This window comes from Cognatilysobacter segetis, assembly GCF_004359965.1.
Classification (GTDB): Bacteria; Pseudomonadota; Gammaproteobacteria; order Xanthomonadales; family Xanthomonadaceae; genus Cognatilysobacter; species Cognatilysobacter segetis.
In genome coordinates this window covers 1-48,856 of record NZ_SMRQ01000020.1, presented here as the reverse complement: position 1 = coordinate 48,856, position 48,856 = coordinate 1, and the positions used below count along the sequence as shown (strand labels likewise).

Genomic DNA, 48,856 nt, shown 5'->3' with positions numbered 1-48,856 from the left:
CGAAGGGCGTGCCCATGTCGATCGGCAGGCAGCGGCCGGCATCGCACCGCGCCAGCGTGAGGTCGAGCGTGAGGCCGCGGCTGTGGCCCGAGGTCTCGGCGATGTAGCTGCCCAGAAGCGTGGATTTGTCGACGTCCGGATAGTGCGCCCGCTTGCTGCGAGGGTCGTCCGACCCGTGCGCCCATTCCACGAAATGCCGTACCGCGCGCTGCGGGCGGTAGCAGTCGAACACGTGGAGCACGTAGCCGTCCTGCGCGAGATCGTGGGCCACCTGCGCCAGCGCGTCGGCGGCGGGGCGTAGCAGCAGGCACTTGGGCGCCTCGTAGCCGCGCACCGGCGCACCGACGAAGTTGTCGCGGCCGGCGTAGCGGATGTCGAGCTGCAGCGCCGGGATCGCGCGGCCTGCGTCGACCAGCGGCGCGCCCGCGGTGGGCGTCGACGCCGCGCAGCCCGACAGCAGTAGGGTCAGGCCGGCCAGCGCGAGCGCCGTGCGGGAAACGCGCGGCGCGCCGACGTGCATGTTCGTGGCGGAAACGAGTGTCGGCATGGCGAACCTGCATCGGACCCGGACGCTATCGTGCAGATCGCGCGGCGGCGAGGGAAGGGCGGTCGCCGTTCGATGCCGATGTTCGTGCGCTCGCGCACGGATGGATGCGCACGATGACGTCGCGGTCCGTGCGGCGCCCGGCGCGATGCCGCCGCCGCGCAGGACATCGCGACGTCCGGAAGGCTGCGAATGTTCCACGACGCATCGAGGCGGCAGCCGATGGCCCTTGGGCGCGACACGCGCGTTCGAGGCGCCGATCCGCGCCCACGGCCCCGGATATTGAACCGGTTCACCCACGTCTCGCGACGCGGCTTGCGGGCGTTCCGGCCCTGCGTTTCCATACACCGGGGAACAGGGGATTCGTCATGCAGTCAGCCGCAGCCTATGGGGCGCTCGTCGAGCGCCTCGAACGCCAGTCGCGCGAAGCGCCGACGCTCTACCGGTTCAAGCTCGCCGTGCTGGCCTGCTTCGGATTCGCCGTGCTCGGCGGCTCCGCGCTGCTGGCCATCGGCATGTCCGCGGGCCTGGTGGTCGGCCTCGCCCTGATCAGTCCGATCCTGCTGCTGAAGCTGGTCAAGATCGTCTGGGTGCCGGTGGCGTTCGGCTGGTTCCTGCTCAAGGCGCTGTGGGTGCGCTTCGATCCGCCGGACGGGTATCGGCTCCGGCCGGACGAAGCCCCCGGGTTGTTCGCGGAAGTCGAGCGCCTGCGGCGCGAGACGGGTGCGCCGAAACTCGCCGCGATCCTCATCGACGCCGACCTCAACGCGGCCGCGGCCAGCGTGCCGCGCGCGTCCGGGCTGCTGGGCTACACGCATTACCTCGTGCTCGGCCTGCCGCTGCTGCAGTTGCTGAGCCGCGAGCAGATGCTGGCCGTCATCGCCCATGAACTCGGGCATTTCGGCGGCCGCCACAGCCGGTTCGCGGGATGGATCTACCGCGTGCGCGTGAGCTGGTACCGCGTGCTGTGGGCGCTCGACCAGAGCGGTTCGTCGCTGACGCGCATCTACCGCAGGTTCTTCAACTGGTACGCGCCGTTCTTCAACGCGTACAGCTTCACGCTGGCGCGGGCGAACGAGTACCAGGCCGACGCCGCCGCCGCGCGCGTGCTCGGCGCGTCCACCACCGGCGCCGCGCTGGTGCGCGTGCACCTGGGGAGCGAGCGGCTCGATCGCGACTTCTGGCCGTCGGTGCGCGCGATGAATCACGAGCTGCCGGCGCCGCCCGCACGGCTTTACCGCGACATGGGCGCGCAGCTGCGACGCGCGACCGCGCACGACGCCGACCGCCTCGCCGCGGCGCTCGCCGTCGACGCGGGCCACGACGACACGCATCCCAGCCTGGCGCAGCGCCTCGCGGCACTGGGCGTCGAGGCCGCGTCGTTCGACGAGCCACCGGAGTCGGCCGCGGATGCGCTGCTGGGCCCCTTGGCCGCCGAACTGGAGGCGCGTTTGAGCCAGGAGTGGCACGACAGCGTCGAGCAGGCCTGGCAGTCGAACCATCGCGAGCACCACGCGGGCATTACCCGGCTCGCGGCGCTCGAGGCGCTCGCGGAGCGCGATGCCGACGGGCTCTGCGAGTACGCCCGGCTGGTCGACGACCTGCGTCCCGATACCGACGCCGTCCCGCTGTTCGCGCAGGCCGTGGCCGCCGCCCCGGACGACGCCTACTCGCGGTTCCGGCTGGGCGTGCTGCTGCTCGATCGCGGTGACGCCGCGGGTGTCGATCACGTCCGCGCGGCGATGGCGCTCGATCCCGACGCCGTCGAGGTGGGGGCCGCGGTGCTCTCGCGCCACTTCGCGGCGCTTGGCGACGCCGACGGCCAGCAGGCGGCGGTCGACGCGGTGGAGGCATTGCACGCTGCGCGCGCCGCGTCCGTGCGCGAGCGCGGCCGCGTCACCGTCCGCGACGTGTATGCGCCGCACGGGCTCGACGCCGCGCAACTCGACACCTTCGCGCGGCAGATGCGCGCCCTCGATACCGTCAAGCGGGCGTGGGTCGTGCGCAAGCACGTCACCGACGACGCGAGCGAACCGCCGCACTTCGTCGTGCTGATCGCCTGGCGCGGCTTCGTGTTCGCCGAGCAGGGCAACCTCAAGCGGATCGTGGATGCGCTCGACCTGCCGGGTTCGCTGATCGTCATCACCGCCCCGCACCAGCGCAAGGTCGCCCGGCGCGTGCGCGCAGCGGCGGGCGAGCCGACGTTCGTGCGCTGAACGCGGCGCGCCGCAGCGGCCGGCAGGCCGTGCGCGGTGTCGTGGCAGCGCCCTGGAACGCAAAAACCCCGCCGACGGCGGGGTTTTTCTTCGCGCCGGCATCGTTGCCGGTCCGCATGGACACTGGTGGCTATGGGTGGACTCGAACCACCGACCCCAGCATTATGAGTGCTGTGCTCTAACCGGCTGAGCTACATAGCCATGCGGTGAACCGCGAATTCTTCCGGTTCGACCGGCGGCTGTCAATCGCCCGATCACCGCCGGTATTCGCTTGTTGTCGACGGTACCCCGTGGCAGAGTCGGGCGCAGTGGCCTTCGTGCCTGCAGATTCGAGGTCCGCATCGTGATCGATCCGGACGGCTACCGCCCCAACGTGGGCATCGTCCTCATGAACACCGACGGTCGGGTGTTCTGGGCCCGGCGTGTCCATCGGGACGGCTGGCAGTTCCCACAGGGCGGGATGAACACCGACGAGACGCCCGTGGAGGCGATGTACCGGGAGCTCCAGGAGGAGACCGGCCTGCTGCCCCACCACGTCGAGGTGCTCGCCGCGACGCCCGGCTGGCTGCGCTACCGGCTGCCCCCGCGCGCGGTGCGCCGGCGCGACCGGCTGGTCTGCATCGGGCAGAAGCAGGTCTGGTTCCTCCTGCAGCTCACGGGCGCCGAATCGGATGTCCGCCTCGACGCCACCGACAAGCCCGAGTTCGACCACTGGCGCTGGGTCGATTTCTGGTACCCGCTCGACCACGTCGTGACGTTCAAGCGCGGCGTCTACTCGCGCGCCCTGCGCCACCTCGCGCCGACGGCGCGTCGCATCGCCGGCCCGACCGCGGTGCCGCCGCCGCTGCCCGACCCGCGCGACGTCCGCGGCCGGCCGCAGAACCGCCAGCGGCCGCGCGCCTCCGGCGGCCCGCCCCGTGGCGCCGCGGCTGAACCGTCGCCTAATTGACAATCATTCGCATTTGGGCGATCGTGGGCACGGTTCAACGCGCGACTTCCCGCCCATGTACGTCTGCATCTGCAATGGCGTCACCGACCGCGACATCCGGCAGGCCGCCGAGGCCGGCTGCCGCACGATGCCCGAGCTGACCATGCGCACCGGCGCCGGCTCCACCTGCGGCAGCTGCATCGAGATGGCGACCGCGATCCTGGACGAGACGCTCGCCGCGCGCGCAGGCCGATGCCGTGCCGCTTCCGATGCTGTCGGTCGCCGCCTAGCGCCTTTCGCGCCGCGCGCGCGGGCACGGTTAAAGTGCGGGTTCCGCAGCACGGAGCCGGTCCATGAAGGGCGACGCCAAGGTCATCGAATTCCTCAATCGCGCGCTCTACAACGAGCTGACCGCGATCAACCAGTACTTCCTGCACGCCAAGATGCTGAAGAACTGGGGGTTGAAGGAACTCGCCGACCACGAGTACGAAGAATCGATCGACGAGATGAAGCACGCGGACAAGCTGTCCGAACGCATCCTCTTCCTCGACGGCCTGCCGAACTTCCAGGCGCTGGGCAAGCTCAAGATCGGCGAGAACCCGCGCGAGGTCATGACCTGCGACCTCGCCCTCGAATACGAGGCGCTGCCGCTGCTGCGCGAGGCGATCGCGCACTGCGAGCAGGTGAGCGACTTCGTCAGCCGCCAGCTCTTCGCCGACATCCTCGAATCCGAGGAAGAACACATCGACTGGATCGAGACGCAGCTCTCGCTGATGGATCGCCTCGGCGACGCGCTGTACCTGCAGCGCAAGATGGAAGGCTGACGCGCGAGTCCGTCCCGCGCCGCCGGCTACGCGACGCGCCGGCGCGGTGGCCTGCCGCGCAATACCGCGCGCACGCGCCGCCACAGCCATGCGAGCGCCAGCGCGACGAGCAGGCTGAGCAGCAGCACCAGCGCGAACGCCGCGAGCGGATGCGCGATCAGCAGCGCGAGGATGCCGAGCGTGGCCGCGTCCTCGCCGGCCGAAGCGGTCCAGTTGGTCACCGGCTCCGGCGATGCATTGAGCAGTGCGCGCGTGCCGGCCTTCAGACCGTGGCTGGCGAACGCGACGCCCGCGCCCGTCGCCAATGCACCCGCGCCGAGATGGCCGTCGGGCGACAACGCCGCCGCGGCGAGGAATGCGCCCGCGGGCACGCGCAGCAGCGTGTGCACCAGATCCCACGCCGAATCGACGCCCGGGATCTTGTCGGCGAAGAATTCGATCAGCGCGAGCAGGCCCGCCGCGCCCAGCACCCAGGGGGATTGGGTGACCTGCAGCGCCGGCGGCAGGTGCATCCAGCCCAGCGCGCCGGCCACGCCGATGCCGAACACGGTGAGGTAGACACGCACGCCGGCGAGCCAGGCGAGCACGAGGCCGAGGGCGAACAGGGGCGCTTCGGGCATGGCGGTCTCCGGCGGCCGTAGCGCCCATGGAAACGCCGCGCCCGTGCAGGCGCCGTGGGCATACTGCGCGGACCGTCGCTTCGCCGGACCGCCCATGGCCACGCCCCCGACACCGCCCCATGCCGCCCGCGCGGGCATCGGGCTCATCGCCGCCCTGCTGGTCTTCCTGCTGGCCCTGCTGTTCGGCGCCTGGGGCGTGTGGCAGGTCGCGCGGAGCACGCACGCGCCGGCCTGCGACGCCGGCGCCAACGACGAGCTCGCGCAACGGGTGACCACGCTCGCGCGCTCCGACCAGGTCAGCCGCGAGGCCAACACCCGCCTGCAGGCCACGCTGGCCGAGCGCGAGGAACAGATCGCGCAGCTGCGCGCGGACGTCGACTTCTACGAGCGCCTCGTCGGCGCCACCGGCCAGCGCCACGGCCTCACCGTGCATGCGCTGCGCATGAGCCGCCAGCCCGGCGGGGCCTGGCATTTCACCGCGGGGCTCACGCAGAACCTCGACCGCGGCGGCGTCAGCAGCGGCACCGTCGAGCTCGCCGTCGAAGGCAGCGAGCAGGGCCGGTTGCGCACGCTCGACTGGGCCGCGCTGCGCCAGCAGCCGCGCGCGGCCGGCGTGCCGTACTCCGTCCGCTACTTCGAGGAGGTGCAGGGCGACGTATTCCTGCCGGCGGGGTTCACGCCCTCGCGCGTGCTGGTGCGGCTGCATCCGCGCGGCGGCGGCACGGTCGAGCATGCCGTCACCTGGGCCGATGCCACCGCCGCCGGCGCGGCCAACCCGTGAGCGCGCGGAAAGCAGCGTCGCGGCGCATTGGCCGGGCGTTCGGCGACCCGCTGGTATCCTGACGCCATGGACATCATCGACCTCCCGACGGCCCCGGGTTACCAGACGCTCGAGCGCCCGCTGGTGTTCACGCCGGCGGCCGCCGGCAAGGTGCGCCAGCTCATCGACGAGGAAGGCAACGACGCGCTCAAGCTGCGCGTCTACATCCAGGGCGGCGGCTGCTCGGGCTTCCAGTACGGCTTCGAGTTCGACGAGGCCAAGGCCGAGGACGACCTCGCGGTCGAGACCGACGGCGTGACGCTGCTCGTCGATCCGCTCTCGCTGCAGTACCTGATGGGCGCGGAAGTGGACTACACCGAGAGCCTGCACGGCGCGCAGTTCGTGATCCGGAATCCGAACGCGAAGACCACCTGCGGCTGCGGATCCTCGTTCTCCGCATGACGACGCACGCCGACGCGCCGTATTCGCTCGTCGGCTTAGATCCCTGCCTCGCGCCGCTCGACCGCGCCGACGCGCTGCGCGGCGATGCGAACGCGCTCGCCGGCGCGTGGCCGCAGGCCTGGGTGCTGCGCATCGACGGCGAAGGCCGCGCGGCCGGCGATGCCGAGCACGGCCCGTCACTGCGGCGCGGCACCGACTGGCCCGCGATGCCGGCAGGCGCCGACTTCCTCGGCCTCGCCGACGACGGCACCGCCTGGTTCGCCACGACGCTTGACGACGACGCGCCGCGCATCGACCTGCGCAGCGCCGCGCATGCGTGGCCGCTGCGCGAGGCCTCCGCCTTCGCCACCGCGCACGCGCTTCACCACTGGCACCTGCGCCATCGCTACTGCGGCAGCTGCGGCGGCGGCGTGGAGTTCGTGCGCGGCGGTTGGCTCGGCCGTTGCCTGCACTGCGGGCGCGAGCATTACCCGCGCACCGACCCCGCGGTGATCGTCGCCGCCAGCGACGGCGAGCGCCTGCTGATGGGTCGCCAGGCCGCGTGGCCGCCACGCCGGCATTCGGTGATCGCCGGCTTCGTCGAACCCGGCGAAACGCTCGAGCAGGCGGTGGCGCGCGAAGTGATGGAGGAAACCGGCATCCGCATCACGCGCTGCCGTTACCTGGGTTCGCAGCCGTGGCCGATGCCGACCTCGCTGATGCTGGGCTTCATCGCCGATGCCGATCTGGGCGAGGTGGCGTGCACCGACGAGCTGGAGTCCGCGCGCTGGTTCACGCGCGAGGAGATCGTGGAGGCGCTCGAGGCCGAAGCGCGTGGCGATACCGACGCGTCGCCGTTCCTGCTGCCGTCGTCCATTTCGATCGCGCACTGGCTGGTGCGCGAATGGCTGCGCGAAACCGCCTGAGGCCTAGATCGGCGCGAGCGCGGTGAACGGCGCCCAGGGCAGGTTGCGCAGCACGCCGAAGACCAGCACCGCGACGAGCCAGAAACGCCCGGCGTAAACGATGGAGCGCATGCGGCCGCGCAACAGGCGTCGATCGTAGTGGGTGTCGAGCGCGATCGCGCCCAGCACCGGCAGGCCCGCGAGCGCCAGCACGTTCATCGACGCCGCGCGCGCGACGTCGCCGTGCACCAGCGCGTGCAGCATGCGCGTCAGGCCGCAGCCCGGGCAGTAGTAGCCCGTGACCAGCCGGAACAGGCAGGGCGGGAACAGGCTGCCCGGCGCGCTCGGATCGAAGTTCCACAGCAGCCACGCACCGATCGCGGCGACGGCGAGCGCCGTCGCCGCGAGGCCGGCGCGGGGCAGGCGATCGATCACCGGCCGCGTGCGGCCTGCATCTGCTGCAGGGTTTCCATGTAGCCGGCCATGCCGCCGGTCGCGAACGAAACGATCGAGAGCAGCACGCCGAGGATCACCAGGCCGGTGCCGATCCAGCACCAGAGCTTGGCGGCGTCCGACGAACGCTGCGCTTCGGCGAAGTCGCCGCGATCGAGCGCGCCGTTGACCTTGGCCGCGAACACGATGCCGACGATGCCGGGGATCGCGCCGACGCCGCAGCAGAAGCACAGCCCGAGGATGGCGACGATGATCGCCCACACCATGTAGTTGGGCACGGGCACGCCACCGGCCTGGGGCGGCGGCATCGGCGGCGGTGGCGGGTGGATCGGTGGCGGCGTGCTCATGGGCGATTCCTTGGCAGGGATAGGGTGGAAAGCGAGCCGTGCGGGCGGCCTCGGCCGATGCTAGCAGTGCGCCGCGTCACGCGGCAGCGCCGCGCAGCGCGCGGACCTGCGCTTCCAGCGACGCCACCGTCGCCTCCGTCGGCGACACCGGCGGCGCCGCGATCACCTCGACATGCGCGCGTACGCGCCGCGGCAGGCGCATGCGTCCGAGGCGGCCGTCGCGGCGGCTCCACATGCTCGACCACATGCCGCGCAGTGCCATCGGCACCACCGGCACGGGGCGGCGCGCCAGCACCTTCGCGATGCCCGACTTGAACGGCGCGATCCCGCCGTCCTTGGTCAATGCGCCTTCCGGGAAGATCGCCACCAGCTCACCGTCGGCCAGCGCCGCGTCGATCGCATCGAACGCGCGCTGCATCAGCGCCGGGTCTTCCTTCGAGCCCGCGATCGGAATCGCCTTGGCGCTGCGGAAGATCCAGCGCATCACCGGGATCTCGAAGATGCGGTAGTACATGACGAAGCGCACCGGCCGCGGGATCGCCGCCGCCAGGATCAGCGCGTCCATGTAGCTCACGTGGTTGCAGACGATGATCGCCGGGCCTTCGTCCGGCACGTGCTCGATGCCGTGCGCGCGCAGGCGGTACAGCGTGCGCACCAGCACCCAGCTGAGAAAGCGCATCGCGAACTCCGGCACGATGCTCAGGATCCAGATCATCACCAGCGCATTGGCGATCGCGAGCGCGAGGACCAGCTTAGGCGTCGACCAGTCGAACGCGCGCTGCAGGCCGAGCGAGCCCAGCGCCGCCACCACGATGAACACCGAGTTCTGGATGTTCATCGCGGCGATCACCCGCGACAGCTCGGCCTTCGGCGTGCGGCTCTGGATCAGCGCGAACAGCGGCACCACGAAGATGCCCGCCGACAGGCCCACGCCCGCCAAGGCGATCGCGATGCGCAGCCCACCCGGCTGGGACAGGAACTCGCGCAGGGGCAGGTCGGTGGCGGGCACCGTGCCGGTGCGCGCGAAATACAGGTCGAGCAGGAACGCCGTGATGCCGAACGCACCCACCGGCACCAGCCCGATCTCGACCGTGCGCGCCGACAGCTTCTCGCACAGCACCGAGCCGATGCCGGTGCCGATCGAGAACAGCGCGAGCGCGAACAGGTACAGGCGCGCGCCGCCCAGGTGCAGCTCGGCATAGGCCGGCAGCTGCGAGGTGAGTACCGTGCCGACGAACCAGAACCACGACACGCCGAGGATCGCGTTGCGCACCGCGAGCTGCTTGCGCGCCATGCGCAGCATCGCGATCGACTCGGGAAACGGATTGAAGCGGATGCGCAGCTCCGGCGCGTTCGCCTCGGCGACCGGGATCGACCGGCTGACCAGGTAACCCGCCACCGCAAGGCCCAGCACCGCGCCCGCCGCGATCATCGGCGCCGACGCATGGCCCGAGGCGTAGATGCCGCCGCCCGCGAGCATGCCGAGCAGGATCGCGACCGAGGTGCCCATCTCCACCAGCCCGTTGCCGCCGGTGAGTTCCTCGGGCTTCAGCACCGCGGGCAGGATCGAATACTTCACCGGCCCGAACAGCGTGGCGTGCACGCCGGTGAGGAACAGCGCCACCATCAACAGCGGCAGGTTCTTCATCAGGAACCCCGCCGCCGCCAGCGCCATCACCGCGATGCCGAACAGGTTCACCGCGCGGATCAGCCGCGACTTCTCGTACTTCTCGGCGATCTGCCCCGCCACCGAAGAGAACAGGAAGAACGGCAGGATGAACACCGCGGGCGCGAGGCTCGCGTAGGTCGTCATGGTGCTCGCGCCGACGGCGAGGAAACCCAGCAGGCCGATGATCGCCTGCCGGTAGACGTTGTCGTTGAACGCGCCGAGGGCCTGCGTCAGGAAGAACGGCGCGAAGCGCCGCTGCCGCAGCAGCTCGAACTGGTTGTGCGCCATGCGCGATCGCCTCCCCGGGACGCGGCGAGCCTAGCAGAGGGTGATGGCGCGCCCGGCTTCGGACTCGGAGACATGGCCACCACGACGGCCGCCGGTATGCTCGGGCGACGCCCGTTTCGCGGGCCCGCGGCCCCGCCGCGACGGAACGGCCGACGGATCGGCTGGAGACACCATGGCCCCTCGTCAACCACCGGTCACCCTTGCGCCCCGTGACACCGCGGCGCACCTCGCGGAGGTGCTGCGCGGCCACGACGACCCGCTGCGCATCGTGTTCGACCACGTGCAGGACGTCGTCTACCTGATCGAGCACGACGACGGCGACTACCGCTTCGTTGCGGTGAACCCCGCGTTCCTGCACGCCACGGGGCTGGCGGCGCAGGACGTCGTCGGCCGGCCCGTCGACGAGGTCATTCCGCCGCCGTCGATCGAGCTCGTGCGGCGCCACTACGCCGATGCGATCGCGCGCCGCGCGCCCGTGCACTGGGAAGAGGTGACGCCGTTCCCGTCCGGCCTGCGCTACGGCGAGGTCATGGTGGCGCCCGTGCTCGACGACGACGGCCGCTGCACGCACCTGGTCGGCACGGTGCACGACGTCACCGAGCATCGCGTCGCGCAGCAGGCGCTCGACCGGCTGGCGAACTACGACCCGCTCACCGGCCTGCCCAACCGCGTGCGCTTCCGCGAACTGCTGGCCGCCGAAGCCGCCGGCGTGGTGGAGCACGGCAAGCCCTGCGCGCTGCTCTACCTCGACCTCGACGGCTTCAAGACCATCAACGACGCACTCGGGCATTCGCTGGGCGACGCGCTGCTGCAGCAGGTGGGCGAGCGCCTGCGCGCGCAGGCGCGGCCGGGCGACATTCTCGGCCGGCTCGGCGGCGACGAATTCGGCCTGGTCGCCGCGGTGGCCGCGCCGCCCGGCGATGCGCGCACGCTCGCCGAGACCATGCTCGAGCTGCTACGCGCGCCGTTCCAGGTGGACGGCCACGAGATCCGCGTGACGCCGAGCATCGGCATCGCGACCTGTCCCGAGGACTCCTGCGATGCCGAGGACCTGGTGCGCTTCGCCGATGCCGCGATGTACGCCGCCAAGGCGGCCGGTCGCAACCGCCTCGCGTTCTATTCCTGCGAGATGGACCAGCAGGCGCAGCACCGCCGCGAACTCGAGCACGCGCTGCGCGAGGCGGTGGAGCGGCGCGAGTTCGTCGTGCACTACCAGCCCTCGGTCGAACTGCGCAGCGGGCGCATCGCCGGCTTCGAGGCGCTGCTGCGCTGGAACCGGCCCGACGTGGGGCTGGTGTCGCCCGCGGAGTTCATGCCCGTGCTGGAAGACACCGGCCTGATCCGCGACGTGGGCGACTGGGTGATCGAGACGGTGGTGCGCCAGCTCGCCGAATGGGAAGCCGCCGGGCATACCGGCCTGCACGTGGCGATCAACGTCTCGGCCGTGCAGCTGCTGCCGGCGCCGCCGCGCGCCGGCAGCACCGACGCCACGCATACGCTGCTGGAGCACGTACGCGACTGCCTGGCGCGTTACCCGCTGCGCACCGGCTGGATCGAGCTGGAAGTCACCGAATCCGTGCTGATGACCGATCCGGAATTCGCCCGCGCCACACTGGAGCGCCTGCGCACGGTGGCCGGCCGCATCCATGTCGACGACTTCGGCACCGGGTATTCGAGCCTGGCCTACCTCACGCGCCTCCCGATCGACTCGTTGAAGATCGACCGCGTGTTCGTGCAGGACCTGCCCGACGACGTCGAGGACGCCAGCATCGTGCGCGCGGTGATCGGGCTGGCGCACAGCCTCGGGCTCGACGTGATCGCCGAAGGCATCGAGACCGCGGCGCAGCGGCGCTTCCTCATCGAGGCCGGCTGCGACCACGGGCAGGGCTACCTGTTCGCGCGGCCCGTACCCGCCGGCGACGTGCCGGCGCTGCTGCGCGCGGGGCGGGCGGGCGTCGACGCGTAGAGCAGGCATCGCGACGGCGGTCGTGCGCACGCCGTTCGCAGGGCGCCGCGCTGCGGCGATCTCGGCCGCGGGGCCATGCCGACGGGCGGCGACGCGCGACCGCGTACGCGGCCCGATGATCGGCGCGCGCGACAGGCGCGGTCGAAGGAGTGGGCAATGAACGGACTGCTGTTCCTGCGGACCGGCGGCGTGCTGCTGCTGGTGGGCATCGTGATGGGCATGGCCATGGGGATGAGCCAGAACTTCACCTATGCGCCGGTGCATGCGCACCTCAACCTCGCCGGCGGCGTGCTGCTGATGGTGGCGGGCCTGTTCTACAACGCGCGGCCCGACCTCGCCGGTCGGCTGATGGCCGCGCATTACGTGACCCATGCGCTCGGCGCGGTGCTGTTGCCGGTGGGCATCTACGGGTCGATTTCGGGCGCGTCCTGGACCGGGCCGGTGGTGGGCAGCGGTTCGGTGCTGGTGCTGCTCGCGCTGCTGCTGTTCGTGATCAACCTGTTCCGGCGCGTGCCACGTGCGACGGCGGCGGAAACGCTGCAGGCGGCGCGCGTGCCGTAAGGCGCGTCATTGCCCGGCGGAGCATGGGCCGGGCGCGGTGTGCGACCGCGGGGAACGGGCAGGACACACGGGCGCACACGCGCGGCCTGAAGCGAGCAACACCGCCCGTGATTCAGAAACACGAACACCGCGACGGGGGCTGAGACGCGGACGGGCGAGAATCGGCGCCGCTTCGCGCCGTGCCGCCCCCGATGAGCAAGCCCGCAGTTCCCCGTGTCCTCGACGAGCCCGCCAAGGCCGCCGTCCGCCAGGCCTACGAGCAGGTCAGCACGCGCATGCCCGGCTTCGTGCCGCGGCGCTCGCAGCGCCGCCTGATCGCCACGTCCTCGCGCGCGCTGGGCACGAGCGGCGGGTTCGCCGTCGCTGAGGCGCCGACAGGCACGGGCAAGTCGCTCGGCTACCTGGTCGCCGGCATCCCGACCGCATTGATCGGCAAGCGCAAGCTGGTGCTGTCCACCGCGACCGTCGCCCTGCAGGGCCAGCTGGTGAGCAAGGACCTGCCGGCCTTCCTCGCCGCCACCGGGATCGAGGCGAAAGTGGCGCTCGCCAAGGGGCGGCAGCGCTACCTGTGCGTGCGCGATGCGATGGAGCTGGCGGGCGGGCAGGGCGCGCAGGCCGACCTCGGCTTCGACCTGCCCGTGGCCGGCTGGCCGCGCCCGCCGCAGCCGCAGGAGGTGCGGGCCGTCGATGCGCTCGTCGGCGCGTTCGAGCGCGGCGAGTGGAACGGCGACCTCGACGAGGCGCCGCATCCGGTGCCCGAAATCGCGCGGCCGCTGCTCAGCACGACGTCCGGCGCCTGCTCGAACAGTCGCTGCGCGCACTTCGTGCGCTGCCCGGTGCTGGCTGCGCGCCGGAGCATGCGCGAGGCCGACATCGTCGTTGCCAACCACGCGATGGTGATCGCCGCGCTGGAACTCGACGGCAATGCCGACCCGGAGGGGCAGACGGAGAATTTCCTCATCGGCGATCCGGCCACGTGCACCTTCGTGTTCGACGAGGGTCATCACCTCGCGTCGGTCGCGATCGAGTCGGGCGCGTCGCGGCTGCACATGGGCGCGTTCGGGCGCCGCCTGACGCGGATGGACGCCGTGTTCGCCGCGCCGTTCCGCGTGCTCGGCAAGGACAGGATCGGCAACCGCGAGCTTGCCGATGCGCATGCCGACCTCAAGCGGCTTGCCGACGCGTCCAAGGCGTTCGAGTACCTGCTGCAGGCGCACTGGGTGCCCGACTTCAACGAGCGCGAACCCATGTGGCGCGCGCCGCTCGGCGTGCTGCCCGACGACTGGCGCATGCAGGCCAAGGCGCTGGCCAGCGACACCGGCAGCCTGCTGGAATGGCTCGACGGCGCGCGCCGCCGCGTGCTCAAGAGCGAAGGCAGCGCGGCCCACGAGCGCGTCACCCGCGCGATGGGCACCGCCGTCGAACACCTGCGCGAAGCCTTCGACCTGTTCTTCGCCTGGGGCCAGCAGGATCCGGCCGGTGATCCGCCACACGCGCGCTGGATGACGGTGGGCCTCGACAAGGGCCTGGTCTGCCACGCCTCGCCCGTCTCGGCCGCGAAGCTGCTGCGCCGCCGCCTGTGGGCGCAGGCCGACTCCGCGCTGGTCACGTCCGCCACGCTCAGCGCGGGCGGCGACTTCAAGGCCTTCGCGGCGTCGATCGGGCTGCCGCCCGAGGCCGAGTGCATCTCGCTGCCGTCGCCCTTCGACCTCGACCGCCAGGCCGTGCTGCAGGTGCCGCGCTTTCCGGTGCTGCCCGACCACGAATCGCATCCGCGCGCCGTCGCCGACTGGCTCGCGCGCGACCTCGACTGGGGCCAGGGCTCGCTCGTGCTGTTCACCTCGCGCCGCAAGATGGAGCAGGTGGCCGCGCTGATGCCGGCGTCCCGCCTGCCGCAGATCCGCGTGCAGGGCGCGATGGGCAAGCAGGCATTGGTGGACGCGCATTGCGCGGCGATCGACGCGAGCGAGGGCAGCGTGCTGTTCGGCCTCGCATCGATGGGCGAGGGCCTCGACCTCGCCGGCGCCTACTGCTCCACCGTGGTGATCACTCAGCTGCCCTTCGCCGTACCCACCGAACCGGTGCTGGCGACCAAGGCCGAGTGGCTGGAATCGCGCGGGCAGAACGCCTTCATGCTGGTGACCGTCCCGGAGGCCACGCGCGTGCTCACCCAGTACGCCGGGCGCCTGATCCGCACCCAGCACGACACCGGGCGGATAGTGCTGCTCGACCGTCGCGTGGTGGAGAAACGCTACGGCCGGGGCATCCTCGATGCGCTGCCCCCGTTCCGGCGGGAGATCGCCGCGTAGCGTCGACGGTCGGTCACCCACGCGACCGCGCTGCTGCTGTTCGTGATCAGCCTGTTCCGGTGCGCGCCGCGCACGACGGCGGTGGAGACGCTAAACGCGCCAGGTGTGCCGCAAGCCGTGCCACGCGTGGCGAAACAAGCGCCATCCAAGGCGTGGAAAGCGCGGCGTCTGGCGCTCGAAGCGCCGGCTGTGGCGAAAAAAGCGGCAGCGGTTTCGCGGGAGGCGGCATGCATGGCGCGGTGGGCGCCGGCGATACCGGGCAAAGCGGCATCGGCGACGTGGCCAGCGGTACGCGTGTCGTGCCGTCGGGCTATGGGTGGCGAAAGAAGCGCCATCACGGCCGTGGAAAGCGGGAGCACTGCGACCGGTGGGCGCAGACGTGGCGGCGCGCGCGGCATGCGACAGACAAAAAGCCGCAGCGCCGCGGCTTTTTTCGGTAAGGGCGCGTTCGGCCCGTCAGGCCTATTTGCCGCGCCTGTGCGGCTGGAACTCCGGCGCGCTCCGCCTCCGGTAGGCCAGCGTCGCGTGGGGATCCTCGAAAAGCGGAACCCCGGCATGCGCCGGGGTTCCTTGCAGCATCGTCGACGTGCGATCAGTACGTCTTGGCGGCGTTGACGGCCGCGTTGGCGTCGATGATGCCGGCACCGATCGGCTTGTCGTTGCTGCCCGGGAAGGCGCGCAGCGTGCTCTTGAGGATGCTCTCCACCTGCGCCGGGGTGAGCGGCGTCGACCGCACCGCCTGCATCAGCGCGACGGTGCCGGCCACGTGGGGGGCCGCCATCGAGGTGCCGGCCATGCACTTGTAGTTCTCGGTGGTCGGGCCGGCGGTGCCGGCGTTGCCGGTCGATACGATCAGCGTGGTGCAGTCCGGGCTGTCGCCGCCCGGCGCGGCCACGTCGATGTTCGCACCGTAGTTCGAGTAGCTGGCGCGCGTGCCGGTGTTCTTGGTCGCAGCACCGGTGATCACGTTCGCGCAGCTGGCCGGCGTAAAGCCGGACGCGTCCGCGTTGTCGTTGCCGGCGGCCACCACGACGGTGGTGCCACGGGCCACGGCGGCATTGATGGCGTTCTGGTAGGTGGCGGAGCAGGCGCCGCTTCCACCCAGCGACATGTTGATGACCTCCGCCGGGTTGGCGTTCGCGGGCACGCCCGCCACGGTGCCGCCCGACGCCCAGGTGAGGCCGTCGACGATGTCGGAGGTGTAGCCGCCGCCCTTGCCGAGCGCACGCACCGGGACGATCTTCGCGCCATAGGCGACGCCGATCACGCCCTTGGCGTTGTTGCCGATCGCGGCGATGGTGCCGGCCACGTGCGTGCCGTGCCAGCTGGAGGGCTGACCCAGGTTGGCATCACCCACGTCGTGCGCATCGGAATCGCGGCCATTGCCGTCGCCGGCGATGCTCTTGGTCGAGATGAAGTCGTAGCCCGGCAGGATGTTGCCCAGCAGGTCGCTGTGATTCGTGTACCCGGTGTCGATCACCGCCACGACCACGCCCGCGCCGTTCGTGCTGTTCCAGGCCTGGTCGGCGCGGATTCCCGGGGTGCCGCTCTGCAGGCCCCAGAGGTACTGGGCGTAGTGGGTGTCGTTCGGCGTCATCATCGGCTTCATGATGCGATCCACCTCGACGTACTCGACGCTCGGGTCGGCGGCGATCTGGCGCATCACCGACTCGGCTTCGACGCGGTCCAGCGCGCGGTTCGCCTGGACGACGTCGGCACCCGTGGCCAGCTTGCGCAGGTGGCCCATCGACAGTGCCTTCGCCGCGCCGCGGCCGGCGCCCGCCAGGTTCTTCTGCAGCACCGTGGCGCTGGTGCCCGAGCGGTACTTCACGATGAAGCGGTCGAAATTGGTCTGGTCCCGCGCATGCAGGCCAGAGGTATCGACGCGGCCGGCCGCCGCAGCGGAACCGGCGAACGCGGTGGACAGGGCGACGGCCATGGCGGCGGCCAACGCGCGTTGGTTCAAGTGCGACTTCGACATCTGGAGCCCTCTGGGATGTGGTGGGGTGGCACTGCACTGCACTCGCCACCAGGCGCGCAGGACGCGCTGGCGGCCCCGTCCTGGAGCGCGTTCTCTTCGAGCCGATGAATCGAAAGAAAACGGGTACGGGCCAACCGTAGAGGGCGCGCAACCGCTTGCAACTCCGTGCGGTGGAGTAGGTAGGCGTGCAAAGCACGCTCGGAAAGCCGGCGCCGCGCTATCGAAAGCTGAAAACCGCGGGAAAAACGCAATTCATCTACATGTCCGGCCACGCCGGAGGCAACATTGCGAATTGCGACGCGCATCACCTGGGTTGCTGCGTTGCAGCGGGATGGCACTTGCGTTCTGCGCGGGTTTCACCTAGCCGTCACATATCCGAAAGTGTCGCAGTGACTGCGTTGCGCATACTCACGACGAGCCTTGCGACGCCTCGGACTGCCGACACGCGACGCGGCGCCGCATCGGGAGGCGCCGCGGGAACGGCGCCAAACAAAAAGCCGCATCGCTGCGGCTTTTCGTGGCGTCACATCGAAGCCGGCTCAGGCCGGGTCGTGCGCCAGGTGCGGCACCGGATGGCCCGTGCCCGGCGGCGACGGCTCGGCCGGCACGCGCGGGCCCTTGGCGAAGCGCGAGCCCAGCTCCTTGCGCAGGCCTTCCAGCCCCTGGTTCTTGCCGGCCACCTTGAGCAGCGCATAGCCCTGCAGCGCGCAGTTCATCACATCGCTGCCCAGCATCGTTTCCGAATCCTGCGCACGCTCGGTGAGCCGCTGCAGGCGCTGCAGCCGCGGGCGCAACTGGTCGATCGCGTCCAGGTCGGCGCGCGCCTCGGCCACCTTCAGGCTGGGCGGCACCACCTGCGGGTTCTGCTCCAGCACGTTCAACGCCTGCCGGCAGAACGCCTCGCTCTTGCCGCCCATGCGGGCCAGCGACTTGCGCTTGTCCGCCTCCATCGAGGCCAGCCCCGACAGCTGCAGCTCGAGTTCGGTCAGCGCATTGTCGATCGCCATCAGCTGGGTGTCGGACAGGTCCAGGCTCAGAAGGTTCTGATTGCTCACGTGCAGTTTCCTTTGCATTCCATGTGGTTGGGACGCCCGTCCGGCCGAATGCCGATCCGGGCCCGTCGCCCCGCCGCCGTCCCTGCGGTCTGCGATGTCATCGCCGACGTCGTGTCGGCGGTGGAGCGGGGCGGAGTCTCGCAACGGTCCAGCGGCGGAACAATACCGCGCGTGCAAAATCAGAAAGATCTTCGGACGGATTCGGAGAAGTCCGACAGGACGGCCACGGATGGGCAGGCGGCAAGGAGCCCGGCATCGGGGGTGCCGTGCTCAACGTTTCTGCGAGTGTCGCGCCTGCTTATGGCCGATAGCAGACGTGCGGTTTTAAGCGTGCTCTCGCGTTGACTTACGCTGTACGCAACCGACGACGAGGCGCAATGATGATCGGCAGAAGGCTTGCTTATCCACTCGCCCTAGCACTCGCCCTTACGCCGCCCAGCGTCGCAGCGACGAAGACACCCACGGAGAACGAGGCGCTTGTCGCGGCCCATGCCTGGTGGGACGCATTCGCCAAGGGCGACGAGTCGCGGGTGACTGCGTTGTCTGCCACCGATCTGTCCGTCACGCTCAGTGTCGGCGCTACCCTCGATCGAGGCGGCGCCATTGCCGCTGCGCGCGAGCACGCAGGTAGTGCCTATGCGGGAACCGTCTGGAGTGATGACCGGGTTCGATTTGTGGCCCGCGACGTGGCGGTCGTCACCAGTACCGCGACGGAAGGGTTCGCCAACGTACGCACGGCCTTCCGATACCTGACCGTGTTGGCAAGACAAGGCTCGCAATGGCACGTGGCCGCCGCACAGAGCACGCGGGTATTGGCCCCAACCCCGCGATCATCCGTGACTGACGCCGGCCTGCTGGCTTCCTACGCGGGCGTTTTCCGGACGCCCGGCGGCCAGACGCTGGAGGTCAAGCCGCAGCCTGGCCATCTGCTTCTGGTGGAGCCTGGTGGTGCACAACGGCGACTGGATCCGATCGCTCGAGACCTCTTCGAGTTCGAGAAACCGCAGGCGTCGAGCGGCGTGTTGAGGTTTCTCTTCGTCCGCGATGGGGCTGGACGGGTCACCGGTGTCACGAGGTTAGGTCCACAGGTGACGACGTTTCCCCGCGTCGACCACTGAGTCAGTGATCGGTTCGGGTCCGCCACGCGCGGGCGGCCTCGGGGCGTACTGATGTCCGCTTCCGACCCGAAGCGGACCTGACTGCAACCTTGGATCCTTCTGCCAAAGTTACCCCGGCACTGCGTGTGCTGTGGTCAGCCCAGGTGACCGGCAGACTCGGAGGAGAACCGTCGGGGTGCGTTTCCATGCAAGCCCGGGATGTACCCGCGGAGCCTGCCGTTGACCTGCCTTACCACCGGGGCGAGCTCATCCCGGGGAAGAGCCAATCAAGGACTAGTCAGTACCCCACGGCAACGCCACAATCGAGCGCCGCGGCGCGCCGGCGCCGCTTGACACGCGCGCCCCGATGGCCCTTAAGAAATCCGATCTCTACGCTTCTCTCTGGGCCAGCTGCGATGAACTCCGCGGCGGCATGGACGCCAGCCAGTACAAGGACTATGTCCTGGCCCTGCTGTTCATCAAATACATCAGCGACCGCTACGCCGGGCAGCGCTTCGCGCCGATCAAGGTCCGCGAGGGCGCAAGCTTCGCCGACATGGTGAAGCTCAAGGGCAGCAAGAACATCGGCGACGACATCAACAAGAAGATCGTCGGGCCGCTGATGGAGGACAACCGGCTCACCGACTTTCCGGACTTCAACGATCCCACCAAGCTTGGTGACGACCAGGAGCGCGTCGAGCGCCTGACCAACCTCATCGCCATCTTCGAGGACAAGCGGCTCGACTTCTCGAAGAACCGCGCCGATGGCGACGATATCCTCGGCGACGCCTACGAGTACCTCATGCGCCACTTCGCCACCGAGAGTGGCAAGAGCAAGGGCCAGTTCTACACGCCGGCGGAAGTCAGCCGCATCATGGCGCAGGTGATCGGCATCCACGAGGCCGACACCCGGCCGGACACCACGGCATACGACCCCACATGCGGGTCGGGTTCGCTGCTGCTCAAGGTCGCCGACGCCGCCCGTGCGCACATCACCCTGTACGGTCAGGAGAAGGACGCCGCCACCAGTGGCCTGGCGCGCATGAACATGATCCTTCACGGCTATCCGGAGGCGGAGATCCGGCAGGGCAACACCCTTACCGATCCCAAGTTCCGTGACGGCGAACAGCTGCGCACCTTCGACTACGTGGTCGCCAATCCCCCCTTCAGCGACAAGCGCTGGAGCACCGGCCTCGACCCCGAGCGCGACCCCTTCAACCGCTTCGAGGCCTTCGGCATTCCGCCGGCCAAGCAGGGCGACTACGCCTATCTGCTGCACATCGTCCGCTCGCTCAAGAGCACTGGCCACGGCGCCTGCATCCTGCCGCACGGCGTGCTGTTCCGTGGCAATGCAGAGGCGGTCATCCGCCGCAACCTGGTCCGCAAGGGGTACATCAAGGGCATCATCGGCCTGCCCGCCAACCTGTTCTACGGCACCGGAATCCCGGCCTGCATCCTCGTGATCGACAAGCAGGGCGCGGCGGCGCGGCGCGGCATCTTCATGGTCGACGCCAGCGCCGGCTTCATCAAGGACGGCGCTAAGAACCGCCTGCGCGAGCGCGACATCCACCGCATCGTCGACGCCTTCGCCCGCCAGGATGGCAGCGACCCGCGCTATGCGCGCGTGGTCGGCTTCGACGAGATCGAGCGGAACGACTACAACCTCAACCTGCCACGCTACATCGACAGCCAGCCGCCCGAGGACCGCCAGGACATCGAGGCGCACCTCAACGGCGGCATCCCGGAAGCCGACATCGACGCGCTGCAGCCGTACTGGGATGTCTGCCCGCAGCTGCGCGAGGCGCTGTTCCGCCCGAACCGCCCGGGCTACGTCGACCTCGCAGTCCCGCAGGCCGAGATCCGCGCGACCATCCACGGCCACCCGCAGTTCGAGGCCTTCGTGGACGGCATGAACGCCAACTTCGCCGAATGGCGCGATGCCGAGGCGCAGCGACTGAAGGCCCTCGCCTCGGGCTTCCAGCCCAAGGAACTCATCCACGGGCTCGGCGAGCGCCTGCTGGAGCACTACCGGGGCCGGCCGCTGGTGGACGCCTACGCGGTCTACCAGCACCTGATGGACTACTGGGCGTCCACCATGCAGGACGACGCCTACCTGATCGCCGCCGACGGCTGGAAGGCCGAACCGCAACGTGTGCTGGAGACGCGAAAGGGCAAGAAGGGGAAGCCCGACAAGCAGATCGACAAGGGCTGGGTTTGCGACCTGGTGCCGAAGGCATTGGTCGTCGCGCGCTTCTTCGCCGCCGAGCAGGCGGCACTGGACGAACTGGCCGCCCGCCTTGAGAGCACCGAGGCGCACATCGCCGAACTCGAGGAGGAACACGCGGGCGAGGACGCTGCCTTCAGCGGCGTCGACAAGATCACCGCGAAGGCGATCAAGGAGCGCCTCAAGGAAATTGGCGGAGACGTCGAGGTCGCCGATGAGATTGCTGTGCTAGACCGCTGGCTCGCGCTCGATCGCGAGCGTGCTGCACTCGACAAGCGGATCAAAAACGCGGATGACGCGCTTGATCACAAAGCACTTGCGCGTTACTCGACGCTGAAGGAGAGCGAGATCCAGTCACTGGTCGTTGATGACAAGTGGCTAGCCGTGCTCGAGGTTGACCTCCATGGAGAAGTGAATCGCGTCAGCCAGCAGCTGACAACCCGTGTCCGAGAGCTCGCCGCACGTTACGCAACTCCCTTGCCAAGGGCTGCTGAGCTTGTTGTTCAAATAGAAGCGAAGGTACGCGGCCACTTGGAACGCATGGGGTTTGCGTGGACGTGACACTCAGTGCTTCGGCGACCGACGACTGCCATCCGAAAGGCTGGGTGTCGTGCAGTCTGCGGGAAGTGGCGCCATTGCAGCGAGGCTTTGATCTGCCTAGATCAAAACGCCGGGAAGGAGCGGTTCCGGTTGTTTACTCCAACGGAATCGAAAGCTTTCACAACCGCGCGATGGTGAAAGGCCCCGGTGTTGTGACTGGGCGGTCCGGAACGCTGGGGAAGGTGCACTATGTCGAGGGCGACTTCTGGCCACATAACACTAGCCTGTGGGTTACCAGTTTTTGTGGCAACGTGCCTCGGTTCGTCTACCACCTTTTCGCCGCAATAGGTTTCGAGCGTTTTGCGTCAGGCTCAGGCGTCCCTACGCTAAACAGGAGCGACGCGCATACGTTCCGCGTGGTTGTTCCAAGCGACAAGAATGAGCAGCACCGGATATCCGAAGCGCTGTCCACTGCCGATGCTTGGATTCAGTCGCTGCGGGACCTTCTTGCAAAGAAGCGCCAGATCAAGCAAGGCACCATGCAGGAGCTGCTCACCGGCAGGAAGCGCCTTCCTGGATTTACCGACAAGTGGACGACACACAGGCTTGGGGAATTCGGTGCGACGTATGGGGGCCTGACAGGCAAGGTCAAGAAGGACTTCGGACACGGTGCAGCTCGCTTCATCACTTTCATGGGTGTGATGGCAAGCGTCTTGCTCGATGTCGATGGGTTCCAAGCGGTCGACGTCCGAGCGGGGGAAGTGCAGAGCAAGGCTTTAAAGGGCGATCTGTTCTTCAATGGCTCATCCGAGACGCCCGAAGAAGTTGGGCTGTGCTCGCTGCTCGACGTAGATGTGCCGGATCTTTACCTCAACAGCTTCTGCTTCGGCTTTCGGGTCAAATCAAATGCGCCAGTCGACCGTCTATTTCTGGCCTATTACTTCCGCAGCAATCAGGGGCGCGAACTGGTCAAGTCTTTGGCGCAGGGAGCAACGCGTTACAACCTCTCGAAGACTGCGCTTCTGAAGCTGGAATTTGCGCTACCAGAGCTGTCGGAGCAGCAGGCGATCGCGTTGGTTCTGGCGGAAATGGACGCTGAAATTGGAGCTTTGGAAGGAAAGCTCGCCAAAGCCTGGCAGCTCAAGGACGGCATGATGCAGGCCCTGCTTACTGGCGCAATCCGCCTCCCGGTGGACGCCGCAGCGTGAGCGGGCGCTACCGCGTTGACGGTGTGCAAGGTGCCGCCCAGCCCGGCTCCGACGGCGAGGTGCTTGCCAACCGGCTCGGCCTCGCCGCCGCCGACGAGATCGCCGAGGCGGCGCTGCTGCTGCTCGGCGACCTCTACACGTCCGTACTCGTCGACGAACTGCCGCAACGCGTACTGACGGTGGCCGACCTGTTCAACTGGCGCCGCCGCTGGCTCGGCAACGTCTACGACTGGGCGGGACAGCTGCGTACGGTCAACGTCAGCAAGGGCGGTTTCATGTTCGCCAACGCCGCTCTGCTGCAGGGGCTGCTTGCCACCTTCCAGCGCGAATACCTGCAGCGGTACACGCCATGCGTCGCGCTGGACGACATGACGCTCGCGGAGGCGATCGCCATCTGCCATGTCGAACTGATCCTGATCCACCCGTTCCGCGAGGGGAACGGCCGGCTCGCGCGCCTGCTGGCCGACGTGATGGCGGTGCAGGCCGGGCGCGCACCACTCGACTACAGCGCCTGGGACGCGGACAAGCCGCGCTACTTTGCGGCGATCCGGACGGGGCAGGGCGGGGACTATGTGCCGATGCGCGCGCTGGTCGCGCAGGCGCTCGGCAGTGACGCGGACTGACGCCTCAGCGGGCGAGCTTCAGCTCGCGCAGATGCGCCGGGCGCGGCGCCAGCAGCTTCTTCTCCAGTGCCTTCACCGGCTTGCCCGTCTCGATCGCCGTCGAGCTCGCCACGGCGCGCGCGATCTCGCGGCGGCTCGGGGCTTTGGGCGTGCGCGGCGTGGCGGCCATGGAGGTTTTCCGGTGTCGGAACGGACAGGGCCAGTATACCGTTGCAGGCCTGCATGGCCGGCCAACGCTGCCGGCCGCGGATGAACAGGGGGCGGATGTGAGCGGAGAGCACGTCGTGGAGGGGACCGTCGGCAAGCCCGAGCGGGCCACCCAGCAACGGGTCATCGAGCTGTTCCGCGACCGGCTCGGGTACACCTACCTGGGCGACTGGTCGGAGCGGGCCAACAGCAACATCGAGGAGGGCCGGCTGGCCGCCTGGCTGCAGGGCCGCGGCCACTCCGGCCCCGAGATCACGGCGGCGCTCCAGCGCCTGCGCACCGAGGCCAACCACCACGGCCGCAGCCTCTACGACAGCAACCACGCGGTCTATCGGCTGCTGCGCTACGGGGTGCCCGTGAAGGTCGAGGCCGGCAAGGTCACCGAGACCATCCCGCTGATCGAGTGGGACCCGGCTCGCGTCGAGGAGAACGACTTCGTCATCGCCGAGGAGGTCACCCTCAAGGGCGGCCACGAACGGCGCCCGGATCTGGTGCTGTACGTGAACGGCATCGCGGTGGGGGTCATCGAGCTGAAGAACAGCCGCGTGAGCCTGGGCGACGGCATCCGCCAGAGCCTGTCCAACCAGCAGCCCGAGTTCAACGCGGCCTTCTTCAGCACGGTGCAGTTCGTGTTCGCCGGCAACGATTCGGAGGGCCTGCGCTATGGCACGGTCGGCACGCCGGAAAAGATGTTCCTCGCCTGGAAGGAGGACGAGCAGGACAACGCCGGCTACAAGCTCGACAAGTACCTGCTGAAGATCTGCCGCAAGGACCGCCTGATCGAGCTGATGCACGACTTCGTGCTGTTCGACGGCGGCATCAAGAAGCTGCCGCGGGTTCACCAGTACTTCGGGATTAAGGCGGCGCAGGAGCATGTGCGGCGCCGGCAGGGCGGCATCCTCTGGCATACCCAGGGCAGCGGCAAGAGCATCACCATGGTGCTGCTGGCCAAATGGATCTTGGAGAACAACCCGCAGGCGCGCGTGGTCGTCATTACCGACCGCGACGAGCTGGACAAGCAGATCAAGCAGGTGTTCGAGGCGGCGGGCGAAACCATCCACCGCACCACCAGCGGACGCAACTTGATGCAGCAGCTCGCGCAGGCCACGCCGCGCCTGTTGTGCTCGCTGGTGCACAAGTTCGGGCTGGATGCCAAGGGCCGCGACAGCAAGGCCTTCGAGGCCTTCATCCGCGAACTGGAAAGCCAGCCCAGTCCGGCGGCCGGCGAGATCTTCGTCTTCGTGGACGAATGCCACCGCACCCAGAGCGGGCGCCTGCACCGGGTGATGAAGGCACTGCTGCCGAATGCCGTCTTCATCGGCTTCACCGGCACGCCGCTGCTGAAGAAAGACCGCGAGACGAGCCTGGAGGTGTTCGGCGGCTACATCCACACCTACAAGTTCAGCGAGGCGGTGGAGGACGAGGTGGTGCTCGATCTCGTCTACGAGGCCCGCGACATCGACCAGCGCCTGACCTCGCAGGAAGCGGTGGACGAGTGGTTCGCGCTCGTCTCCAAGGGTCTCAACGACTGGCAAAAGGCCGAGCTGCGCCAGCAGTGGGGCACCATGCAGCGGGTGCTGAGCTCGGAGTCGAGGCTGCGCAAGGTCATCCAGGACATCATCCTCGACTTCAAGAAGCGACCGCGCCTGAGCAGCGGCCGGGGCAATGCGATCCTGGTGGCGTCCAGCATCTACGAGGCCTGCCGCTACTACAGCCTGCTGCAGGCGAGTCCGTTCAAGGGCCGCTGCGCGGTGGTCACGTCCTACGATCCCCAGGCCCGGCACGTCACCCTCGACGAGACCGGCGCCAACACCGAGACCGACCAGCAGTTCATCTACAACACCTACACCGAGCTGCTGAAGGACATCGAGCCCCGGCCGGGTATGAGCCGGACGGAAACCTACGAGGAGCAGGCGAAGGCGCGCTTCATCAAGCAGCCGGCAAACATGCAGCTGCTGGTCGTGGTGGACAAGCTGCTGACCGGCTTCGACGCACCGCCTTGCACCTTCCTCTACATCGACAAGTCCATGCAGGACCACGGCCTGTTCCAGGCCATCTGCCGCACGAACCGGCTCGATGGCGAGGACAAGGAGTTCGGCTACATCGTCGACTACAAGGACCTGTTCAAGAAGGTCGAGAACGCGATCGCGGTGTACAGCTCCGAGCTTGACCACAGCGCGGGGGGCGCTGACCCGGAGGTCATGCTGCATGACCGCCTGCAGAAGGGGCGCGAGCGCCTGGACGATGCGCTGGAGCAGCTGCACATGCTGTGCGAGGGTGTTTCCGAGCCCGGTGGCGAGCTGCAGCACATTCACTACTTCTGCGGAAACACCGAGATCTCGACCGATCTCCGCGAGCGGGAACCGCGCCGTGCTGCGCTTTACAAGGGTGTCGCGGCGTTGACCCGTGCTTACGCCAATCTAGCTGACGACCTCACCGCTGCCGGCTACACGGCCGAGGAGTCGGCGCGTATCGGCAAGCTGGTCAAGCACTACGCCGATGTCCGTGAGACCGTGCGCCTGGCCAGCGGTGAGGCGCTCGACCTCAAACCCTACGAGGCGGACATGCGGCACCTGCTGGACACCTACGTCCAAGCCGAGCAGCCGCGCACCATTTCTCCGTTCGACGGCATCGGCCTGCTGGACCTGATCGTCAAGACCGGCATCGCCGAGGCGATCCATGATCGGCTCGGCAGCATGAAAGGCAACCACGAAGCAGTGGCCGAAATGATCGAGAACAACGTTCGCAGCCACATCATCAAGGTAGAGGCGAGCGATCCTGCCTTCTATGAGCGCATGTCGGCTCTGCTCGACGAGGTGATCCGGCTGCGACGGGAGAAGGCCATCGCCTACGAGGAGTATTTGAAGAAGATCGCTGACATCGCCAAGCAGGTTCGGGCCGGCATCTCGATCGATGGCATCGCGGAACTAGACACGCCCGGGAAGCGGGCTCTGTACAACAACATCGCTGCAGAAGAGGCATCGGGCGCCAAGCAGGCCGAGCCTAGCGCGACCTACGGCGACCCGAAGATGAGCCTTGCGCTGCAACTCGATACGGCCATCCGTGAGGTCCGTCCAGCGGGCTGGCGTGGCTCGATCCCGAAGGAAAACATCATCAAGCAGGCGATGTATCAACTGCTCGGAAATGAGGCTGAGGTAGAGCGACTGTTTACCATCGTCAAGCAGCAGCTCGAGTACTGACCGTGGAGGTGCTGCAGCTCGGTGCACTTGCGGTGCAGGTGGAGCGCAAGCCCATCCGCCATCTGCACCTGAGTGTCTACCCGCCGGATGGCCGGGTGCGAGTCGCCGCGCCCCGCCGCCTGGAAATGGAGGCGATACGTCTCTTTGTGATCGGGCACCTGCCCTGGATCAGGCGGGAGCAACGGAAGATGCGGTCGCAGCGCCGGCTTCCCGCCAAGACGTACGTACCGAGGGAGAGCCACTTTCTCTGGGGCAGGCGATACCTGCTGAACATCGTGGAGGGAGACGGGCCCCCTGTAGTCGTGCGCCGTCACCGCTCCCTGGACTTGCACGTACGGTCGGGCACGTCAGCAGAGGAACGAGGCGACTTGCTTGAGCGCTGGTATCGGTCGCAGGTGCGCCAGGCCGCACGCGACGCCATCGGTCGTTGGGAGGATGTGCTCGCAGTACACGTCCGCCGCCTGCACGTACAACGCATGCGAACGAAGTGGGGAAGCTGCACACCGCGGGCCGGATCAATTCGTCTCAACACTCGCCTTGCGGCGGCCCCCCTGGAGTGTCTGAACTACGTGGTGCTCCATGAGATGGCGCACCTTCGATTTCCCAACCACGGGCCCGGTTTCGTGCGACTGTTGAACCGGGTCATGCCCGCGTGGCGTGACATCAGGAGCCATCTCAATGACCTCCCGCTCGACGCTTGAGCCCATTGCGAATCAGAAAAACACCCGATGACCTCACACCCGCAGACCATTCAGATATTTCTTCCTTTGGGCGATCCGCAAGGGATCAGGGTCGCGGAGATCACCACGCGCATCGTGCGCGTCATCGAAGTTCCACGGAGCCTGCTAGCCGAGTTCCTGAGGATGCCGGAAGCGGACCAGGTTGGCGTCTATTTCCTCTTCGGTGAGGATGACGACGGGCCGAAGGCCTACATTGGCCAGACCGGCTCGTTGAAGACGCGATTGATCCAGCACAACTCGGCGAAGTCATTCTGGAATCGCGCAGTCGTCGCTGTTTCCCTTACCAACAGTCTGACCAATACGCACGCGACGTACTTGGAATGGCTTTCCCTGCAACGTGCCGGCCAGGTCGGTAGGTACGCCTTGGACAATGGCAACACAGGGGCGCGTCCACACACGCCTGCTCCACTACAAGCCGACTGCGCAGAAATCCACGAGACGCTTCGGGTTCTTCTCGCGACGCTCGGTCATCCGCTCTTCGAGGAGCTCTCGAAGAAGGCTGAACGCAGCGCGGTGGGCAGTGCGCCCGCCGAAGATGACATTTACCGCTGCATTCGGCGGGGTGCTGAAGCTCGTGGCCAGTACACGGAAGAGGGTTTCGTGGTGCTTAAGGGCTCGACAGGTCCGCTACAAACGACGCCTTCCTACAAGCACAGTGCGCGGGAGAAGTTGCTCCGCCAAGGTGCGATTACTGTTCAAGGCGACCAGATTAGGTTCGAACGCGATGTGTTGTTCCAGACCCCGAGCGGTGCCGGTGACTGTGTTACAGGCAGTGCGACGAACGGCTGGCTCGAATGGAAGCGACTTGGCGGGCAGACACTCCACGACGATGTCCGGGCTAAAGCAGGGGAAGGTCAGATCCCAAGCGACTAGCGATCGCGGATCGTGCATTGAGCCCAGCATGACGCGTGCTGGGCCTAGCGGCGCCGACAATTGCGTTCGAGCTTAAGCAGACATGGACAGCAGCGGATTATGGTGCTTCGACGGACAGGCCTCCCGTAATGAGATTGACTAGAAAAATGCCGGCAGTGCAGTTGCCAAGTGTGAAGTCGCTCCTTTGCGAAATGAGATTTGGCGACCGAATACTTTCCACCGGGACCGGCTTCGTCGTAAGGAATGGGGCGACGGCGTTTCTCCTAACCAACCGGCACAACGTTACCGGTCGTCGAAATGATTCCGGCGAGCTTCTGTCTAAAACCGGCGGCGTGCCCGACAATATTGTGATTCACCACCACGTGTCGGGGCGCCTGGGCGTCTGGGAAGCACGGCAGGAGCCGCTATTCGCTTTAGACGGGGCGCCGCTCTGGAGAGAGCATCCGCTGCATGGCCGCCGCGCAGATGTGGTTGCGCTGCCCCTCAAGAATATCGAAGGGGTGGACTTGTATCCGTACGAGCTGACGGACGAGCCCAGGATCGCCGTCGCTCCCGGAGACATTGTGAGCGTTGTCGGATTCCCATTTGGAATGTCCACCGGAGGGATGCTTCCGATATGGGCGACTGGATTTGTGGCGAGCGAGCCGCAAGTCGGAGTCAATGCGAGTGATTTGCCGATTTTTTATATCGACTGCCGTAGCAGACAGGGTCAGTCGGGCTCCGCCGTCATCGCCCATCGATCCGGCGGAATGGTCGCGCTGGAAGGCGGGAACTCTGCGGTGTTCGACGGCCCAGTTACACGTCTTCTGGGCATCTACAGCGGCCGCGTTAACGCGGAGTCCGACATAGGCATCGTCTGGCGAACGTCTGCATTGCACGGACTGGTCGAAGACACCACTAATTTTTTGACGAAATCGTTCCCGCTATCGGCAATCAAAACCAACTGGTAACACCTTGGCGTGCATGCGCCGACTTGGCGTCGCCTTCGGTGCAAGAACGAGCCCAGCATGGCACGTGCTGTGCTCACGCCCGTCACCGTGCCGCTCTCGCTACATGGATGTTCGATAGGGTAATCAGCCTCAAACCGCTACCTGAGCTCGATTACCTTGTCCGAGCCACTCACCGACCCTCGCCTCACCGCCCTGTGCCGCCGCAAGCGCATCGCCGCCGCGTTGCTCGTCTTCGCCGCGCTGGTGCTGCTCGCCGCGCGCATCGCGCAGCAGCATGTCAACCACTGGTCGCTCGGCCTGCTCGCGGCGATGGCCGAGGCGGCGCTGGTGGGCGGGCTGGCCGACTGGTTCGCGGTGGTCGCGCTGTTCCGGCATCCGCTCGGGCAGCGCTGGATTCCCCACACGGCGATCATCCCCACGCGCAAGGACGCGATCGGCGAGAGCCTGGCGGACTTCGTCTGCAACCATTTCCTCGGCCGCGAGCAGGTGGCGGAGAAGCTGCGCGAGGCCGACCTCGGCTCGGCGCTGGCGCGGCGGCTGGCCGACCCGGTGACGGGGCGGAAGGTGGGGCGGGCGGTGGCGCGCGGGCTGTCGAAGGTCCTCGACGTGCTTTCGGATGATCGCCTGCTGCGCTTCGCGCACGATCTCTCGCGCGAGAAGCTGCGCACGGTCGACCTGTCGGGGCTGGCCGCGCTCGGCATCGAGCGCTTCACCGCCGACGGCCGCCACCAGGCGCTGGTGACGGACCTGCTGCGCTTCCTCTCCGACAAGCTGCAGTCGCCCGAGATGCAGGAGGAGGTCAAGCGCCGCGTCGGCCGCGAGGTGGGGCGGGTGATGAGCTGGCTGGGCGCGGACCAGTACGCGGCGAACCGCCTGATCTCGGCCGGCATCGACCTGGTCGGCGAAATGGCCGAGGACCCGGACCATGAGGTGCGCCAGTACGTGGAGCGCCAGGTGCAGGCGCTGGTGGGGCGGCTGCGCACCGATGCGCGGCTGCGCGCCGACGTCGAGCAATACCGCGACCGCCTGATCGACGGCCCCGAGTTCCGCGCCTACCTGCGCGGCCTGCTGATGGACCTGGTGCGCTGGGTCGACGAGGACGCGGCGAAGGAGGACTCGGTGATCGCCGAGCGTGTCGCCGCGGGCATCGCTGCGGTGGGCGCACGCCTGCTGCAGGACGAGGCGATGCGCGAGTGGATCGGCACCGCGGTGCGCGAGACGGTGGAACCCTTGATCGAGGAACACCGCGAGACCATCCGCGGCTTCATCGTCGACCGCATCCACCGCTGGAGTGCCGACGAGATGACGTACGAGATGGAGCTCGCGGTCGGCAGCGACCTGCAGTTCATCCGCTACACCGGCACCGCGGTGGGCGCGCTGATCGGCGGGCTGATCTTCGGCGTGCTGCAGCTGGCGTCGCTGCTGGGCTGATCGCGTGCGCGAGGCGCACGCATCGCGGCTGCGCGGCGCTCAGGAGTCGGGCGTCGATCCGGTGACCGTCGCCAGCGCGCGCAGCAGGCGGTCGGCCTCCACCGGCTTGACGAAGTGCTCGGCGAAGCCGGCGTCCTGCGAGGCCTCGAGGTCGGCCTGCTGGCCGTAGCCCGACAGCGCGAACAGCGCGGCATGCGCGCTGCGCGGATCGGCGCGCAGGCGACGCGCGAACTCGTAGCCGCTGATGCCGGGCAGGCCGATGTCGAGGATGTAGGCATCGGTCGCGGGGTCGAGCGCGGCTTCGGCATCCTCGGCGGTGGGATACGTGCGCACGTGGTGGCCGAGCGTCTGCAGCAGCAGCGCGAGCGTCTGCGCGGCATCGTCGTTGTCGTCCACCACCACGATGCGCAGCGCGGCGCCGGGCGCACGCGGGGCGGGGCCGGCCGCGGCGGCGATCGGCGACGCCGGCGCGACGGCGCGCGGCAGCACCACCTCGAACGCGCTGCCGCGGCCCGGGCCGGCGCTCAGCGCGCGCACGTGGCCGCCGTGCAGCTCCACCACGCTGCGCACCAGCGCCAGGCCGATGCCGAGGCCGCCCTGCGAGCGGTCGAGGCTGCGCTCGGCCTGGGTGAACAGGTCGAACACGCGCGGCAGCAGCGCGGCGTCCATGCCGATGCCGGTGTCCTCCACGCGCAGCATCACCTGCCCGTCGAGCGCGTGCGCGTCGACGCGGATGCGCCCGCCCGGCGGCGTGTACTTGGCCGCGTTGTTGAGCAGGTTGGCGACCACCTGAGTCAGCCGCGTGCGGTCGCCGTCGACGTGGAGCGGCGCGTCGCCGAGGTCGAGCACCAGCACGTGGTGCAGGCGCTCGATCAGCGCGTTGACCTGCTCGGCCGCCGCGCGCACCGCCTCGCGCACGTCGAACACTTCCCGATCGAGCTGCACCAGTCCGCGCGTCACGCGGGACACGTCGAGCAGGTCGTCGACGAGCTCGGTCATGTGGCCGACCTGGCGCAGGATCACCGCACTCGCGTGCTGCACGCGGGCGGCGTCGAGCTGCGGCATGCGCAGCAGCGTGGCGGCGGTGCTGATGGGCGCCAGCGGATTGCGCAGCTCGTGCGCGAGCATGGCGAGGAACTCGTCCTTGCGGCGGTCGTTCTCGCGCAGCTCGGCCTCGGTGCGATACCGCTCGGAGGCGTCGTGCATGACGATCACGGCGCCGGACGTTTCGCCGTTGGCCTCGCGGATCGGCGCGCGGCTGTGGTCGACCGGGCGCACCTCGCCATCGCGCGCGCGCAGCATGGCGCCGCCGCGGCCGTGCAGGCCGTCGGGGGCGGTGGCCTCGTCGCCGGTGCGCAGCAGGTGCACCACCGCGCCGAACGGCTGGCCCAGCGCGTCGTGGCGCGACCAGCCGGTGAGCCGTTCCGCCACGGGGTTCATCCAGGTCACGCGTTCGCCGGCGTCCACCGCGATCACCGCGTCGTCGATGCTCGAGAGCGTCGCGCCCAGCCACTCGCGCTCGCGGTGCAGGGTGAGCGCGACCACGCGCTCGGCCGCCACCGCCGCCTCGGCACGCACGCGGGCCCGCCCCTGCAGCCAGCTCAGCGAGGCCAGCAGCGCGCTGGCGGCGAGCGCGGCCAGCGCCAGCCACGGCACCAGCCAGCGCTGCGAGAGATCGTCGAGCGCGGGGCGGCTGGAATAGCGCACCCGCCACGGCCGCCCGCCGACGAGCAGGCGCCGCTCCGCCGTCAGCCGGCCGGGCGCTTCGCCGCGCTGGCGGGTGTCGCGCAGCAGCGCGGACGGCTCGGCGCGGTCACCGTCGTACAGCGCGTAGTCGATGCGCTTGGCGCCCGGCCCGCGCGTGCCGGCCAGCAGGTCGCCGACGCGCAGCGGCGAGTACACGAAGCCGAGGAAGCCCGAGCGCGCGCCGTCCTCCTCGTGCGCGTACACCGGCAGGTACATCAGGAAGCCCGCCTGCTTCGCGGGGTCGATCTCCTGCACCAGCGTCACCTTGCCCGACGCGACCAGCTCGCCGCGCTCGCGGGCAGCCAGCATCGCCGCGCGGCGCGTGGGCTCGGTGAGCATGTCGAAACCGATCGCCGCGGCATTGCGGCGGTCCATCGGCTCGAGGAAGACGATGCTCGACATCAGCGGCCGGGGGCCTTCGGGCCATACGCGGAACCCGGGCCGGCCCTGCGCGCGTACGCCGGCCTCGAACGACGCGACGTCCTCCGGCGGCAGCCAGCGCGCGAAGCCGATGCCGAGGATGCCGGGGTAGCGCGTGCGCAGCTGCAGCGTGTCGACGTAGCGGCGGAACTCGTCGCTGGTCACCTCGTGGCTGGCCTCGAACAGGCCGGCCGTGCCGCGCAGCAGGTTGCCCGTCACCGTAAGGCGCTGCTCGATCGCCTCGCGCGTGCGCTCGACCTCGTAGTCGAAGGCGAGCCGGTCCTGCCGCCGGATGCTCATCGCTACGCCGGCCACCAGCGCGCCGGTGACCAGCAGCGTGATCACGAAGACCAGCAGCGACTGCGCGCCCGGCGAGCCCAGGAAACGGCGGGGCGCGGGCGGCGGCGTGGGCAGGGGGGCGGCGCGGGTCGGCACGCGTCGATGGTACGGAATCGGCACCGGGCACCGTGCACGCCGCCGTCGCGTGAGCGCGCTCGCGGACGCCGCACGCGGCATTGGCTACGCTCGGTGCCTCAACGACCGAGGTCACCATGCGCCGCACCGCCATCGCCACCGCCTGCCTGATCGCCCTGCCTGCCGTCGCGCAGGTGGCACCGCCCGCGTCCAAGCCCGAGCTCTACGACATCGGCAGCGCGCCGTCGCCCGCGCGGATCGAGGCCGACGTGCGCAAGCTGGTGTCGTTCGGCACGCGCCACACGCTGTCCGACCAGAAATCCGACACCCGCGGCATCGGCGCGGCCACGCGCTGGATCCACGACGAGTTCGAGCGCATCTCGAAGGCCTGCGGCGGTTGCCTGGAGGTGCGCTACGTCACCGGCACCGTGCAGGGCGAGCCGCGCATCCCGGGGCCGCTGGAGGTGACCAGCGTGATCGCGATCCAGCGCGGCACGGCCGACCCCGACCGCTACGTGATGATGAGCGGCGACATCGACTCGCGCGTCAGCGACGTCATGAACGCCACTGCCGACGCGCCAGGCGCGAACGACAACGCCTCGGGCATGGCCGGCACGCTGGAAGCCGCGCGCGTGCTGACGAAGTACCGGTTCCCCGCGTCGATCGTCTACGCGGCGCTATCGGGCGAGGAGCAGGGCCTGTTCGGCGGCCGCTTCGTCGCCGCCGAGGCCAAGAAGCAGGGCTGGCGGCTGGAGGCCGAGCTCAACAACGACATGATCGGCAACTCGTCGGGCATCAACGGCGTCGTCGACAACACCACCGCGCGCGTGTTCTCCGAAGGCACCCGCATCGTCGAGACGGCGGACGAAGCCAAGCAGCGCCGCTTCGAGGGCGGCGAACTGGATTCGCCCAGCCGCAACCTCGGCCGCTACATCGACCGCATGGCCGAGTACGTGCCCAACCTCGACGTGATGATGGTCTACCGGCTCGACCGCTTCGGGCGCGGCGGCCACCACCGGCCGTTCAACGAGGCCGGCTACCCCGGCGTGCGCGTCATGGAGACCAACGAGAACTACGACCGCCAGCACCAGGACCTGCGCACCGAGAACGGCCGCACCTACGGCGACGTGATCGAGGGCGTGGACTTCCGCTACGCCGCCAAGCTCACCGCGCTGGACGCCGTCAGCCTGGCCGGCATGGCCTGGGCGCCGCCGCCGCCGGCGGGGGTGAAGATCGAGGGCGCGGTCTCGGCCGATACGAAGCTGTCGTGGACGCGGCCCAGCGCCCAGCAGGCGCCGAACCTCGCCGGCTACCGGGTCTACTGGCGCCTGACCACCGACCCACAGTGGACGCATTCGCGCTTCGTCGGCGACGTGACCGCCTACACGCTGAAGAACGTAGTGATCGACAACTACTTCTTCGGGGTGGCGGCGGTGGCCAAGGACGGCACCGAGAGCCCGGTCGTGTTCCCGGGCGCGGCGGGCAGCTTCGGCGGTTACTGAGTGCGCGGGGGGCGGCGCTCACCAGCGCTCGCCCGCGGGCCCCGGCTCGCGCAGTGCGAGATCGATCATCGCGTCGTCCAGGTCGCCTGCGACGCCGAAGCCGGACAGCGCGATCGCATGCGAAAGCCCCGGCGTGAGCGCGGCGAATGACAGAGCAACCGTTCCAATGCTGACGAGGGGACCCTCGGTGGCCAGTCCCGAAGGCAGCGGCAGCACCGAGGGGACAACGATGCGCAGCCCATCGGTGCGCCCGTAGATATCGAAGCGCATCGGAATTCTCCTGCGGATGCGCGGGGGTGGTTCGGTGGTTCCAGGCAGAAGCCCCGGTCGATGACCGGGGCCTCCTTACTGCCTTCTCCCTTCTGGCACCTTTCGACAGGTACTGCGGCCGGGAGGACGCCGCAGCATCAACGTCCTCCTTGCCCTGTTACTTGCAGGTGAGCACAGGCGCGACGGTATGCGGCACGCGTCGTCGCGAGGGCGTAACCCGCACAGGGCGACGGTCGCGGTGCATGCGCGAGGCATGCGTCGCGGAACGCCCCCATGAGTATCGATACCCCCGACGACCGACCCGTCGACATCGCCCGGCAGGCGCTGGATGACGCCCAATGGCACCGCGCGACCAATGAGGGGTGGCCCCACCCGCCCGCGTGCGCTGCCGAGCCGCCGTCGCCGCCGGAAAGGCTCGCGCCGCGAATGGCGCTGGAGCCGCCCGGGCTCATCGTGCAGATGGCCGCCTGGCGCGAGCGTGCCGCGACGAAACGGCGCACCGGCGGTGGGCGTGCGAGACCTCAACGCCGCTGAGCGTTGCAAGCGCGGTGTCCGCTGCTGTCACGCGACCGTCCCCCCCGCGCGCGCAGCTTGGGCCCGCACCGATTCGCCAGCAACGATCCCGGCCGCACCTCTGACGCCGCATCGCCGCGTCGGGCTCTCGCTTCCTAGGAAGCTCCAGGCTTCGGCCTTCCGCGACCTCGTCGGGTCGCCACCGGGAAATACTTATGAACCGTTCAAACGAAACCCACAGCGAAAAGCGCGTGACCTCGCCCACCGACCGCACGACAGGTGGCAACCTCCCGGACGCGCGCACCGGTGCGGTCGGCAAGCCGGCCGCTGACGGTCCGCCGCAGTTGAAGGGCCACGAGGGGCCGTCCGTCATCAGCGCGAGTTCCACCGCCGAGCGCGAGCGCGAGCAGGGGTCAACGCCTGCCAGGCGCTGAGTCCGGAGGTCGCGATCGACAAGGAGGCGGGGCGAAAGCCCCGCTTTTTTTTGCGGGGCCGCGGCGCGCGTGGAGCCGGCGACGTACGCACGCGCACGGAAGGTGATAGGCGGCGCGAGCAAGGGCGGCGAGAGGCTTCATACTACGCCTCTACGCCTGTGGAACCGCCCGTGGCCCTTCCGTTTGACGCGCTGTTCCAGCACTCGCCCAACGCCTACATGGTGTTGGACCGCGAGCTGCGCTACATCGAGGCCAACCGGGCCTACGAACTGCTCTGCGGCGTCAGCCGCGAGCAGCTGATCGGGCGCTACCTGTTCGACCTGTTTCCGGGCGATGTCGAATGCGACGGCACATCGCAGGCGGGCATCCTGCGCCGCTCGCTCGAGCGTACGTTCGAAACCGGCGAGCGCGAGACGCTGGCCCTGATTCCCTACACGATCACCGTCGACACACCCGACGGCCCAGTCGTCGACGCCCGGTTCTGGAGCGCCACCCACACGCCGGTGCGCGATGCGAGCGGGAAAGTCGTCGCCGTGATGCAGCACACCATGGACGTCACCGAGTCGCACCGGCTGCGCCAGGCGCTGCGGACCGCACGCGAAGCCACGGGGCTGACGCAGGAGCAGCTCGAGGGCGGCGTGCTGTCGCGCGCGGCCGCCGTGCAGCGCGACAACCTGCGACTGTCGGCACAGCTCGACTTCGTCGACGACCTTTTCGCGCAGGCCCCGGGCTTCATGGCGGTGCTCCGCGGCGCGGACTACGTGTTCGAGCGCGCCAACGAGGCGTACGAAGCGCTCGTGGGCAAGCGTGGCTTCGTCGGTCAGCGCCTGCGCGACGTGCTGCCCGAGGTCGTCGAGCAGGGATTCATCGACCTGCTGGACCGCGTGCGTACCACCGGCGAGGCCTATGCCGGGCGCGACGTGGCCGTGGCGCTCGACGATGGCAACGGTGGACGAGTAACGCGCTACGTGGACTTCGTCTACCAGCCGGTGCGCGACACATCGGGGCGGATCGATACGGTGTTCGTGCAGGGCGGCGACGTGACCGATCGCCATGCGGCGCTCGCCGCGGCCCGCGAGAGCGAGGCGCGCTTCCGCACCATCGCCGACCTCGTGCCGCAGATGATCTGGTCGACGCGGCCCGACGGCTTCCATGACTACTACAACCAGCGCTGGTACGACTTCACCGGCATGCCGGTCGGGTCCACCGATGGCGAAGGCTGGGCCGGCATGTTCCATCCGGACGACCAACCCATGGCCTGGTCGCATTGGCGTCACAGCCTGGCCACCGGCGAGCCCTACAACGTCGAGTACCGCCTGCGCGACCGCGACGGCGTCTACCAGTGGGTGCTCGGGCGCGCGCTGCCGGTGCGTGATGCCGATGGCCGCATCACGCGCTGGATGGGTACCTGCACCGAAATCGATGACCTCAAGCGCGCGCAGCAGCTCCTCGAGCGCAGCGAGGCCGCACTGCGCGAGGCCGACCGCCAGAAGGACCAGTTCCTGGCGACGCTCGCGCATGAACTCCGCAACCCGCTGGCGCCGATCGTCACCGCCGTCCAGCTGCTGCGCATGGCGCCCGAGCGCGAGGCGACCGTGCGGCAGGCCACCGAGATCATCGACCGCCAGGCGATGCACATGCGCAACCTGGTCGAGGACCTGATGGACGTGTCGCGCGTGACGCGCGGCCTCTCGGCGCTGCAGCGCCGCGACGTGCGCCTGGGCGACGTCATCGCCGCGGCGGTGGAGCAGACGCAGCCGCTGCTGCAGCGGCATGCGCACCAGCTCGAGGTGATCGACGCCAACCCGGAACTGGTGCTCGACGCCGATCCGGTGCGCCTGACGCAGGTGCTCACCAACCTGCTCAACAACGCGGCGAAGTACACGCCGCCGGGCGGACACATCACCCTGGTGTCGACGATCGAGCGCGACGAGGCGGTGGTGCGCCTGCACGACACCGGCGTCGGCATGGACGCCGCGCTGATCGCGCGCGTGTTCGACCTGTTCGCGCAGGCCGACACCACGCCCGAGCGGCACTACGGCGGGCTCGGCATCGGCCTGTCGCTGGCGCGCAGTCTGGCGCAGCTGCACGGCGGCAGCCTCACGGCCTCCAGCCCGGGGCCGGGGCAGGGCTCCACGTTCGAGTTGCGCCTGCCGCTCAAGACGGCCGCGGTCGCCATCGGCTGACGCGGCGGCTGGGGCTCAGCCCGCCGCGCGCTCGCGTTCGATCGCGCGCCAGCCGATGTCGTGGCGATGGAATTCGCCGTCCCACGAAATGCCGGCGACCAGCGAATACGCGCGCGCCTGTGCCTCCGCGACGGTGGCGCCCAGCGCGCAGCAGCACAGCACGCGGCCGCCGGCGGTTTCGACGTGTTCGCCGACGAGTTTGGTGCCGGCATGGAACACCTTGGTGCCGGGTTCCTCCGGCACGTCCCACTGGTTGATCACGTCGCCGGTGCGCGGCGTGTCGGGATAGTTCGCCGCGGCCATCACCACGCCGAGCGATGCGCGCGGATCCCATTCGGCGGAGACCGTGTGCAGGCGGCCCGCGATCGCCGCCTCGACAAGGTCCATCAGGTCCGACGCCAGCCGCAGCATCACCGGCTGCGTTTCCGGATCGCCGAAGCGCACGTTGAACTCGATCACCTTCGGCGCGCCGGCCTTGTCGATCATCAGGCCGGCGTAGAGGAAGCCGGTGAACGGCACGCCGTCGGCGGCCATGCCGCGCACGGTCGGCTCGACCACTTCGCGCATGATCCGCGCGTGCACCTCGGGGGTGACCACGGGCGCCGGCGAGTACGCGCCCATGCCGCCGGTGTTGGGGCCGGTGTCGCCGTCGAAGACGCGCTTGTGGTCCTGGCTGGTGGCCATCGGCAGCGCGGTCGCGCCATCGACCATCGAGATGAAGCTCGCTTCCTCGCCGTCGAGGAATTCCTCGATGACCACGCGCGAGCCGGCGTTGCCGAACGCGTTGCCGGCCAGCATGTCGCGCACCGCGGCCTCGGCCTCGTCCTGCGTCATCGCGACGATCACGCCCTTGCCCGCCGCCAGGCCATCGGCCTTGACCACGATGGGCGCGCCCTTCTCGCGCACGTAGGCGAGCGCGGCGTCCACGTCGGTGTGCACCGCGTAATGCGCGGTGGGGATGCCATGGCGGGCGAGGAAATCCTTGGCGAAGGCCTTGCTGCCCTCGAGCTGCGCGGCGGCGGCCGTGGGGCCGAAGATGCGGTGCCCCGCGGCGCGGAAGCGATCGACCACGCCCGCGACCAGCGGCGCTTCGGGCCCGACCACGGTGACCGCGATGCCCTCGCGCTGCACCAGCGCGAGCAGCGCGTCGATGTCGGTGGCGCCGATGTCGACGTTGCGGCACTTGTCCTCGCGCGCCGTGCCCGCGTTGCCCGGGGCCACCAGCACCTGCGAGATGCGCGCCGACTGCGCCAGCTTCCACGCGAGGGCGTGCTCGCGGCCGCCGGAACCGATGACGAGGATCTTCATGCCTGTGGCGGGTCTGCGTGGGGACGGGGGAGTTTACGCGACCGCCGCGGCCGCCCGCTCAGTCGGTGCCGTCGCAGGCCTGCGTGTCGAGCACGCGCGCGGACACGCGGTAGCCGTAGGCGTCGTGCGGAATCGGCAGCACGCGGTCGATCGCGTCGCCGCCGCGGCGCCCGCTGACGTGCAGCTCGAGCGGCCAGGCGGCCGCATCCACGCGCGAGGTATCGGCGCGCAGGGTGCAGGTGAGGTCCACCCGGCGCTCACGGCAGCGCCGTCCCGCCGAGCCGGCGGCGGACGCGCAGGCCGCGGTGTCGTCGAGGCGCGTGCCGACGGTGAGAAGACGGCGCAGGCCGTCCGCGCGCTCGGCGTAGAGCGAATGCGACGCGCGCGTGCGGCCGGCGCTCCGGGTCGTGGTGTCGAGGACGAAGGCCAGCCGATCGGGCGCGATCGCCATCAATCGCACCGCATCGGCCGGGTCGTGGTCGACGCCACGGAAGCGCGCGCGGATGCGGGCGCGCCCGCGCGGCGTCGCCGGCGGCTCGACGATGAACAGGTCGACGCGCCCGCCGCCGACGTCCGCCGGCGTGCTGCACACCGCGACGAACCGGTCGCCGCGCCGCGCGCCCGAATCGGCGCAGAGGCTGCGCGTCGTGACCGTGTCGCCGCGCGCGGTCCAGCCGCCGCGCAGGCGCGCCTTGGCGTCGTACTGCGACGACAGCAGCCGCAGCAGTTCGCGGTCGGCGACGGCGTCGGTCGTCGTCGGCGGTGCCGGCGCGCGCGCCGAGGCGGCCGCGGCGACGAAGAGGAGCAGCGACAGGGAATATCGGGGCATGCGCGGGAAACTGCCGCTCCCCGCGCGAAGCCGGCGTCAGTGCCGGAAGTGGCGGATGCCGGTGAACACCATCGCGAGGCCGTGTTCGTCGGCCGCGGCGATCACCTCGGCGTCGCGCATCGAGCCGCCGGGCTGGATGACCGCCTTGATGCCGGCCTCCGCAGCGGCGTCGATGCCGTCGCGGACCGGGAAGAACGCGTCGCTCGCCATCACCGAGCCCGGCACGACCAGCCCCGCGTCGTTCGCCTTGATGCCGGCGATACGCGCCGAGTACACGCGGCTCATCTGGCCGGCGCCGACGCCGACGGTACGCAGGTCCTTCGCGTAGACGATCGCGTTGGACTTCACGAACTTGGCGACGCGCCAGGCGAACAGCAGGTCGGCGAGCTGGGCCTCGGTCGGTGCGAGCTTCGTCACCACCTTCAGCTCGTCGCGCGTCACCTCGCGGATGTCGGCGGTCTGCATGAGCAGGCCCGAGCCGACGCGCTTGATGTCGATGTTGTTGCGGCCGTCGCCGTGCGGAATCCTCAGCACGCGCACGTTCGCCTTCTTCCGGGCATAGGCGAGCGCGGCCTCGTCGTAGTCCGGCGCGATCAGTACCTCGACGAACTGGCGATCGAGGATCGTCTTCATCGTCGCGCCGTCAACCGGGCGGTTGAAGGCGATGATGCCGCCGAAGGCGGACGTGGGATCGGTCGCGTAGGCGAGTTCGTACGCCTGCAGCGCGTCCGCGGCCTCGGCGACCCCGCACGGATTGGCGTGCTTCACGATCACGCAGGCGGTACGCTCGAACTGGCGCACGCATTCCCAGGCGGCATCGGCGTCGGCGAGGTTGTTGTAGCTGAGTTCCTTGCCCTGCAGCTGCGTGAACGTCGCGAGCGTGCCGGGCACCGGCCACAGGTCGCGGTAGAACGCGCCCTGCTGGTGCGGGTTCTCGCCGTAGCGCAGGTCCATGACCTTGATGAAGCTGCCGTTGCTCTGGCCCGGGAACGGGCTGCGGCAGACGCGCCCGGCGTCGGAAACCTCGACGATCGACGACAGGTAGTCGCTGATGCGCGCGTCGTACTGCGCCACGCGGTTGAACGCGGCCACCGACAACGCGAACCGCGTGGCGCCCGACAGCGCGCCGCCGTTCGCGTCCATCTCGGCGACGATCGCGTCGTACTGCGCCGGATCGGTCGCCACCGCGACGCGCGCGAAGTTCTTCGCCGCCGAGCGCAGCATCGCCGGGCCGCCGATGTCGATGTTCTCGACGATGTCCTCCATCGTGCTCGACGGATCGGCGGACACCTTCTCGAACGGATACAGGTTGAGCACCAGCAGGTCGATCGCGCCGATGCCGTGCTGCGCCATCACCGCATCGTCCACGCCCGCGCGGCCGAGAAGGCCGCCATGCACCAGCGGATGCAGCGTCTTGACGCGGCCGTCCATCATTTCGGGAAAGCCCGTCACGTCGCTGACGTCCTTAACCGCGAGGCCGGCCTCGCGCAGCGCCTTCGCGGTGCCGCCGGTGGACAGCAGTTCGACGCCGTGGCGCGCCAGCGCCTGTGCGAGCGGCAGCAGGCCGGTCTTGTCGGACACGGACAGCAGGGCGCGGCGGATCGTCACCGACGGGCCGGTCAGGGCAGCGGTCATGGGCGTGGGCGGCTATGGGGAAGCGCGAATTATACCGGCGCGTCCTCACGCGGCCGGCGCGATGCGGCGTCAGGCCAGGCCGTATTCGCGCAGCTTCTTGCGCAGCGTCGCGCGGTGGATCCCGAGCATCTGCGCCGCGCGGCTCTGGTTGCCATCGCAGTGGCGCAGCACTTCCTGGAACAGCGGGATCTCGAGCTCGCGCAGCGCGATCTCGTACAGATCGCCCATGTCGCTGCCGCCGAGGTCGCCGAGGAAGCGACGGATCGACACCGCGACGTGCTCGCGCAGCGGCACGCGTGCGCCGGGGCGGATGTCGGTGACGACGGACTGGGCGATGTCGGACGCGGCGGCGCTCATGGGATCGGCAGGCTCGGCGGACGCGAAGTCTAGCCCGCCGATGTCGCGCGCGGCCCGGCGACGCGGGTCGCGCGGACGGACGGCATCACTGCAGCTGGAAGTCGAACGATTCCACGTGCGCGCCCGGCTCGCGGACGTCGAAGGCGATGTCGAGCGTGTCGCCCGGCGCGATCGGCGCGTCGGCGCGATGGCCGTAATCGGCCGGCGGCACCGCGCGCGCACCGACCACGCGGCCGTCGACGTCAGCAAGGCTGAGCACCACACCCGGGGCGGCCTGCGGCCATCGCGCGTCGTTGCGCACCGTGGCGGTCACGTGCAGCACGCCCGGACGCGACGGCCGCACGCCGCGCGCGAGCATCGCGTAGGCCTGCGGCTCGTGCCAGGCCGGTACGTCGCAGCGCAGCACGCCGCAGGCGCGCAGCACGAGCGGGCGCCAGGCCGCATCGCGCGCGAGCGCCACGCGCTGCGCCAGCAGCAGTTGCAGCGCGAGCAGCAGCGCGAGGCCGCCGACGGCGGCCCACCACGGCCAACGCGGGCCGCGATGGCGTGCACGCACGCGGCGCCGGGCGAAGCTCGGGCCGTCATGCGGCGCATCGTCGATGGACGCCACGGCGTCGGACGGCGGCGTGCCGGCGGTCTCGATGGCGGCCGGCCCGGGCGGGTCCGCGATCGGCGCGGGGGCGATCGTCGCCGTGCCCTGCGGCGCGTCCGGTTCGACCGTAGGCGCGACGCCGGCCGGGGCAGGCGGCGCGGGCGCGTCCTCGATGGCCTGCAGCTCGCCGTCGGTCAGCAGCACGCTGCCGCAGCGCGGGCAGCGCTGGCTGGCTTCGCGGCCGGGACTCAGGGCGACGAGGAAGCCGCACTGGGGACAGGGCTTGAACATGCGGCTATTGCACCACGGCCGCGCGCGGATCGCCGGGCGCGGCGGTCATCAGCGGCGTCGACCCGACACGCGCATCCAGTCGTCCATGCGCGCGACCTCGATCGCGTCGAGCACGTCGGCATAGGCCGCGACGACTTCGTCCTCCTGTCCGGCGAGGATGCCGGACATCGCGAGGTGCGCACCGGGCGCGCAGCGCGCGGCAATCACGTCGCGCAGGTCGATCAGCGCCGAGGCGAGGATGTTGGCGACGACCACCGGATAGGTGGCGACCGGTTCGTCCTGCGGCAGGTACACCGCGAGGCGATCGCCGACGCCGTTGCGCTCGGCATTGTCGAGCGTGGCGGTGACCGCCTGCGGATCGTTGTCGACGCCGACGGCCGATGCCGCGCCGAGCTTCAACGCGGCAAGCGCGAGGATGCCGGAGCCGCAGCCGAAATCGAGGACGCGCGCGCCGTCCAGCACGCCGTCGTTCGCGAGCGCGTCGAGCCACTGCAGGCACAGCGCGGTGGTCGGGTGCGTGCCGCTGCCGAAGGCGAGGCCGGGATCGAGGCGCACCACCGCCGCGTCCGGCGCATCGGCACCGTCGGGCAGCTCGTGGTTCGACGGCACGATCCAGGTGCGCGCGCCGAACTGCAGCGGCTCGTACTGGTCCATCCACGCGCGTTCCCAGTCCTGGTCCTCGACGTCGCGGAACGAGGCGCGCGACCAGTCGAGCCCTTCGTCCGTTGCGTGCAGCGCCAGCATCAGCCCGTCGCGCGGCGTGCCGGCCTCGAACAGCGCGGTCAGCACCATCTCGCCCCACAGCGGCTGCTCGCCGACGCCGGGCTCGAAGATGGCCTGCTCGTCGGGCGCGTCGGCATGCGCGTCGACCAGCGTCACCGCGAGCGCGCCGACGTCCTCCAGCGCGCGCTCGTAGCGCGGCTGCTGCTGCTCGGTGCAGGGAAGCGAGAGTTCGAGGAAGGGCATCGGGCTCAGACGATCGAGATCGCCTTCTCCTTCTGCTCTTTCAGGCGCCTTTCCAGGTAGTGGATGTTCTGCCCGCCCTGCTGGAAGCCGGCGTCGGACAGGATGCGCTGCTGCAGCGGGATGTTGGTCTTGATGCCGTCGACGACCATCTCGTTGAGCGCCACGCGCATGCGCGCGATCGCGGTCGCGCGGTCGGGGCCGTGCACGATCAGCTTGCCGATCATCGAATCGTAGTTCGGCGGCACGCGATAGCCCTCGTAGATGTGGCTGTCGACGCGCACGCCCGGGCCGCCCGGCGCGTGGAAGTGCTGGATCAGGCCGGGGCAGGGCATGAACGTCTCGGGATCTTCCGCATTGATGCGGCACTCGATCGCATGGCCCTCGAGGACGATGTCCTCCTGCTTCAGCGACAGCTTGTGACCGGCCGCGATCATCAGCTGCTCGCGCACGAGGTCGATGCCCGTGACCATCTCGGTCACCGGATGCTCGACCTGGATGCGCGTGTTCATTTCGATGAAGTAGAACCGCCCGTTCTCGAACAGGAACTCGAACGTGCCCGCGCCGCGGTAGCCGATGCGGATGCAGGCCTCGACGCAGACCTTGCCGATCTCCGCGCGCAGTTCGGGCGTGATGCCCGGCGCCGGCGCTTCCTCGACGACCTTCTGGTGCCGGCGCTGCATCGAGCAGTCGCGCTCGCCGAGGTGGATCGCGTTGCCCTGGCCGTCGGCGAGCACCTGGATCTCCACGTGGCGCGGGTTCTCCAGGAACTTCTCCATGTAGACCATGTCGTTGCCGAACGCGGCCTTGGCTTCCTGCTTGGTGGTCTCGATGGCGGTGACCAGCGCGGCTTCGGTGTGCACCACGCGCATGCCGCGACCGCCGCCGCCGCCCGCCGCCTTGACGATGATCGGGTAGCCGATCTCCTTGGCGATGCGCATGTTCTCCGCCGCATCGTCACCGAGCGGGCCGCCGCTGCCGGGCACGCAGGGCACGCCCGCGCCCTTCATCGCGCGGATCGCCTCGACCTTGTCGCCCATCAGCCGGATCGTGTCGGCCTTCGGACCGATGAAGATGAAGCCGCTCTGCTCGACGCGCTCGGCGAAGTCGGCGTTCTCGCTGAGGAAGCCGTAGCCCGGATGGATCGCCTGCGCGTCGGTGACCTCGGCGGCGGCGATGATCTGCGCCATGTTGAGGTAGCTCTGCGCGGACGGCGCCGGGCCGATGCAGACCGACTCGTCCGCCATCGCGACGTGCTTGAGGTTGCGGTCGACCGTGGAATGCACGGCGACCGTGCGGATGCCCAGCGCGTGGCACGCGCGCAGGATGCGCAGCGCGATTTCGCCACGGTTGGCGATGACGACTTTATCTAGCATGGGTTAGGTCCAATGCGGCGTTCAGCGAGCGGAGGTCCGGCGTCTCAGCCGCGCGGCGGAGGGGCGTTCGCAGGCCGGCGGCAGTGCCGCCGGAAAGCGCCTGCTCACCCAATGACGAACAGCGGCTGGTCGAACTCGATCGGCTGGCCGCTCTCGACGAGCACCTTGAGCACGGTGCCGGAGACGTCGGCCTCGATCGGGTTGAACATCTTCATGGCTTCGATGATCGCGAGCGTCTCGCCGGCCTTGACCTGCTGCCCGACGCTCACGAAGGCCGGCTTGTCCGGCGCCGGCGAGGCGTAGAACGTGCCGACCATCGGTGCGCGCACGACGTGGCCCTCCGGCAGGTCGCTGCCCGGCTTCGGGGCCCCGCCCGACGCGGCGTCGGTCGGGCCGGCCATCGGCATCGGCGCGGCGGCCGGCGCGGGTGCATGCTGCATCGGCGGCGGCGCGTAGGCGATCTCGACCGGGCGCGACGTGGTGCGCGCGAGGCGTACGGTTTCCTCGCCTTCCTTGATCTCGATTTCGGAGAGGTTGCTCGCCTCGAGCAGGTCGATCAGCTTCTTGATTTTGCGCAGGTCCATGTCGGGCCTCGGGCTGGGATGCAGGGACGATCGCCGCGCGTTCGCGGGCGATCGCGGCGTTTCAGGAGCGGTTGGCGTTGGCGGCGGCGCGCTTGTCGAGCCAGGTGAGCGCGGCTTCCATCGCGAAGCGGTAGCTGTCGGCGCCGAAGCCGCAGATCACGCCCATCGCGAGGTCGCTGAAGTAGCTCTGGCGGCGGAACGGCTCGCGCGCATGCGGGTTCGACAGGTGCACCTCGATGAAGGGCAGGTCGACCGCGGCGATCGCGTCGCGCAGCACCACGCTGGTGTGCGTGAGGCCGGCCGGATTGATCAGGATGAATTCGGTGCCGTCGCCGCGCGCGGCATGCAGGCGGTCCACCAGCTCGTGTTCGGCATTGGACTGCATCGATTCGAGGCTGTGGCCGTGCGATTCGGCGTCGAGCTTGAGCGCGCGGTCGATGGCGGCCAGCGAGGTCCGCCCGTAGATCCCCGGCTCCCGCTCGCCGAGCAGGTTGAGGTTGGGGCCGTGCAGGACGAGCAGCTTGGCCATGGCGCGGGCCTTTCGACGTCGGAGCCCGGCAGTCTGCGCCCTGACGAAAAACCTGTCCAGACGTTCGCCACCGTATCGCCGACGTTGGGCGAAATTCAATCGCGCGTTCGACCCGCGGCGGCGGCCCACTCGTCGAGGTCGCCGGGCTCCAGTGGGCCGACCCATTGCCGCAGGATCCGCCCGTCCGCGCCGACCAGCACGCTGTAGGGCAGCACGCCGCGCGCATCGCCGAGGCGGGCGCCGGCGTCGGCGGGGCCGGGTGCGTCGATCAGGACCGGATAGCCGACCGGATGCGCGCGCAGAAAGGCGCGCACGGCCTCGGCCTCGTCGAGCGCGATACCGACCACTTGCACGCCGTTCGCGCCCTGGCGCCGCGAGAAGGCGTCGAGTGCCGGCATTTCCTTGATGCAGGGCGCGCACCAGCTGGCCCAGAGGTTGATCAGGGCGGGGCGGCCGTCGATCAGCGCGGCGACGTCACGGACCTCGCCCGACGGCGTCGCGAGGGTCAACGCGGGGAGCCGGTCGCCCGGCTGCACGCCGGATTTCGCGCTGTCGGCCTGCAGGACGGCCTGCCCGAGGCGCGTCCGCGCGAGCCAGCTCGAGTCCACCAGCAGGCTGGCGGCCACGCCTGCGGCGCCGGCCAGCAGCGCGGCGATCACGACGTTGCGCGTCTTCATTTCGACGCGCCGGCCAGGGCCTGCGCGACCATCGCCGGCGTGAGCAGCGTCGGCAGCACGCGCGGCTCGCCACGGCGCGGATAGACGACGTAGAGCGGCACGCCGACGGCGCCGTGGCGTTGCAGGTAGGCGGTCAGGCCGGGATCCACGTCGGTGTAGTCGCCGACCATGTAAACGGCCTGCGCGTCCGCGAGCGCCTTGGCGAAGGCGGGTCGGCCGAGCACGGTGCGTTCGTTCGCCTTGCAGCTCACGCACCAGTCGGCGGTGATGTTGACGAAGACGACGCGGCCCTCGGCACGCAGGGCGGCGAGGCGCGCCTCGTCGAAGACCGCGTGGCCGGCGTCGGCCGCCGGACGGGCGGATGGCGGCGGCAGGCGGTGCACGGTCGCCAGCGACGCCCCGACGCCCGCGAGCGCCACCACCAGTGCGACCACACCCCAGGCGCGGCGGTGGTCGCGGGCGCGCGTCCAGGCCCAGGCGGCGAAGGCGATCGCCACGGCGGCGGCGAGCGTCCATGCGATCGCATCGGGCCCGCGCTGGCGGCCCAGCACCCACAGCAGCCACGCCGCGGTGAGGTAGAGCGGGAACGCGAGCGCCTGCTTGAGGGTCTCCATCCAGGCGCCGGGCCGCGGCAGCCGCGTGGCCAGCCCCGGCAGCGCCCCGATGAGGATGAAGGGCAGCGCGAGCCCGAGCCCCAGCGCGACGAAGACGGCCATCGCCAGCGCGGTCGGTGCGAGGAACGCCCACGCGAGCGCCGCGCCCATGAACGGCGCGGTGCACGGCGTGGCGACCACCACGGCGAGCACGCCGGTGAAGAAGTCGCCGGCAACTCCGCCGCGCGTGGCGAGGCCGTGGCCGGCGCCGGTCCAGCGCCCGCCGACGTACCACAGGCCCGACAGGCTGAGCCCGAGCGCGAACATCACCAGTGCCAGCAGCGCGACGACGACCGGCTCCTGCAGCTGGAAGCCCCAGCCCAGCGCGCGGCCGGCATGGCGCAGCGCCAGCGCCAGGCCGCCGAGGAGCACGAAGCTGAGCACGACCCCGGCGGTGTAGGCGATGGCGTGCCGGCGTGCGATGCCCGGCGAGCCGCTCCCGGCGAGCGACAGTGCCTTCAGCGAGAGCACCGGCAGAACGCAGGGCATGAGGTTCAGTACGAGGCCGCCGAGCAGCGCGAGCAGCAGCGCCGACCGCGCGCCGGCGGGCTCGATCGCGCGCGGCGCGGGTGGCGGCTGTCGCGCGGGCATCGCCGCCGTCGTCGCGGCGGCCGCCG

The 48,856-nt window shown here is 69.6% G+C and carries 43 protein-coding genes, 1 tRNA gene and 1 pseudogene; 23 read left to right on the top strand and 22 right to left on the bottom strand.

Annotated features, from left to right (window positions below; genetic code table 11):
• Positions 1-547, bottom strand: a 547-nt coding sequence (locus E4F61_RS06220) for a M15 family metallopeptidase (protein ID WP_238382819.1), incomplete at its 3' end; no start/stop codon positions are given.
• 365 nt (positions 548-912) lie between these two features.
• Between E4F61_RS06220 and E4F61_RS06215 the strand changes: the two genes are divergently transcribed.
• Complete coding sequence (locus E4F61_RS06215; protein ID WP_162301424.1) at positions 913-2,760, top strand: M48 family metallopeptidase; 1,848 nt, start codon at positions 913-915, stop codon at positions 2,758-2,760.
• Positions 2,761-2,884: 124 nt separating this feature from the next.
• Here the strand turns inward: E4F61_RS06215 and E4F61_RS06210 are convergent.
• Positions 2,885-2,961 (bottom strand) — tRNA-Met (locus E4F61_RS06210).
• Positions 2,962-3,103: 142 nt separating this feature from the next.
• Between E4F61_RS06210 and E4F61_RS06205 the strand changes: the two genes are divergently transcribed.
• The 3 genes and pseudogenes from E4F61_RS06205 to bfr all read left to right on the top strand — a co-directional run bounded on the left by E4F61_RS06205 (position 3,104) and on the right by bfr (position 4,512).
• Positions 3,104-3,709 (top strand): RNA pyrophosphohydrolase, encoded by a 606-nt coding sequence (locus E4F61_RS06205; RefSeq protein ID WP_133478803.1) that lies wholly within the window; start codon positions 3,104-3,106, stop codon positions 3,707-3,709.
• 55 nt (positions 3,710-3,764) lie between these two features.
• Positions 3,765-3,978 (top strand): annotated as a pseudogene (locus E4F61_RS06200) (bacterioferritin-associated ferredoxin).
• Positions 3,979-4,041: 63 nt separating this feature from the next.
• The gene (bfr, locus tag E4F61_RS06195; RefSeq protein WP_133478802.1) at positions 4,042-4,512 is read left to right on the top strand and encodes a bacterioferritin; all 471 of its coding nucleotides are present in this window, start codon (positions 4,042-4,044) and stop codon (positions 4,510-4,512) included.
• A 26-nt stretch (positions 4,513-4,538) separates the two neighbouring features.
• Here bfr and E4F61_RS06190 read toward each other — a convergent pair whose 3' ends face one another.
• A complete protein-coding gene (locus E4F61_RS06190) occupies positions 4,539-5,132 on the bottom strand; it encodes a DUF4126 domain-containing protein (RefSeq protein WP_133478801.1) in 594 nt (197 codons plus the stop codon).
• 94 nt (positions 5,133-5,226) lie between these two features.
• On the opposite strand from E4F61_RS06190, the gene E4F61_RS06185 reads away from it, so the two are divergent.
• The 3 genes from E4F61_RS06185 (at position 5,227) to nudC (ending at position 7,259) form a co-directional block, all read left to right on the top strand.
• Positions 5,227-5,913: a DUF6776 family protein gene (locus E4F61_RS06185; protein WP_238382817.1), complete on the top strand. Its 687-nt coding sequence runs from the start codon at positions 5,227-5,229 to the stop codon at positions 5,911-5,913.
• A 66-nt stretch (positions 5,914-5,979) separates the two neighbouring features.
• Positions 5,980-6,354, top strand: a complete 375-nt coding sequence (erpA, locus tag E4F61_RS06180; protein WP_133478800.1) for an iron-sulfur cluster insertion protein ErpA — start codon at positions 5,980-5,982, stop codon at positions 6,352-6,354.
• On the top strand, positions 6,351-7,259 hold the full coding sequence (gene nudC / locus E4F61_RS06175) for an NAD(+) diphosphatase (protein ID WP_133478798.1): 909 nt from the start codon (positions 6,351-6,353) through the stop codon (positions 7,257-7,259). Before erpA ends, nudC begins: the two co-directional genes overlap by 4 nt.
• Positions 7,260-7,262: 3 nt before the next feature.
• Here nudC and E4F61_RS06170 read toward each other — a convergent pair whose 3' ends face one another.
• The 3 genes from E4F61_RS06170 to E4F61_RS06160 form a co-directional block, all read right to left on the bottom strand.
• The gene (locus tag E4F61_RS06170) at positions 7,263-7,673 is read right to left on the bottom strand and encodes a DUF2752 domain-containing protein (protein ID WP_162301423.1); all 411 of its coding nucleotides are present in this window, start codon (positions 7,671-7,673) and stop codon (positions 7,263-7,265) included.
• Positions 7,670-8,038, bottom strand: coding sequence for a CD225/dispanin family protein (locus E4F61_RS06165; RefSeq protein WP_133478796.1), 369 nt, complete (start codon positions 8,036-8,038; stop codon positions 7,670-7,672). Before E4F61_RS06165 ends, E4F61_RS06170 begins: the two co-directional genes overlap by 4 nt.
• A 76-nt stretch (positions 8,039-8,114) precedes the next feature.
• A complete protein-coding gene (locus tag E4F61_RS06160) occupies positions 8,115-9,995 on the bottom strand; it encodes an MFS transporter (protein ID WP_133478795.1) in 1,881 nt (626 codons plus the stop codon).
• Positions 9,996-10,167: 172 nt separating this feature from the next.
• Between E4F61_RS06160 and E4F61_RS06155 the strand changes: the two genes are divergently transcribed.
• From E4F61_RS06155 to dinG, 3 genes are all read left to right on the top strand, one after another.
• Positions 10,168-11,961, top strand: coding sequence for a putative bifunctional diguanylate cyclase/phosphodiesterase (locus E4F61_RS06155; RefSeq protein ID WP_162301422.1), 1,794 nt, complete (start codon positions 10,168-10,170; stop codon positions 11,959-11,961).
• A gap of 156 nt (positions 11,962-12,117) precedes the next feature.
• Entirely contained in the window at positions 12,118-12,522 is a 405-nt protein-coding gene (locus E4F61_RS06150) for a hypothetical protein (RefSeq protein WP_133478792.1), read from the top strand.
• A gap of 191 nt (positions 12,523-12,713) precedes the next feature.
• Positions 12,714-14,831, top strand: a complete 2,118-nt coding sequence (dinG, locus tag E4F61_RS06145) for an ATP-dependent DNA helicase DinG (RefSeq protein WP_133478790.1) — start codon at positions 12,714-12,716, stop codon at positions 14,829-14,831.
• 592 nt (positions 14,832-15,423) lie between these two features.
• Here the strand turns inward: dinG and E4F61_RS06140 are convergent.
• Both E4F61_RS06140 and E4F61_RS06135 read right to left on the bottom strand, forming a co-directional pair.
• On the bottom strand, positions 15,424-16,770 hold the full coding sequence (locus E4F61_RS06140) for a S8 family peptidase (protein ID WP_202908963.1): 1,347 nt from the start codon (positions 16,768-16,770) through the stop codon (positions 15,424-15,426).
• Positions 16,771-17,351: 581 nt separating this feature from the next.
• The gene (locus E4F61_RS06135; protein ID WP_202908961.1) at positions 17,352-17,867 is read right to left on the bottom strand and encodes a hypothetical protein; all 516 of its coding nucleotides are present in this window, start codon (positions 17,865-17,867) and stop codon (positions 17,352-17,354) included.
• A gap of 377 nt (positions 17,868-18,244) precedes the next feature.
• Between E4F61_RS06135 and E4F61_RS06130 the strand changes: the two genes are divergently transcribed.
• The 4 genes from E4F61_RS06130 to E4F61_RS06115 all read left to right on the top strand — a co-directional run bounded on the left by E4F61_RS06130 (position 18,245) and on the right by E4F61_RS06115 (position 23,559).
• A complete protein-coding gene (locus tag E4F61_RS06130; protein ID WP_133478788.1) occupies positions 18,245-18,985 on the top strand; it encodes a nuclear transport factor 2 family protein in 741 nt (246 codons plus the stop codon).
• A 346-nt stretch (positions 18,986-19,331) separates the two neighbouring features.
• Entirely contained in the window at positions 19,332-21,749 is a 2,418-nt protein-coding gene (locus E4F61_RS06125) for a type I restriction-modification system subunit M (protein ID WP_133478787.1), read from the top strand.
• Positions 21,740-22,936, top strand: coding sequence for a restriction endonuclease subunit S (locus tag E4F61_RS06120; RefSeq protein WP_133478786.1), 1,197 nt, complete (start codon positions 21,740-21,742; stop codon positions 22,934-22,936). The genes E4F61_RS06125 and E4F61_RS06120 overlap by 10 nt, the downstream gene beginning before the upstream one ends.
• A complete protein-coding gene (locus E4F61_RS06115) occupies positions 22,933-23,559 on the top strand; it encodes a Fic/DOC family protein (protein WP_133478785.1) in 627 nt (208 codons plus the stop codon). The genes E4F61_RS06120 and E4F61_RS06115 overlap by 4 nt, the downstream gene beginning before the upstream one ends.
• 4 nt (positions 23,560-23,563) lie before the next feature.
• On the opposite strand, the gene E4F61_RS14780 is transcribed toward E4F61_RS06115, so the two are convergent.
• Entirely contained in the window at positions 23,564-23,728 is a 165-nt protein-coding gene (locus E4F61_RS14780; protein ID WP_202908960.1) for a hypothetical protein, read from the bottom strand.
• Between E4F61_RS14780 and E4F61_RS06110 the strand changes: the two genes are divergently transcribed.
• From E4F61_RS06110 to E4F61_RS06090, 5 genes are all read left to right on the top strand, one after another.
• A complete protein-coding gene (locus tag E4F61_RS06110) occupies positions 23,709-26,966 on the top strand; it encodes a type I restriction endonuclease subunit R (RefSeq protein WP_238382816.1) in 3,258 nt (1,085 codons plus the stop codon). The genes E4F61_RS14780 and E4F61_RS06110 overlap by 20 nt on opposite strands.
• 2 nt (positions 26,967-26,968) lie before the next feature.
• Complete coding sequence (locus E4F61_RS06105; RefSeq protein WP_133478784.1) at positions 26,969-27,667, top strand: M48 family metallopeptidase; 699 nt, start codon at positions 26,969-26,971, stop codon at positions 27,665-27,667.
• A 27-nt stretch (positions 27,668-27,694) separates the two neighbouring features.
• Positions 27,695-28,579: a GIY-YIG nuclease family protein gene (locus E4F61_RS06100; RefSeq protein ID WP_133478783.1), complete on the top strand. Its 885-nt coding sequence runs from the start codon at positions 27,695-27,697 to the stop codon at positions 28,577-28,579.
• 146 nt (positions 28,580-28,725) lie between these two features.
• The gene (locus E4F61_RS06095) at positions 28,726-29,529 is read left to right on the top strand and encodes a S1 family peptidase (RefSeq protein WP_202908959.1); all 804 of its coding nucleotides are present in this window, start codon (positions 28,726-28,728) and stop codon (positions 29,527-29,529) included.
• Positions 29,530-29,685: 156 nt separating this feature from the next.
• Positions 29,686-30,960, top strand: a complete 1,275-nt coding sequence (locus E4F61_RS06090) for a DUF445 domain-containing protein (RefSeq protein ID WP_133478781.1) — start codon at positions 29,686-29,688, stop codon at positions 30,958-30,960.
• A gap of 39 nt (positions 30,961-30,999) precedes the next feature.
• On the opposite strand, the gene E4F61_RS06085 is transcribed toward E4F61_RS06090, so the two are convergent.
• On the bottom strand, positions 31,000-33,561 hold the full coding sequence (locus E4F61_RS06085; RefSeq protein ID WP_162301421.1) for a CHASE domain-containing protein: 2,562 nt from the start codon (positions 33,559-33,561) through the stop codon (positions 31,000-31,002).
• A 116-nt stretch (positions 33,562-33,677) separates the two neighbouring features.
• Between E4F61_RS06085 and E4F61_RS06080 the strand changes: the two genes are divergently transcribed.
• Positions 33,678-35,042 carry a M28 family metallopeptidase gene (locus E4F61_RS06080; RefSeq protein WP_133478779.1) on the top strand — a complete coding sequence of 455 codons (1,365 nt, stop codon included), beginning with the start codon at positions 33,678-33,680 and terminating at the stop codon, positions 35,040-35,042.
• 18 nt (positions 35,043-35,060) lie between these two features.
• Here E4F61_RS06080 and E4F61_RS06075 read toward each other — a convergent pair whose 3' ends face one another.
• Complete coding sequence (locus E4F61_RS06075; protein ID WP_133478778.1) at positions 35,061-35,312, bottom strand: hypothetical protein; 252 nt, start codon at positions 35,310-35,312, stop codon at positions 35,061-35,063.
• A gap of 273 nt (positions 35,313-35,585) precedes the next feature.
• Here E4F61_RS06075 and E4F61_RS06070 point away from each other — a divergent pair, with 273 nt between their 5' ends.
• The 3 genes from E4F61_RS06070 (at position 35,586) to E4F61_RS06060 (ending at position 38,445) form a co-directional block, all read left to right on the top strand.
• Positions 35,586-35,846: a hypothetical protein gene (locus tag E4F61_RS06070; protein ID WP_133478777.1), complete on the top strand. Its 261-nt coding sequence runs from the start codon at positions 35,586-35,588 to the stop codon at positions 35,844-35,846.
• A 194-nt stretch (positions 35,847-36,040) separates the two neighbouring features.
• Entirely contained in the window at positions 36,041-36,259 is a 219-nt protein-coding gene (locus E4F61_RS06065) for a hypothetical protein (RefSeq protein WP_133478776.1), read from the top strand.
• Between the two features lie 170 nt (positions 36,260-36,429).
• The gene (locus E4F61_RS06060) at positions 36,430-38,445 is read left to right on the top strand and encodes a sensor histidine kinase (protein WP_133478775.1); all 2,016 of its coding nucleotides are present in this window, start codon (positions 36,430-36,432) and stop codon (positions 38,443-38,445) included.
• 15 nt (positions 38,446-38,460) lie between these two features.
• Here the strand turns inward: E4F61_RS06060 and purD are convergent, their stop codons facing one another.
• From purD to E4F61_RS06005, 11 genes are all read right to left on the bottom strand, one after another.
• Positions 38,461-39,753, bottom strand: a complete 1,293-nt coding sequence (gene purD, locus E4F61_RS06055) for a phosphoribosylamine--glycine ligase (RefSeq protein WP_133478774.1) — start codon at positions 39,751-39,753, stop codon at positions 38,461-38,463.
• A gap of 58 nt (positions 39,754-39,811) precedes the next feature.
• The gene (locus E4F61_RS06050; RefSeq protein WP_133478773.1) at positions 39,812-40,582 is read right to left on the bottom strand and encodes a hypothetical protein; all 771 of its coding nucleotides are present in this window, start codon (positions 40,580-40,582) and stop codon (positions 39,812-39,814) included.
• A 36-nt stretch (positions 40,583-40,618) separates the two neighbouring features.
• Positions 40,619-42,217, bottom strand: a complete 1,599-nt coding sequence (gene purH, locus E4F61_RS06045) for a bifunctional phosphoribosylaminoimidazolecarboxamide formyltransferase/IMP cyclohydrolase (RefSeq protein ID WP_133478772.1) — start codon at positions 42,215-42,217, stop codon at positions 40,619-40,621.
• Between the two features lie 69 nt (positions 42,218-42,286).
• A complete protein-coding gene (fis, locus tag E4F61_RS06040; protein WP_133478771.1) occupies positions 42,287-42,574 on the bottom strand; it encodes a DNA-binding transcriptional regulator Fis in 288 nt (95 codons plus the stop codon).
• Positions 42,575-42,659: 85 nt separating this feature from the next.
• Positions 42,660-43,457 (bottom strand): DUF3426 domain-containing protein, encoded by a 798-nt coding sequence (locus E4F61_RS06035; RefSeq protein ID WP_133478770.1) that lies wholly within the window; start codon positions 43,455-43,457, stop codon positions 42,660-42,662.
• Between the two features lie 48 nt (positions 43,458-43,505).
• Positions 43,506-44,423, bottom strand: coding sequence for a 50S ribosomal protein L11 methyltransferase (gene prmA / locus E4F61_RS06030; protein WP_133478769.1), 918 nt, complete (start codon positions 44,421-44,423; stop codon positions 43,506-43,508).
• A gap of 5 nt (positions 44,424-44,428) precedes the next feature.
• Positions 44,429-45,796 (bottom strand): acetyl-CoA carboxylase biotin carboxylase subunit, encoded by a 1,368-nt coding sequence (accC, locus tag E4F61_RS06025; RefSeq protein WP_133478768.1) that lies wholly within the window; start codon positions 45,794-45,796, stop codon positions 44,429-44,431.
• 104 nt (positions 45,797-45,900) lie between these two features.
• Positions 45,901-46,380, bottom strand: a complete 480-nt coding sequence (gene accB / locus E4F61_RS06020; RefSeq protein ID WP_133478767.1) for an acetyl-CoA carboxylase biotin carboxyl carrier protein — start codon at positions 46,378-46,380, stop codon at positions 45,901-45,903.
• Between the two features lie 61 nt (positions 46,381-46,441).
• On the bottom strand, positions 46,442-46,909 hold the full coding sequence (gene aroQ / locus E4F61_RS06015; protein ID WP_133478766.1) for a type II 3-dehydroquinate dehydratase: 468 nt from the start codon (positions 46,907-46,909) through the stop codon (positions 46,442-46,444).
• A 95-nt stretch (positions 46,910-47,004) separates the two neighbouring features.
• Positions 47,005-47,586, bottom strand: coding sequence for a TlpA family protein disulfide reductase (locus E4F61_RS06010; protein WP_133478765.1), 582 nt, complete (start codon positions 47,584-47,586; stop codon positions 47,005-47,007).
• A partial coding sequence (locus E4F61_RS06005; protein WP_202908958.1) for a protein-disulfide reductase DsbD family protein occupies positions 47,583-48,856 on the bottom strand: 1,274 nt, incomplete at its 5' end. The genes E4F61_RS06010 and E4F61_RS06005, both read right to left, overlap by 4 nt.

What these genes read in the sequence shown, in the direction of transcription:
- bfr (WP_133478802.1), top strand. Translation starts at nt 4,042, where the DNA reads ATGAAGGGCGACGCCAAGGTCATCGAATTCCTCAATCGCGCGCTCTAC.
- E4F61_RS06010 (WP_133478765.1), bottom strand. Translation starts at nt 47,586, where the DNA reads ATGAAGACGCGCAACGTCGTGATCGCCGCGCTGCTGGCCGGCGCCGCA.
- E4F61_RS06140 (WP_202908963.1), bottom strand. Translation starts at nt 16,770, where the DNA reads ATGGCCGTCGCCCTGTCCACCGCGTTCGCCGGTTCCGCTGCGGCGGCC.
- E4F61_RS06150 (WP_133478792.1), top strand. Translation starts at nt 12,118, where the DNA reads ATGAACGGACTGCTGTTCCTGCGGACCGGCGGCGTGCTGCTGCTGGTG.
- accC (WP_133478768.1), bottom strand. Translation starts at nt 45,796, where the DNA reads ATGCTAGATAAAGTCGTCATCGCCAACCGTGGCGAAATCGCGCTGCGC.
- E4F61_RS06125 (WP_133478787.1), top strand. Translation starts at nt 19,332, where the DNA reads ATGGCCCTTAAGAAATCCGATCTCTACGCTTCTCTCTGGGCCAGCTGC.
- E4F61_RS06050 (WP_133478773.1), bottom strand. Translation starts at nt 40,582, where the DNA reads ATGCCCCGATATTCCCTGTCGCTGCTCCTCTTCGTCGCCGCGGCCGCC.
- E4F61_RS06155 (WP_162301422.1), top strand. Translation starts at nt 10,168, where the DNA reads ATGGCCCCTCGTCAACCACCGGTCACCCTTGCGCCCCGTGACACCGCG.
- E4F61_RS06035 (WP_133478770.1), bottom strand. Translation starts at nt 43,457, where the DNA reads ATGTTCAAGCCCTGTCCCCAGTGCGGCTTCCTCGTCGCCCTGAGTCCC.
- accB (WP_133478767.1), bottom strand. Translation starts at nt 46,380, where the DNA reads ATGGACCTGCGCAAAATCAAGAAGCTGATCGACCTGCTCGAGGCGAGC.
- E4F61_RS06100 (WP_133478783.1), top strand. Translation starts at nt 27,695, where the DNA reads ATGACCTCACACCCGCAGACCATTCAGATATTTCTTCCTTTGGGCGAT.
- E4F61_RS06185 (WP_238382817.1), top strand. Translation starts at nt 5,227, where the DNA reads ATGGCCACGCCCCCGACACCGCCCCATGCCGCCCGCGCGGGCATCGGG.
- E4F61_RS06215 (WP_162301424.1), top strand. Translation starts at nt 913, where the DNA reads ATGCAGTCAGCCGCAGCCTATGGGGCGCTCGTCGAGCGCCTCGAACGC.
- E4F61_RS06075 (WP_133478778.1), bottom strand. Translation starts at nt 35,312, where the DNA reads ATGCGCTTCGATATCTACGGGCGCACCGATGGGCTGCGCATCGTTGTC.
- purD (WP_133478774.1), bottom strand. Translation starts at nt 39,753, where the DNA reads ATGAAGATCCTCGTCATCGGTTCCGGCGGCCGCGAGCACGCCCTCGCG.
- E4F61_RS06190 (WP_133478801.1), bottom strand. Translation starts at nt 5,132, where the DNA reads ATGCCCGAAGCGCCCCTGTTCGCCCTCGGCCTCGTGCTCGCCTGGCTC.
- fis (WP_133478771.1), bottom strand. Translation starts at nt 42,574, where the DNA reads ATGAGCGCCGCCGCGTCCGACATCGCCCAGTCCGTCGTCACCGACATC.
- E4F61_RS06080 (WP_133478779.1), top strand. Translation starts at nt 33,678, where the DNA reads ATGCGCCGCACCGCCATCGCCACCGCCTGCCTGATCGCCCTGCCTGCC.
- E4F61_RS06065 (WP_133478776.1), top strand. Translation starts at nt 36,041, where the DNA reads ATGAACCGTTCAAACGAAACCCACAGCGAAAAGCGCGTGACCTCGCCC.
- dinG (WP_133478790.1), top strand. Translation starts at nt 12,714, where the DNA reads ATGAGCAAGCCCGCAGTTCCCCGTGTCCTCGACGAGCCCGCCAAGGCC.
- E4F61_RS14780 (WP_202908960.1), bottom strand. Translation starts at nt 23,728, where the DNA reads ATGGCCGCCACGCCGCGCACGCCCAAAGCCCCGAGCCGCCGCGAGATC.
- E4F61_RS06165 (WP_133478796.1), bottom strand. Translation starts at nt 8,038, where the DNA reads ATGAGCACGCCGCCACCGATCCACCCGCCACCGCCGCCGATGCCGCCG.
- nudC (WP_133478798.1), top strand. Translation starts at nt 6,351, where the DNA reads ATGACGACGCACGCCGACGCGCCGTATTCGCTCGTCGGCTTAGATCCC.
- erpA (WP_133478800.1), top strand. Translation starts at nt 5,980, where the DNA reads ATGGACATCATCGACCTCCCGACGGCCCCGGGTTACCAGACGCTCGAG.
- purH (WP_133478772.1), bottom strand. Translation starts at nt 42,217, where the DNA reads ATGACCGCTGCCCTGACCGGCCCGTCGGTGACGATCCGCCGCGCCCTG.
- prmA (WP_133478769.1), bottom strand. Translation starts at nt 44,423, where the DNA reads ATGCCCTTCCTCGAACTCTCGCTTCCCTGCACCGAGCAGCAGCAGCCG.
- E4F61_RS06070 (WP_133478777.1), top strand. Translation starts at nt 35,586, where the DNA reads ATGAGTATCGATACCCCCGACGACCGACCCGTCGACATCGCCCGGCAG.
- E4F61_RS06160 (WP_133478795.1), bottom strand. Translation starts at nt 9,995, where the DNA reads ATGGCGCACAACCAGTTCGAGCTGCTGCGGCAGCGGCGCTTCGCGCCG.
- E4F61_RS06130 (WP_133478788.1), top strand. Translation starts at nt 18,245, where the DNA reads ATGATGATCGGCAGAAGGCTTGCTTATCCACTCGCCCTAGCACTCGCC.
- E4F61_RS06095 (WP_202908959.1), top strand. Translation starts at nt 28,726, where the DNA reads ATGCCGGCAGTGCAGTTGCCAAGTGTGAAGTCGCTCCTTTGCGAAATG.
- aroQ (WP_133478766.1), bottom strand. Translation starts at nt 46,909, where the DNA reads ATGGCCAAGCTGCTCGTCCTGCACGGCCCCAACCTCAACCTGCTCGGC.